Origin of the sequence: Azospirillum sp. OGB3 (genome assembly GCF_014192915.1) — a bacterium.
In the GTDB taxonomy this organism is placed as follows: Bacteria; Pseudomonadota; Alphaproteobacteria; order Azospirillales; family Azospirillaceae; genus Azospirillum.
This window is the reverse complement of sequence record NZ_JACHYN010000012.1, coordinates 1-56,124: the sequence shown is the minus strand read 5'-3', so window position 1 is coordinate 56,124 and position 56,124 is coordinate 1. Positions and strand designations below refer to the sequence as shown.

The 56,124-nt window shown below is 70.2% G+C and carries 54 protein-coding genes (1 of these 54 only partly in view); 26 read left to right on the top strand and 28 right to left on the bottom strand.

The genetic code is table 11. The annotated features are described in order from the left end of the window. The 10 genes from FHW79_RS21720 to FHW79_RS21675 form a co-directional block, all read right to left on the bottom strand. Positions 1–250 carry the start of an Asp/Glu racemase gene (locus FHW79_RS21720; protein WP_149166792.1) on the bottom strand. 506 nt of this gene lie to the left of the window's left edge, so the window shows 250 of its 756 coding nt (coding positions 1–250); it begins with the start codon at positions 248–250; its stop codon lies off the left edge, out of view. A gap of 164 nt (positions 251–414) precedes the next feature. Then, the gene (locus FHW79_RS21715) at positions 415–1,626 is read right to left on the bottom strand and encodes an FAD-dependent monooxygenase (protein WP_183180843.1); all 1,212 of its coding nucleotides are present in this window, start codon (positions 1,624–1,626) and stop codon (positions 415–417) included. A 99-nt stretch (positions 1,627–1,725) separates the two neighbouring features. Next, a complete protein-coding gene (locus tag FHW79_RS21710; protein WP_183180842.1) occupies positions 1,726–2,490 on the bottom strand; it encodes an ABC transporter ATP-binding protein in 765 nt (254 codons plus the stop codon). Further along, positions 2,487–3,287, bottom strand: a complete 801-nt coding sequence (locus FHW79_RS21705; RefSeq protein ID WP_183180841.1) for an ABC transporter ATP-binding protein — start codon at positions 3,285–3,287, stop codon at positions 2,487–2,489. Before FHW79_RS21705 ends, FHW79_RS21710 begins: the two co-directional genes overlap by 4 nt. Next, complete coding sequence (locus tag FHW79_RS21700) at positions 3,284–4,255, bottom strand: branched-chain amino acid ABC transporter permease (RefSeq protein ID WP_183180840.1); 972 nt, start codon at positions 4,253–4,255, stop codon at positions 3,284–3,286. Before FHW79_RS21700 ends, FHW79_RS21705 begins: the two co-directional genes overlap by 4 nt. Position 4,256: 1 nt before the next feature. Next, the gene (locus tag FHW79_RS21695; protein WP_014200179.1) at positions 4,257–5,129 is read right to left on the bottom strand and encodes a branched-chain amino acid ABC transporter permease; all 873 of its coding nucleotides are present in this window, start codon (positions 5,127–5,129) and stop codon (positions 4,257–4,259) included. A 98-nt stretch (positions 5,130–5,227) separates the two neighbouring features. Next, a complete protein-coding gene (locus FHW79_RS21690; protein WP_183180839.1) occupies positions 5,228–6,364 on the bottom strand; it encodes a penicillin-binding protein activator in 1,137 nt (378 codons plus the stop codon). Between the two features lie 276 nt (positions 6,365–6,640). Beyond that, complete coding sequence (locus FHW79_RS21685; protein WP_183180838.1) at positions 6,641–7,030, bottom strand: hypothetical protein; 390 nt, start codon at positions 7,028–7,030, stop codon at positions 6,641–6,643. Between the two features lie 93 nt (positions 7,031–7,123). Next, positions 7,124–7,402: a hypothetical protein gene (locus FHW79_RS21680; RefSeq protein ID WP_183180837.1), complete on the bottom strand. Its 279-nt coding sequence runs from the start codon at positions 7,400–7,402 to the stop codon at positions 7,124–7,126. Between the two features lie 141 nt (positions 7,403–7,543). Then, positions 7,544–8,812, bottom strand: a complete 1,269-nt coding sequence (locus FHW79_RS21675) for an amidohydrolase/deacetylase family metallohydrolase (RefSeq protein WP_183180836.1) — start codon at positions 8,810–8,812, stop codon at positions 7,544–7,546. A gap of 678 nt (positions 8,813–9,490) precedes the next feature. Here FHW79_RS21675 and FHW79_RS21670 point away from each other — a divergent pair. The 15 genes from FHW79_RS21670 to FHW79_RS21600 all read left to right on the top strand — a co-directional run bounded on the left by FHW79_RS21670 (position 9,491) and on the right by FHW79_RS21600 (position 24,727). Next, positions 9,491–10,342: a sulfite exporter TauE/SafE family protein gene (locus FHW79_RS21670; protein ID WP_348984240.1), complete on the top strand. Its 852-nt coding sequence runs from the start codon at positions 9,491–9,493 to the stop codon at positions 10,340–10,342. A 7-nt stretch (positions 10,343–10,349) separates the two neighbouring features. Next, complete coding sequence (locus tag FHW79_RS21665) at positions 10,350–11,939, top strand: gamma-glutamyltransferase (protein ID WP_183180835.1); 1,590 nt, start codon at positions 10,350–10,352, stop codon at positions 11,937–11,939. Between the two features lie 45 nt (positions 11,940–11,984). Further along, positions 11,985–13,139, top strand: a complete 1,155-nt coding sequence (locus tag FHW79_RS21660) for an ABC transporter substrate-binding protein (protein WP_183180834.1) — start codon at positions 11,985–11,987, stop codon at positions 13,137–13,139. Positions 13,140–13,310: 171 nt separating this feature from the next. Then, the gene (locus FHW79_RS21655; protein ID WP_040137900.1) at positions 13,311–14,183 is read left to right on the top strand and encodes a branched-chain amino acid ABC transporter permease; all 873 of its coding nucleotides are present in this window, start codon (positions 13,311–13,313) and stop codon (positions 14,181–14,183) included. Next, entirely contained in the window at positions 14,180–15,217 is a 1,038-nt protein-coding gene (locus FHW79_RS21650; protein WP_183180833.1) for a branched-chain amino acid ABC transporter permease, read from the top strand. The genes FHW79_RS21655 and FHW79_RS21650 overlap by 4 nt, the downstream gene beginning before the upstream one ends. Beyond that, positions 15,214–16,017: an ABC transporter ATP-binding protein gene (locus tag FHW79_RS21645; protein ID WP_183180832.1), complete on the top strand. Its 804-nt coding sequence runs from the start codon at positions 15,214–15,216 to the stop codon at positions 16,015–16,017. The genes FHW79_RS21650 and FHW79_RS21645 overlap by 4 nt, the downstream gene beginning before the upstream one ends. Then, positions 16,004–16,708 carry an ABC transporter ATP-binding protein gene (locus FHW79_RS21640; RefSeq protein ID WP_183180831.1) on the top strand — a complete coding sequence of 235 codons (705 nt, stop codon included), beginning with the start codon at positions 16,004–16,006 and terminating at the stop codon, positions 16,706–16,708. The genes FHW79_RS21645 and FHW79_RS21640 overlap by 14 nt, the downstream gene beginning before the upstream one ends. A 24-nt stretch (positions 16,709–16,732) precedes the next feature. Then, complete coding sequence (locus FHW79_RS21635; protein ID WP_183180830.1) at positions 16,733–19,102, top strand: xanthine dehydrogenase family protein molybdopterin-binding subunit; 2,370 nt, start codon at positions 16,733–16,735, stop codon at positions 19,100–19,102. Beyond that, positions 19,099–19,911 carry an FAD binding domain-containing protein gene (locus FHW79_RS21630; protein ID WP_211108415.1) on the top strand — a complete coding sequence of 271 codons (813 nt, stop codon included), beginning with the start codon at positions 19,099–19,101 and terminating at the stop codon, positions 19,909–19,911. The genes FHW79_RS21635 and FHW79_RS21630 overlap by 4 nt, the downstream gene beginning before the upstream one ends. After that, the gene (locus FHW79_RS21625; protein ID WP_183180829.1) at positions 19,908–20,396 is read left to right on the top strand and encodes a (2Fe-2S)-binding protein; all 489 of its coding nucleotides are present in this window, start codon (positions 19,908–19,910) and stop codon (positions 20,394–20,396) included. Before FHW79_RS21630 ends, FHW79_RS21625 begins: the two co-directional genes overlap by 4 nt. 4 nt (positions 20,397–20,400) lie before the next feature. After that, entirely contained in the window at positions 20,401–21,093 is a 693-nt protein-coding gene (locus tag FHW79_RS21620) for an SRPBCC family protein (protein ID WP_183180828.1), read from the top strand. A gap of 117 nt (positions 21,094–21,210) precedes the next feature. Beyond that, the gene (locus FHW79_RS21615; protein ID WP_183180827.1) at positions 21,211–22,392 is read left to right on the top strand and encodes an amidase; all 1,182 of its coding nucleotides are present in this window, start codon (positions 21,211–21,213) and stop codon (positions 22,390–22,392) included. Further along, on the top strand, positions 22,389–22,769 hold the full coding sequence (gene hpxZ, locus FHW79_RS21610; RefSeq protein ID WP_183180826.1) for an oxalurate catabolism protein HpxZ: 381 nt from the start codon (positions 22,389–22,391) through the stop codon (positions 22,767–22,769). Before FHW79_RS21615 ends, hpxZ begins: the two co-directional genes overlap by 4 nt. Positions 22,770–22,867: 98 nt before the next feature. Next, positions 22,868–23,353, top strand: a complete 486-nt coding sequence (locus tag FHW79_RS21605) for a MarR family transcriptional regulator (protein WP_145626201.1) — start codon at positions 22,868–22,870, stop codon at positions 23,351–23,353. A 174-nt stretch (positions 23,354–23,527) separates the two neighbouring features. Then, positions 23,528–24,727, top strand: coding sequence for a DUF1116 domain-containing protein (locus tag FHW79_RS21600; protein ID WP_183180825.1), 1,200 nt, complete (start codon positions 23,528–23,530; stop codon positions 24,725–24,727). 29 nt (positions 24,728–24,756) lie between these two features. On the opposite strand, the gene FHW79_RS21595 is transcribed toward FHW79_RS21600, so the two are convergent. The 8 genes from FHW79_RS21595 to FHW79_RS21560 form a co-directional block, all read right to left on the bottom strand. After that, positions 24,757–25,686, bottom strand: coding sequence for an FAD-binding protein (locus FHW79_RS21595; RefSeq protein ID WP_183180824.1), 930 nt, complete (start codon positions 25,684–25,686; stop codon positions 24,757–24,759). Positions 25,687–25,722: 36 nt separating this feature from the next. Next, positions 25,723–26,472, bottom strand: a complete 750-nt coding sequence (locus tag FHW79_RS21590; protein WP_183180823.1) for an electron transfer flavoprotein subunit beta/FixA family protein — start codon at positions 26,470–26,472, stop codon at positions 25,723–25,725. A gap of 30 nt (positions 26,473–26,502) precedes the next feature. Then, entirely contained in the window at positions 26,503–27,954 is a 1,452-nt protein-coding gene (locus FHW79_RS21585) for an FAD-binding oxidoreductase (RefSeq protein ID WP_119510442.1), read from the bottom strand. A gap of 29 nt (positions 27,955–27,983) precedes the next feature. Beyond that, positions 27,984–29,438, bottom strand: a complete 1,455-nt coding sequence (locus FHW79_RS21580) for an aldehyde dehydrogenase family protein (protein ID WP_183180822.1) — start codon at positions 29,436–29,438, stop codon at positions 27,984–27,986. Positions 29,439–29,591: 153 nt separating this feature from the next. After that, positions 29,592–30,572: a 2-dehydropantoate 2-reductase gene (locus tag FHW79_RS21575; RefSeq protein WP_183180821.1), complete on the bottom strand. Its 981-nt coding sequence runs from the start codon at positions 30,570–30,572 to the stop codon at positions 29,592–29,594. Positions 30,573–30,597: 25 nt separating this feature from the next. Further along, positions 30,598–32,388, bottom strand: a complete 1,791-nt coding sequence (locus tag FHW79_RS21570; protein ID WP_348984245.1) for a TRAP transporter large permease subunit — start codon at positions 32,386–32,388, stop codon at positions 30,598–30,600. Between the two features lie 169 nt (positions 32,389–32,557). Next, on the bottom strand, positions 32,558–33,205 hold the full coding sequence (locus FHW79_RS21565; protein ID WP_247884529.1) for a TRAP transporter small permease subunit: 648 nt from the start codon (positions 33,203–33,205) through the stop codon (positions 32,558–32,560). Between the two features lie 103 nt (positions 33,206–33,308). Then, positions 33,309–34,394, bottom strand: coding sequence for a TRAP transporter substrate-binding protein (locus FHW79_RS21560; protein ID WP_183180819.1), 1,086 nt, complete (start codon positions 34,392–34,394; stop codon positions 33,309–33,311). A gap of 403 nt (positions 34,395–34,797) precedes the next feature. On the opposite strand from FHW79_RS21560, the gene FHW79_RS21555 reads away from it, so the two are divergent. The 8 genes from FHW79_RS21555 (at position 34,798) to FHW79_RS21520 (ending at position 43,710) form a co-directional block, all read left to right on the top strand. Further along, the gene (locus FHW79_RS21555; RefSeq protein ID WP_183180818.1) at positions 34,798–37,467 is read left to right on the top strand and encodes a 2-oxoglutarate dehydrogenase E1 component; all 2,670 of its coding nucleotides are present in this window, start codon (positions 34,798–34,800) and stop codon (positions 37,465–37,467) included. A gap of 42 nt (positions 37,468–37,509) precedes the next feature. Beyond that, positions 37,510–39,210 (top strand): acyl-CoA dehydrogenase family protein, encoded by a 1,701-nt coding sequence (locus FHW79_RS21550; protein WP_183180817.1) that lies wholly within the window; start codon positions 37,510–37,512, stop codon positions 39,208–39,210. 112 nt (positions 39,211–39,322) lie between these two features. Beyond that, positions 39,323–40,282 (top strand): LysR substrate-binding domain-containing protein, encoded by a 960-nt coding sequence (locus FHW79_RS21545; RefSeq protein WP_183180816.1) that lies wholly within the window; start codon positions 39,323–39,325, stop codon positions 40,280–40,282. A gap of 120 nt (positions 40,283–40,402) precedes the next feature. After that, positions 40,403–41,155, top strand: coding sequence for a glucose 1-dehydrogenase (locus tag FHW79_RS21540; protein ID WP_014199621.1), 753 nt, complete (start codon positions 40,403–40,405; stop codon positions 41,153–41,155). A gap of 106 nt (positions 41,156–41,261) precedes the next feature. Continuing rightward, positions 41,262–42,467 (top strand): CoA transferase, encoded by a 1,206-nt coding sequence (locus FHW79_RS21535; RefSeq protein WP_183180815.1) that lies wholly within the window; start codon positions 41,262–41,264, stop codon positions 42,465–42,467. A gap of 93 nt (positions 42,468–42,560) precedes the next feature. Then, on the top strand, positions 42,561–42,716 hold the full coding sequence (locus FHW79_RS21530) for a hypothetical protein (RefSeq protein WP_183180814.1): 156 nt from the start codon (positions 42,561–42,563) through the stop codon (positions 42,714–42,716). Positions 42,717–42,827: 111 nt separating this feature from the next. Beyond that, positions 42,828–43,430 (top strand): cytochrome c oxidase subunit 3 family protein, encoded by a 603-nt coding sequence (locus FHW79_RS21525; RefSeq protein WP_183180813.1) that lies wholly within the window; start codon positions 42,828–42,830, stop codon positions 43,428–43,430. 4 nt (positions 43,431–43,434) lie between these two features. Then, positions 43,435–43,710 carry a cytochrome C oxidase subunit IV family protein gene (locus FHW79_RS21520; RefSeq protein ID WP_183180812.1) on the top strand — a complete coding sequence of 92 codons (276 nt, stop codon included), beginning with the start codon at positions 43,435–43,437 and terminating at the stop codon, positions 43,708–43,710. 61 nt (positions 43,711–43,771) lie between these two features. Here FHW79_RS21520 and purT read toward each other — a convergent pair whose 3' ends face one another. Both purT and FHW79_RS21510 read right to left on the bottom strand, forming a co-directional pair. Beyond that, positions 43,772–44,941 (bottom strand): formate-dependent phosphoribosylglycinamide formyltransferase, encoded by a 1,170-nt coding sequence (gene purT / locus FHW79_RS21515; protein WP_183180811.1) that lies wholly within the window; start codon positions 44,939–44,941, stop codon positions 43,772–43,774. A gap of 77 nt (positions 44,942–45,018) precedes the next feature. Then, a complete protein-coding gene (locus FHW79_RS21510) occupies positions 45,019–45,513 on the bottom strand; it encodes a hypothetical protein (RefSeq protein WP_183180810.1) in 495 nt (164 codons plus the stop codon). A gap of 317 nt (positions 45,514–45,830) precedes the next feature. Here FHW79_RS21510 and FHW79_RS21505 point away from each other — a divergent pair, with 317 nt between their 5' ends. From FHW79_RS21505 to FHW79_RS21495, 3 genes are read left to right on the top strand one after another with little or no spacing between them, the layout of a single operon-like run. Then, positions 45,831–46,877 (top strand): iron ABC transporter substrate-binding protein, encoded by a 1,047-nt coding sequence (locus tag FHW79_RS21505; RefSeq protein ID WP_183180809.1) that lies wholly within the window; start codon positions 45,831–45,833, stop codon positions 46,875–46,877. Between the two features lie 28 nt (positions 46,878–46,905). Beyond that, the gene (locus tag FHW79_RS21500; RefSeq protein ID WP_183180808.1) at positions 46,906–47,886 is read left to right on the top strand and encodes an iron ABC transporter permease; all 981 of its coding nucleotides are present in this window, start codon (positions 46,906–46,908) and stop codon (positions 47,884–47,886) included. Then, complete coding sequence (locus tag FHW79_RS21495; RefSeq protein ID WP_183180807.1) at positions 47,883–48,695, top strand: ABC transporter ATP-binding protein; 813 nt, start codon at positions 47,883–47,885, stop codon at positions 48,693–48,695. The genes FHW79_RS21500 and FHW79_RS21495 overlap by 4 nt, the downstream gene beginning before the upstream one ends. Here FHW79_RS21495 and FHW79_RS21490 read toward each other — a convergent pair. From FHW79_RS21490 to FHW79_RS21455, 8 genes are all read right to left on the bottom strand, one after another. Further along, positions 48,683–49,324 (bottom strand): protein-methionine-sulfoxide reductase heme-binding subunit MsrQ, encoded by a 642-nt coding sequence (locus tag FHW79_RS21490; protein ID WP_183180806.1) that lies wholly within the window; start codon positions 49,322–49,324, stop codon positions 48,683–48,685. The genes FHW79_RS21495 and FHW79_RS21490 overlap by 13 nt on opposite strands. A 1-nt stretch (position 49,325) precedes the next feature. After that, on the bottom strand, positions 49,326–50,273 hold the full coding sequence (gene msrP / locus FHW79_RS21485) for a protein-methionine-sulfoxide reductase catalytic subunit MsrP (RefSeq protein ID WP_183180805.1): 948 nt from the start codon (positions 50,271–50,273) through the stop codon (positions 49,326–49,328). Between the two features lie 290 nt (positions 50,274–50,563). After that, positions 50,564–51,592: a Gfo/Idh/MocA family oxidoreductase gene (locus tag FHW79_RS21480; protein ID WP_183180804.1), complete on the bottom strand. Its 1,029-nt coding sequence runs from the start codon at positions 51,590–51,592 to the stop codon at positions 50,564–50,566. Positions 51,593–51,597: 5 nt separating this feature from the next. Next, positions 51,598–52,233 (bottom strand): bifunctional 4-hydroxy-2-oxoglutarate aldolase/2-dehydro-3-deoxy-phosphogluconate aldolase, encoded by a 636-nt coding sequence (gene eda, locus FHW79_RS21475; RefSeq protein WP_014199635.1) that lies wholly within the window; start codon positions 52,231–52,233, stop codon positions 51,598–51,600. Beyond that, positions 52,230–52,979 carry a GntR family transcriptional regulator gene (locus FHW79_RS21470; RefSeq protein ID WP_183180803.1) on the bottom strand — a complete coding sequence of 250 codons (750 nt, stop codon included), beginning with the start codon at positions 52,977–52,979 and terminating at the stop codon, positions 52,230–52,232. Before FHW79_RS21470 ends, eda begins: the two co-directional genes overlap by 4 nt. A gap of 22 nt (positions 52,980–53,001) precedes the next feature. After that, positions 53,002–53,934: a sugar kinase gene (locus FHW79_RS21465; RefSeq protein WP_183180802.1), complete on the bottom strand. Its 933-nt coding sequence runs from the start codon at positions 53,932–53,934 to the stop codon at positions 53,002–53,004. A gap of 146 nt (positions 53,935–54,080) precedes the next feature. Beyond that, complete coding sequence (locus tag FHW79_RS21460; protein ID WP_183180801.1) at positions 54,081–55,025, bottom strand: DMT family transporter; 945 nt, start codon at positions 55,023–55,025, stop codon at positions 54,081–54,083. Between the two features lie 166 nt (positions 55,026–55,191). Next, a complete protein-coding gene (locus tag FHW79_RS21455; RefSeq protein ID WP_183180800.1) occupies positions 55,192–55,668 on the bottom strand; it encodes a hypothetical protein in 477 nt (158 codons plus the stop codon). Between the last annotated feature and the right edge of the window lie 456 nt (positions 55,669–56,124).

The following is a 56,124-nucleotide window of genomic DNA, read 5'->3' as shown; positions in this document are numbered from 1 at the left end:
CGACGAGGCAGGCGTAGCCCAGCACATCGACGCGGGCGTCCGAAAGCTCCAGCGCGCAGCGGTCGGATTCCGCGTCCATGGCGGCGAGTTCTTCCTTCTTCACCGTCTTCATGCGCATGCGGCTGGAATGGAAGGTGAAGCGGGTGCCGTGCGCCAGCGCGTGGGCGGTCAGCATCGCCGGGATTTCCGTCTCCATGGTCGTGTTGGAGGAGGGGACGATCTGGCCGATGCGGTAGGTCTTGTTGGTCATGGTCGGTCCTTGGAGATGTCTTGCGGCGGCTGGCGTTCGTTGCTGCCCTTGCCCCCACCCCGGCCCTCCCCCGCTGGGCGGGGGAGGGAGATTTTCGCGAAGCGGCGACAGTCCCCTCCCCCGCCCAGCGGGGGAGGGTTAGGGTGGGGGCAAGCGACGCCCACTCACGCCACGAGGCGCGGCTTGTCGGAGAGGTTCGGCCGGAACGCGCGGGCGTCGTACTGGTAGACCCAGTTGGCCTGGATGCCGGTGGCCTGCGGGTTGAACAGGCCGCGCAGCCAGTACATGAAGTCGCGCTTCGCCTGGGCCAGCGGGGAGGGCAGGTGGTAGGTCCGGCCGCGCTCCCGCGCCTCCAGCTGGACGCGGCTGGTGCGGGGAAGCCGCTCCGCCTCGTAGTCGCGCAGCGCCGAGGCCACGTCGCCGCCATGCCCCTTCAGGGATTCGGCCAGCACATAGGCGTCCTCGATCGCCATCGCCGCCCCCTGCGAGAGGAAGGGCAGCATGGGGTGTGCCGCGTCGCCCATCAGCGTGATGCGGCCCTTCGACCAGCTCGTCATCGGGTCGCGGTCGAACAGGCCCCATTTGTAGACCTGATCCACCTTGCTGAAGAGCGTCTCCACGTTGCGGTGCCAGCCGCGGAAGGCGCCGAGCATCTCCTCCTTGCTGCTGGGGGCGTTCCAGGACTCCTCGACCCACTCCTTGGTCTCGGCGACCGCCACGATGTTCACGGCCTTGCCGCCGCGCACATAGTAGGTCACGACGTGGCTGTGCGGTCCGAACCAGAAGGACGCGTCGGGGCTGACGTAATCCACCACCCCGCCGGTCGGCACCACGGCGCGGTAGCACATGTGGCCGGTGAAGCGCGGCGCCTCCGGCCCGAACAGGGCGGAGCGCACGACGGAGCGCACGCCGTCGGCGCCGACGATCAGGTCGGCCTCGTACTCGCTGCCGTCGCTGAAGCTGGCGACCGCCGTGCTCTTGTCCTGGCGCACGCCGGTGCAGCCCACACCGAAATTGGCGATGCTCTCCGGGACCAGCGAGGCCAGGATGGCGTGCAGGTCGGCGCGGTGGATGTGGATGAAGGGCGCGTCGTAGAGCACCGGGCAGGTCTCGATCAGCGGCGTGCGGAAGCTTTCCCGCCCGCTGCGCCAATTGCGCCCGACCAGCGACTGCGGCAGGAAGCCGGCGGCCAGCATCTTGTCGAGCAGACCCAGCGACTTGATGACCTTCACCGCGTTCGGCGTCATCTGGATGCCGGCGCCGATCTCGCCGAAGCCCGGCGCCCGCTCGAACAGGCGGACTTCGAAGCCGCGCTGGAGCAGGCTGCCGGCCAGCGCGACGCCGCCGATGCCGCCGCCGACGATGCCAATTCGCATGTTGGTTCGCACTCTTGCCTCCTGAAGGACGGCGACCGAGAATTGTTCGGTCGTTCGTTTAATTATTCGTGACACGGCCTTTCGCCGTCGCTGTGGCCTTCAGCCGCCCAGATAGGCGCGCAGCAGGTCGGGATCGCCGCGCAGCTCCGCCGAGGGGCGGCTGGCGGTGATGCGGCCCGTCTTGACCACATAGGCGCGGCTGGCGACGCCCAGCGCGTTGTGGATGTTCTGCTCGACCAGCAGCACGGTGACGCCGTGGGCGTTGACGGAGCGCACCACGTCGAACACCTCGTCGGCCATCTTCGGGCTGAGGCCGAGGCTGGGCTCGTCCAGCATCAGCAGCCGCGGCTCCGACATCAGCGCGCGGGCGATGGCGAGCATCTGCTGTTCGCCGCCGCTGAGCGTTCCGGCCATCTGGCGCGACCGCTCGCGCAGGCGGGGGAAGCGGTGGAAGGCCATGCCGATGCGCCGCTGCACCTCCTCGCGCGAGCGGCAGAGATAGGCGCCGAGCGCGATGTTCTCCTGCACCGTCATGTTCGGCCAGACGTGCCGTTCCTCCGGGCAGTGGGCGATGCCGGCGGCGACGATGCGGTCGGCGGGCAGGTTCGCGATCGGCTTGCCGTTCCAGACGATGGAGCCGGAGCGTGCCTTCAGCAGGCCGGAGATGGCCCGCAGGATGGTGCTCTTGCCCGCACCGTTGGCGCCGATCAGAGCCACCGTCTCGCCGGCCCGCACGTCCAGCGACACGCCGTGCAGCGCGGCGGTGGAGCCATAGGCGACGTGCAAGCCCTCCACGGCGAGGACCGGCGCGTCGACGGCCTGCGCGATGGCGGAGGGCGAGGGGGATTCGGAGAGCAGCGTCATGCGGCGGCCTTTCCGAGATAGGCTTCGGCGACCTGCCGGTTCTCAATGATCTCAGCCGGCCGGCCCTCGGCCAGCTTGCGGCCGAAGTTGAGGACGACGATCCGGTCGGACACCGACATGACCAGATCCATGTTGTGCTCCACGATCAGCAGCGCGTCGATGCTGCGCCCGATCAGCGTCTTCAGCACCGCGCCGAAGGTCCCGGCCTCGTGGCTGTTCAACCCGGCGGCGGGTTCGTCGAGCATCAGCAGGCTGGGCTTGGCGGCCAGCGCCACCGCGACCTCCAGCAGGCGCAGCTCGCCGCAGGACAGCAGATGCGCCGGGGCGTTCATGCGTTGGGCCAGACCCATCGTCTCGACGATGGCGGCGGCACTCTCCCGCGCCTCGCGCTCGGCGCGGCGGACCGCCTCGCCGGGGAAGAAGGTGGCGAGGAGGGATTGGCGGCTCGCCATGTAATGGCCGGTCAGCACATTCTCGAAGACCGTCAGCCGCTTCATGACGTTGGTCTTCTGGAAGCTGCGCACGAGGCCGAGCCGGGCGATGGCGTGGGGCTTGCGGTTGGTGATGTCCTGCCCCTTGAAGCGGACCCGCCCGTTGCTCGGCGCGTAGAAGCCGGTCAGCATGTTGAAGCAGGTCGTCTTGCCGGCGCCGTTGGGGCCGATCAGGCCGACGATCTCGCCGGGCTCGATGTGGAAGCTGAAGTCCTTCACCGCCGTGATGCCGCCGAAGGTCATGGTCAGGTCGTCGGCGCGCAGAAGCGGCTGCCGGTCGATGGTCGGCTCGGTGGTCGCCGTCATACGGTGCGCTCCTTCGCGGCGTTGAGGGTCGGCTTGGCGGCCTGCTGCTCGCGGCGCAGGGCGATGAAGCCCATCAGGCCGTTGGGCAGGAACAGGACGATGGCCATGACGATCAGCCCGAACAGGGTGAGGCGGAGTTCCTGCACCTCGCGCAGATATTCCTCCAGCACGGTCACGATCACGGCGCCGGCCAGCGGGCCGATCAGCGTGCCCTTGCCGCCCAGCAGGACCATGATGATCATCGTCGCCATGAAGGCGAAGCGGAACACCTCCGGCCCGACGAAGGAGATGTAGTGGGCGTAGAAGCCACCGGCCAAGCCGGCCAGGAAGGCGCCCAGCACGAAGGCCTGCATGGCCGTGCCGAAGGGATCGACGCCGATGGACTGCGCCACGTAGCGGTTCTCGCGCACCGCCACCGCCGCCCGGCCGGCGTTCGAATAGACGAAGCGGTAGGACAGGTAGAGCGCCACCGCGGCGATGCCCAGCACGATCAGGAAGAAGCCCGCCTTGTCGGTGACGGCCACGTCTCCGAAGAGATTCTGACCGACGCCGGCGAGACCCATCGGGCCGTTGGTCACCGCGATCCAGTTGTTGGCGACGATGCGCAGCACCTCGGCGAAGGACAGGGTGACGATCACGAAATAGGGGCCTTGCAGCCGCAGCGTGATCGCCCCGATGGCGAAGCCGAAGACGGCGGAGACCAGCCCGGCCAGCGGGATCGTCACCCACATCGGCATGCCCGCCTGGGTGGACAGCAGCGCCGCCGTGTAGGCGCCGGTGCCGAGGAAGGCGGTGTGGCCCAGCGAGAACTCGCCGACATAGCCGACCACCAGATTGAGGCTGCTCGCCAGCACCGCGTAGAACAGCGCCATGATGGCGAGGTGCAGGATGTACTGGTCCGACACCACGAAGGGCAGAAGCGCCGCCCCCGCCAGAAAGGCCAGGAGGATGTTGCGTTCCAGGGTCATGTCAGGCCCTTTCCGTGCGGATCGAGAACAGGCCCTGGGGCCGGAACAGCAGGATCAGGATGACCAGGACGAAGCCGATGACGTCCACCATGCCCATGGAGACGTAGCCGCCCCACATCGCCTCGGCGACGCCCAGCAGCAGGCCCCCGGCGATGGCCCCGGCGAAGCTGCCCATGCCGCCGAGGATGACCACGACGAAGCTCTTCAGGCTGATGAGCCCGCCGACCGACGCCTGGGCGGAGTAGATGGAGGCCAGCAGCATCCCCGACAGCGCGGCCAGCGTGCAGCCCAGCGCGAAGGTGGCGGCGTAGACGTGGCCGGTGCGGATGCCGGCGAGGCTGGCCGCCATCGGGTCCTGGAAGGTGGCGCGCATCGCCGCCCCCAGTCGGGTCCGGCGGATCAGCAGATGGGCGCCGACGATCAGCGCGATGCCCACCGCCACGGCCAGCAGGCGCAGCTTGGTCACCGCGATCGGGCCGAAGAACAGCGGCCCTTCGGCCACCGCGCCGGCCACCTTCATGGGCGCCGGGCCGACCAGCAGGAGCGTGCCGTTGACCAGGAAGATCGACAGGCCGATGGTCAGCAGGATGCCCGGCTCCTCACCCTGGCCGCGCACCCGCTCGATCAGGAAGCGGTCGACCAGCCAGCCGACGGCAGCCATGAAGGCGGCGACCACGATCAGGCCGCTGAAGAAGTCGAGGCCCAGGTAATTGGTGACGAACCAGCCGCTGACCCCGCCCAGCATGTAGAACTCGCCATGGGCGAAGTTGACCACGCGCATCAGGCCGAAGATCAGCGTCAGGCCGAGGGCGGAGAGCGCGTAGAACACGCCCATCACCAGCCCGTTGGCCAGGAACTGCGGAAAGAGATCCATGACGTTCTCGCAAAAGCAGGCCCGCACAAACGGTGCGTTGGATCGGTGCGCGCCGCGGGGACGGTGCCGTCACGGCAGCCCCGCGGCGCGTCCGCCGGTCAGTGCGGCGCGTCCACCGGGGTGGAGGCGATCACCTTCGGTTCGCCCTTCTCGATCCGCACCAGCACCGCGTCGAAGCCGTAGGCCTGGCCCTTGCCGGTGAACTTGTAGACGCCGTTCGGCGCCTCGTAGCTGGTCTTGGCGAGCGCTGCCCGGATGGCCTCGGCGTCGGTGCCGCCGGCCCGCGCGATGGCCTGCCCGGCGATGTTCAGCGCGTTGTAGCCGGCGGCGCCGTACTTGCCGGGCTTGATGCCGTACTTCGCCTGGTATTTCTGGACGAAGGCCTGGTTGCGCGGGGTGTCCATGCTGGAGGCGTAGGGGACGGCGGCGTGGATGCCCTCCGCAGCCTCGCCGGTCAGGTTGATGAAGTCCGCGGTGGCCCAGGAGCCGACGCCGAACACCTTGGTGTCCAGCCCCATCTCGCGGATCTGCTTGACCAGGATGGAACCGTCCTGAGTCTCCGCGGCGACGAACACGCCGTCCGGCTTGGCGGCGCGCAGCTTGGTCAGCAACGTGAAGAAGTCGGTGGCGCCGTGGTCGAAATACTCGGTCAGCACCGTCTTGACGCCCAGCGCCGTCAGGTCGCGGGAGAATTCCTCAACCCCGCCGCGGCCCCAGTCGTCGTTGACGCCGATGTAGGCGACCTTGGTCAGCTTCAGATCGTTGGCGAGGATTTTGGCGAAGGCTTCCGCCATCAGCGCGTCCGTCTCGGCGGCGCGGAAGAAATAGGGGTTGCCCTGTTCCGTCAGGCTGGCCTTCGACGACACCCCGGTGATCAGCGGCAGCTTGTACTTCTGGGCCACCGGCATGATCGCCGCGGTGGCGGAGCTGCAGAAGGCGCCGACCAGCGTGACGACCTTGTCCTTCTGCACCAGCTTCTCGACGGCGTTGACCGAGTTGGCCGGGGTGCACTGGCCGTCCTCGACGATCAGTTCGATCTTCTTGCCGAGGACGCCTCCGGCGGCGTTCATTTCCTCGACGGCGAGCCGGGCGCCTTCCACCACGGACTTGCCGTTGTAGGCGACCGATCCGGTCAGCGGCTGGACCAGCCCGATCCTGACCGTGTCCTGCGCCTGCGCCGGAACCGACGCGGCGATGCCGGTCAACAGCAGGCCGCCCAGTACCACGTTTCTCATCTCTCCCTCCGCGTTCGACGGTGATGTCGCGATGACGGCGAATGACGATTCCCTGTCGGCGCCCCGCCGCTCTCGGCGTGGGCGCGTCGGCCCGTTGCGGGAACGCGTGCCGTCCGATGCGGCAACCGTTCCCGTGTTTTATTATACGGCCAATTAATTATTCAGGGATGCTAACGGTCGCGTCGCGGCGCTGTCAATCGCTTTTCCGACGAAGACGGTTGGGGATTTTTCGTGGGCAGTTTTTGGGGGATGTTTTGCGCGCGTTCGGCGCGCTCCTCAGCGGAGCGCGTCGAGCGTGTCGGCGTTGGGGCAGAGCAGTGCGTGCTCCGGCCGCGTGCAGTTCTCGGCCAGCAGACGGCGGCAGGTGCGGGTGCTGCGGCAGAGCGCGCAGACGCGCTGCAGGTCGTTCATCAGGTCGGGGCGGTCCCGCTCCACCGTCGCGCCATCGACGCCGTGCAGCGCGATCGCGGCGGGCAGCAGCGTGTCGACATGGCCGGCGCGCAGCACGGACGGCGCGGTCAGGTCGGTCAGGCCGGCGTCGGCCAGCACGCGGTCGCGGTCGTGCGGGGCCAGCGCCTGGAGCGCGTTCAGGGAGCGGACGCCGCGCCAGCCGCGCAGGAGCGTCGCGCACAGGCCCTCTTGCGGCGCGTGGGCGGGGGTGGTCATGGGAGTCTCCGAGGCTAGTTATTAATCGTTCGATTAATATTTGCCGTCGGAGCGCCCGGCGCCTTGATGTGGATCAGCCGCGCCCGCATTTCGTCACGGGGTTGGACGCGTCCCGACGCAGCGCACGGCGTAGCGCCGGAAGCCGAAGCCGGATTCCCCCTCGCACCGCTCCACCACGAAGGCCGCGCGCCTCGTGACGACGCGGCTTCCCGTGGCGAGCGGGGTATGGTGCGCCAGCTCCAGCATCATGCGCTGCTGGCGCCGCGGGTGGGATAGCAGCAGGGCGCGGGCCTTGCCCAGCCGCCGCCCCTCGGCGTCGCGGCAGCGGGCCGGGACCTCGAACATCCAGAAGGCGAGCGCTGCTTCGGACATGGGTGGAGTCCTTCGTGGGATGGAGAGGTGTTCGGGTGCCGACGCTGCCCCCACCCCGGCCCTCCCCCGCTTCGCAGGGGAGGGAGAACAGTCCCCTCCCCCGCCCAGCGGGGGAGGGCTAGGGTGGGGGCACAGCTTCCTTTACGCCGCCACTGGAATCGGCTTCGGCAGCAGCGGGCTGTCGACCTCCTGCACCACGCCGTCGCGCAACGAGAAGGCCGGGACGATCATCTCCGGCGCGGTCACCCGCTCGCCGCTGTTGTCGCTGAGCTGCCAGCGGCCGGTCTTGACCTCCAGCACCGCGACGTCGGCGGCCATGCCCGGTGTCAGCGCGCCGATCTCGTCGGCCATGCCCAGCATGGCGGCGGGGTTGCTGGTCACCGTCTTCAGCACGTCGCCCAGCGCCATGCCGAGGGTCAACAGTTCGGTCATCGCATGGGTCAGGCTGAAGGGGGCGACGCCGTAGAAGGGGTTGGCCTCGCGGTCGCCGCCGCCCGCCGTCGGGGCCTTCACGTTGTAGCCGTGCAGGTCGGCTCCCAGCGTGTAGGGCAGGATGCCCGCCGCCAGCGTCCGCCGCGCCATCTCGAAGCTGAAGTGCGAGCCGTGGCCGACGTCCACGGTGAGCCCGCGCTCCAGCGCCTTGTAGATGACCGGGTGCACCTCGCCGGTGCGGGTGGAGATGAAGCCCCCGGGGTGGCGGGTGAAGGGATGGGCCAGGATGTCGCGCGAATCCAGAAGCGGGACCAGCTCCTCCACCAGCATGTCGGGATCGACGGCCTCGCCGCCCTCCACCTCCGGCCAGAGCTGGCCGAGATGGACGTAGAGCGGCACGCCGATGCCGTCGGCGATGCGCTTGGCCTGCTTGATGACGTCGAGGCCCCAGCGCGAGGCGCCGCCAACCTCCGCGTGGGCCTTGATGCCCTTCACGATGTCGCGGTTCTCTCGCCCAACGCGGATGGTGGCGTCCACATCGACGCAATCCGGGCGGTAGAGCTGCGGGTAATAGTGCCCCTCCAGCCCGCCGACCAGATAGGCCGACAGGAAGCACAGCGTGCGCGAGCGCGCCGGCTCGGCGATGAAACGGCGGAAGGCCGGCAGGGTCATCAGGCTCGGCCCGCCCTGGTCGACCAGCGTCGACACGCCGGAGCGCACGCCCACCATGTCCGGGTTCAGCCCGAAGCGCCCGGTTACCTTCTCGAAGACGTGCGCGTGGGTGTCGATCAGGCCCGGCGTCACGAGCTTTCCGGAGACATCGAGGATGGTGTCGGCGGCATCGTCGGGCAGCCGTTCCGCCACCGCCGCGATGCGGCCCTTCGCGACCGCCAGATCGCCGACCAGATCCAGCCCGTTGGCCGGATCGAGAATCCGTCCGCCGCGGAGCACGAGGTCGAACGTGTGCGTCTCTGACATAACCCACCTTCTTGCGCTGATTTTTATCTGGCCGTCCTTTCAGCAAGCGTCATGCCAAGGCAGGGCGGAGTTGCTGGGCCGCACAAAACTTCAGCACACTGACGAATGACCGCCTGTTGGGCATTTGGTGGTCAAAATACGCACAATACGGCATACCACGGCATGCGCCCGCCGCCCGCCGGTGCCCGATTTTCCGCAGTATGCTGATGATTGACGGCGCGGCGGCACGGCGTGGCACCCTGCCACCGATTTGTGCACGAACACAGAAGCCGAGGCGGAAACCAGGGGTATCAAAGGGCTCAGGAAGCGGTCCGTCGCCGCCGCGCCGGGCGGGCGCGGGTCCTTCGCAGGCATCCTCACATCGTCAGTGTACTGATTAATGCTCGCGCGGCAGGCAGAGGTTGCGCAGGAATGAAGCGGAAGGCTGGCCCGCTCGGAATCCGCGATTGTCGGTTTTTTCTCAAAAGGATAACGGCCATTTCCCAGGAGCCGAGTGGCCCTTCCTTCAATCCGTTTGCCCAACATTCGGGCGATTTCCGGCCCCGGCGTCGCGCCGCGCCGGCCCTCCCGTCGAACCGAAATGCGCAGTGGTCTGCCGGTTGGCACGGCGTTCGCAAAGGGATGGGAAACCAACGGAAAAAGTCGGATATCCATAAAAATGAGAGGGTTTCTGCAGATGTGGCGGGGCATCCCGTGACCGGGCTGGGGATCGCGGCGGTGCCGCAGCTTCCCATCCTCGGCGGCGGGCTGCTGCTGGCCGGCGGCTTCGCCGGGCTGGCGGCGGGCATGATGGGGGTGGGCGGCGGCATCGTGATCGTGCCGGTGCTCTATCACCTGTTCACCGCGCTGGGTGTGGACGAGGCCGTGCGCATGCACGTCGCGGTCGGCACCTCGCTCGCCACCATCATCGCAACCTCGCTGACGTCGCTGCGCGCCCACCGGCGGCGCGGCGCCGTCGACGGCGAGCTGCTGCGGGCCTGGGGGCCGGCGATCTTCCTCGGCGTGCTGGCGGGTACGGCGGTGGCCGGCGTGGTGCGCGGCCCGGTGCTGACGGCGGTGTTCGCCGCAATGGCGGTTCTGGTCACGCTGCACATGCTGTTCGGCAAGGCCGAGTGGCGCATCGCCGACGGGCTGCCGAGCGGCGCGCCGCGCCAGGGGCTGGCCGGCGGCATCGGCATGGTGTCGGCGATGATGGGCATCGGCGGCGGCACGCTCAGCGTCCCCATCCTGACCCTGTTCGGCTACCCGATCCATCGTGCGGTCGGCACGGCGGCGGCGCTCGGCTTCATCATCGGCGTGCCGGGAACGGTGGGCTTCGTGTTGACCGGCTGGAACGTGCCGGGCCGCCCGGATTTCAGCCTGGGCTACGTCAACCTGCTGGGGCTGGCGCTGATCCTGCCGGCCTCCATGGCAATGGCGCCGCTCGGCGCGCGGCTCGCCCACAGCCTCGACACCCGCGTCCTGCGCCGCGTCTTCGCCCTGTTCCTGGGGCTGACCGCGGCGCGGATGATCCACGGCCTTCTTCCCTGAGGTTCCCATGCTGAACACGCCGCGCAGCCGCCGGGGAATGGTCACCTCCCCGCATCATCTCGCCAGCCAGGCCGGTCTCCAGATCCTGCGCGACGGCGGCACCGCCGTCGAGGCGGCGGTCGCGGTCGCCGCGGCGCTGGCCGTCGTCTACCCGCACATGACCGGCATCGGCGGCGACGGCTTTTGGCTGATCGCCGAGCCGGGACGCGATCCCATCGCCATCGACGCCTGCGGCGGGGCGGGCAAGGCCGTCTCGCTCGACCTCTACCGCCGCCATGGCCACGCCACCGTGCCCTGGCGCGGGCCGCTGGCCGCGAATACCGTCGCCGGCACCATCGACGGCTGGCGCGAGGCGCTGGCCGTCAGCGCCGGCTGGGCCGAGCCGCTACCCCTCGCCCGCATCCTGGAGGAGGCCATCGCCCACGCCGAGCAGGGCATCCCGGTCACCGCCAGCCAGGAGGGGCTGACCCGCCAGAAGCTGCATGAGCTGAAGGACGTTCCCGGCTTCAAGGACACCTTCCTGCCGGGCGGCGCCGTGCCGCGCGAGGGTTCCACACTGAAGCAGCCGGCGCTGGCCGCCACGCTGCGCCGCTTGGCGGTGGAGGGGCTGGACAGCTTCTACCGCGGGCCGCTCGCGGTCTCCATCGCGGCGGATCTGGAGCGCGCCGGATCGCCGGTCGGCGCCGCCGATCTGGCTGCCCACGCGGCGCACCGCCGCCCGGCCTTGTCGGTGGGCGTGCGCGGGGCGCTGCTGTTCAATCACCCGCCGCCGACGCAGGGTCTGGCCTCGCTGATGATCCTCGCGCTGTTCGACCGGCTGGGGGTGACGGAGGGCGAGGGCTTCGACCACATCCATGGGCTGATCGAGGCGACCAAGCAGGCCTTCCTGGTCCGCGACCGCGAGGTCGGCGACCCGGCCTACATGGGGCGGGAGGCGCAGAGCTTCCTCGACGACGCGGTGCTGGACGGGCTGGCGGCGAACATCGACCGCGCCCGCGCGCTGCCCTGGCCGCATGTGGCGAAGCCCGGTGACACGGTGTGGCTGGGGGTGATCGACGGGCAGGGCCGCGCCGTCAGCATGATCCAGAGCGTCTATTTCGAATTCGGCTCCGGCCTCGTCCTGCCGGACACCGGCATCACTTGGCAGAACCGCGGCGCCTCCTTCCGACTGGCGGAGGACGGCTGGAACGCGCTGGCGCCGGGGCGCAAGCCCTTCCACACGCTGAACCCGGCGATGGCCCGCTTCGACGACGGGCGCAGCATGGTCTACGGCACCATGGGCGGGGAGGGGCAGCCGCAGACGCAGGCCGCCGTCTTCTCCCGCTACGCGATGTTCGGGCAGGGCCTGCAGGCCGCCGTCACGGCGCCGCGCTGGCTGCTCGGCCGCACCTGGGGCGAGGACAGCGTGACGCTGAAGCTGGAGAGCCGCTTCGACCCCGCCCTGGTCGCCGCCCTGCGCGACGCCGGGCACGCGGTCGAACTGCTCGATCCGTTCACGAGCACCATGGGGCATGCGGGCGCCATCGTCCGCCATGCCGACGGAACGCTGGAGGGAGCGACCGATCCCCGCAGCGATGGGGCGGTCGCCGCCTGGTGACCGAATAACCCGAGAGTTCAAATCAAAAAGAGGGGGCTAGACGACATGCGGACGATGAAGACCACGGCGTTGCTGCTGAGCGCCGCGCTGCTGGCGCCGGGCGTGGCCTTTGCGCAGGAGACAATCAAGATCGGCGTGACCCAGCCACTGACCGGCGCGGTCGCCGCGTCGGGCAACTACGTCGCCAACGGCGCGCGGGTGGCGGAGGAGGTCGTGAACGCCAACGGCGGCGTTCTCGGCAAGAAGATCCAGCTGATTATCGAGGACAACAAGAGCAACCCGAAGGAGGCCGTCGCCTCCGCCGAGAAGCTGATCGTGCGCGACAAGGTCCCGGTGCTGATGGGCGCCTGGAGCTCCACCTTCACCCTGGCGGTGATGCCGAAGCTGGTGGAGTACGGCGTGCCGATGGTGGTGGAGACCTCCTCCTCGACCAAGATCACCACCTCGGGCAACCCGTGGGTCTTCCGCATCGCCCCGACCTCCGCCATGGAGGCCAAGTCCTTCGCGGAGAAGCTGGACCACTTCCAGCCGGCCATCCAGAAGGCCGATTTCCTGGCGGTGAACAACGACTTCGGCCGCGGCTCGGCGGAGGAGTTCCGCAAGATGCTCCAGGCCAAGGGCGTCAAGATCGGCGTCACCGAGACGATGGCGCCGGAGGCCACCGACCTGTCGGCCCAGCTCTCCAGCATCAAGCAGTCGGGCGGCGACACGCTGTTCGTCACCACCGGCGTCGAGCAGATCACCCTGATCCTGAAGCAGGCGGCCGAGCTGCGCCTGCCGCACCGGGTCATCACCAACGGCGGCTCCTCCTCCCCCGACCAGCTCATCGCGCAGGCGGGTGCCGCGGCGGACGGCGGTTACTTCACGCTGTTCTTCGCCCCTTGGTTCCCGGAGAAGGCGGTGCACCCGACGGTCGCCAAGACCTTCGTCGATGGCTGGAACAAGAAAGGCTACGACTTCGCCGGCCTGACCGAGGGCTACCGCGGCTTTGACGGCATCATGACCATCGTGGAAGCCATCAAGACGGCCGGCAAGGCCGAGCCGCAGGCCATCCGCGACGCGCTGTGGACCGTCAAGCTGGACGGCGTGAACGGCGACATCGCCTTCAAGAAGGACGGCCCGGAGGGCAAGGAGAGCGGCCAGAACGAGGCCAACGTCTACGTCGTCCAGGTGAAGGACGGCAAGGTGACCATGCCGTAACCGGCTTCACCGCCCTCTCCCCTCCGGGGAGAGGGAAGGGGCCCGCGCCGCAGGCGTGGGAAGGGTGAGGGTGCCGCCGAGAATCAGGCGCTGATCCTCGGGCGACCCTCACCCGTCGCCTTCGGCGCCACCCTCTCCCGGGGCGGGAGAGGGGAAGTAAGGAGACACGCGGTGGAAGCGCATCTGCAGCACCTTTTGAACGCCGTGGTCCTGGGGGGGACCTACGCGCTGCTGGGAATCGGCCTGACGCTGATCTTCGGCATCATGCGCGTGGTCAACTTCACCCATGGCGAGCTTTACACCTTCGGCGCCTACATGGCCTACATGCTGGCCGGGATGATGGGGCTGAACTTCTTCATGTCCCTGGCGATGGCAGCATTGTTGGGCATGGCGCTGGGCGCGCTGATCGAATTCACGCTGCTGCGCCCGCTGAAGGGCGCCGACATTGACACCACCATGCTGGTGATGATCGGCGCTGGCATCGCCATGCAGGCCGGCGAGCAGCTCGTCTGGGGCGGTGTCGCGAAGTCCGTGCCCAGCCCCTTCCCGACCGAGCCGGTGGTGCTGGGGTCGGTGTCGGTGGGCATGAACCGGCTGTTCGTGCTGGGCGTGGCGCTGCTGCTGCTGGGCGGCTTCTACCTGCTCATCAACCGGACGAAGCTGGGCGTGGCCATGCGCGCCACCTTCCAGGACCCGGACACGGCGGCGCTGATGGGCGTCAACCGCGGACTGATGTACACGCTGACCTTCGCGCTCGGTTCCGGCCTCGCCGCCACGGCGGGGGCGCTGCTCGGCCCGATCTTCGTGGTCACGCCGACCATGGGCGATCTGGTGGCGCTGAAGGCCTTCGCCATCGTCATCCTGGGCGGGCTGGGCAACATCCCCGGCGCCACCATCGGCGGCTTCGTCCTGGCGCTCGCCGAGGAGTTCGGCGCCGGCTACCTGTCGTCGGGCTACCGCGACGCCATGGGCTTCCTGCTGATCATCGCCGTGCTGATCGTGCGGCCCCAGGGTCTCTTCGCCATGAAGGAGCGGATCGGATGACGACGCGTCTCCTCCCCTGGCTGTTCGTCCTGGTCATGGCGGTCGGGCCGCTGTGGCTGGGCGACCAGTACATCCTCTATGTCCTGACCTCGACCGGCATCTTCATCATCGGGGCGATGAGCCTGAACCTGCTGCTCGGCTACACCGGGCAGCTCAGCCTCGGCCACATCGCCTTCTTCGGCATCGGTGCCTACACCAGCGCGCTGCTGTCGCTGGGCTTCGACCTCGATCTCGGCGGGGCGGAATCCTTCGTGCTGGGGCCGCAGCCGGTGTGGGTCGCCTTCCTCGGCGGCATCCTGGTGGCGGCGCTGTTCGGCTTCCTGATCGGCAAGCTCGCCTTCCGGGTGCGCGGCGCCTACTTCGTCATCGTCACCATCAGCTTCGCCCAGGTCATGCGCATGGTCGCGCTGAACTGGGTGGACCTGACCGAAGGGCCGATGGCGCTGAACAACATCCCGCCGCTGTCGGTCTGGCTGCCGTGGGACGGGGTGCTCCCGCTCTACAAGAAGGAATACAACTACCTTCTGGTGCTGGCGGTCGCGGTGGTCTGCTTCCTGGTGATCCAGCGTCTGGTGCAGTCGCGGGTCGGCCGGGCGCTGGTCGCGCTGCGCGAGAACGAGTCGCTGGCGCGCTCGGTCGGCATCGACGTGACGCGCTATCTTGTCGTCGCCACGGTGATCGCCGCGGGCATGGCCGGGGCCGCGGGCGGGCTCTACACCCACTACATCCGCATCGTCGATCCGGATGTCTTCATGTTCATCTACACGGTGACCATGGTCATCATGGTTGTGACGGGCGGCAAGGGCACGCTGGCCGGGCCGATCGTCGGCGGCCTCGCCTTCGGCATTCTGCCCGAGGTGCTGCGCGAGGTGGCGCGGCCCGAGGTGCAGTGGATCATCTACGGCGTCGCCATGATCGTGGTCGTCTTCTTCCTGCCGCAGGGCATCGTTCCGGCGGTGAAGAACTGGTTCGCCGGCCGCCGCAAGCGCGTCGCCGGGACGGCGCTGGGCCTGCGCAAGGAGACCTCCGCATGAGCCTCGCCCTCGACGAATCCGCCGCGCCGATTTTGGAGGTGCGCGAGGTCGCGGTTCACTTCAGCGGCCTGATCGCCATCGCCTCGATGAGCTTCGCCGTGCCGGAGGGGGAGATCGTCAGCCTGATCGGCCCCAACGGGGCGGGCAAGACGACCGCCTTCAACGTCATCACCGGCTTCCTGAAGCCGACCGGCGGCAAGGTGCTGTTCCGCGGCACCGACCTGACGCGCCTGTCCTCCAACCGCATCGCCGGGCTGGGAGTCGTGCGCACCTTCCAGCGCACCAGCATCTTCGCCGGCTGCACCGTCTTCGACAACGTGCTGACCGGGATGCACCGACAGGGCCGGGCGGAGACCTGGGGCGCCTTGCTGCGGCTCGCCTCGGTGCGGGCGGAGACCGAGCGGATGCGGGCGGCGGTGGCGGAGAACCTCGCCTTCGTCGGGCTGTCGCACCGCGCCGACGAGCTGGCCGGCAACCTCGCCTACGGCGAGCAGCGGCTGCTCGGCATCGCCATCGCGCTGGCCGCCGACCCGAAGCTGCTGCTGCTGGACGAGCCGGCCGCCGGGCTGAACCCGTCGGAGACGGAGGCCTTCATGGGCGTCGTCCAGCGCATCCGCGACCGCGGCGTGACCATCCTGCTGGTCGAGCACGACATGCGCATGGTCATGACCATCTCCGACCGCGTGGTCGTGCTGAACCACGGGCGCATCATCGCCGAAGGCCCGCCGGAGGTCATCCGCGCCAACCCGGACGTGATCCAGGCCTACCTGGGCCAGGGGGTGAAGCATGCTAAAGGTTGAGGGGATCACCGTCTGCTACGGGCAGATCCCGGCGCTCCGCAACGTTTCGCTGACGGTGGAGGAGGGGGAACTGGTCACCCTGATCGGCGCCAACGGCGCCGGCAAGACCACCACGCTGCGCGCCATCAGCGGCCTGCTGCCGCTGGCGTCCGGCCGCATCACCTTCGAGGGGCGGGAGATCGGCAACGCCGCGCCCCGCACGGTGCTGGCGCTGGGTGTGGCGCACTGTCCGGAGGGGCGGCGCGTCTTCCCCCACCTGACCGTGCGCGAGAACCTGGAGATGGGCGCCTATCTGCGCCGCGACCATCAGGCGGTGGCCCAGGACATGGAGCGGCTGTTCGACCGCTTCCCCCGCCTGAAGGAGCGGCTGCACCAGCCCGCCGGCACCATGTCGGGCGGCGAGCAGCAGATGCTGGCCATCGCGCGGGCGCTGATGTCGCGCCCGAAGATCGTGCTGTTCGACGAGCCGTCGCTGGGCCTCGCCCCCAACCTCGTGGAGCGCACCTTCGAGATCGTGTCGGACATCCGCCGGGAGGGGACCACCGTGCTGATGGTGGAGCAGAACGCCTACGCCGCGCTCGACATGTGCGACCGCGCCTACCTGCTGGAGAGCGGGCAGGTGATGGAGCAGGGCACCGGGCAGGCGATGCTCGCCAACGACCACATCCAGCGCGCCTACCTGGGCGGTTAAGCAAGAAACGAGAGGGTTCAGGGAATGGGAGAGGTTTCCACTGCCGGCTCGGGCGCCGGTTCCGGTGTGGGCGCCAGGGTCCGCCGCAAGGAGGACGACCGGCTGCTGCGCGGGCGGGGCCGCTTCGTCGGCGACATCGCCCTGGTCGGCATGAAGGAGCTGGCCTTCGTGCGCAGCCCGGTCGCCCACGCCACCATCACCGGCATCGAGATCCCGGAGGAGCACCGCGGCGCCGTCTTCACCTGGGCGGATCTGGCGGCGGGCGGCGTCAAGCCGATCCGCGCCGTGTCGGGCCTGCCTGGTTTCAAGGTGTCGGAGCAGCCGGCGCTGGCCGACGGCAAGGTGCGCTTCGTCGGCGAGCCGGTGGCCGTCTGCGTCGCCGCCACGCGCGCCGAGGCCGAGGACATCGCCGCGTCCGTCTTCGTCGATTACGCCGAACTGCCGGTGAATTCCGACATGCTGGAGGCGGTGAAGCCGGGCGCTCCGAAGGTGCACGACCACTGGCCGGACAACGTCTTCCTGGAAACCAACGTCGGCGGGAACATCGCGGAGATTGCCGCCACCGCCCCGGTGAAGGTCTCGCGGACCATCCGCACGGCGCGCCAGTGCATGGTGCCGCTGGAGGGCAAGGGCGTGGTCGCCCATTGGGACCGCCACGTCGAACAGCTCGTCCTGACCACCTCGACCCAGATGCCGCACATCGTGCGCGCCGGCCTGTCGGAATGCTTGGACCTCGACCAGGGGCTGATCCGCGTCGTGGCGCCGGACGTCGGCGGCGGCTTCGGTTGGAAGGGCCTGCTCCAGCCCGAGGAGATCGTAGCCGCCTGGATCGCCATGCGCCTCGACCGCCCCGTCCGCTGGACCGAGGACCGGCGGGAGCATCTGGTCGCCGCCGCCAACGCCCGCGAACACCATTACGAGATCACCGCCTACGCCGACGCGCGCGGGCGGCTGCTGGGGATCGAGGCCGACGCCTGGGTCGATGCCGGGGCCTACTCCGTCTATCCCTTCTCGGCCTGCCTGGAGGCGGCGCAGGTCGGCAGCATCCTGCCCGGCCCCTACGACTTCGCGCATTACCGCTGCCGCACCTTCTCGGTCTGCACCAACAAGCCGCCCATCGTTCCCTACCGCGGCGTGGCGCGCACCGGCGTGTGCTTCGCCATGGAGCAGATGATCGACGCCGTGGCCGACGCCGTCGGGCGGGAGCCGTGGCAGGTCCGGCTGGAAAACCTCGTCCCGCCGGAGAAGATGCCCTTCGACAACGTGACGAAGAAGCATTTCGACAGCGGCGACTATCCCGAATCCGTCCGCCGCGCCGTCGCCGCCATCGAATTGGACGGCTGGCGCGCCCGCCAGAAGAGCGGGGAGGCGGACGGCCGGCTGATCGGCGTCGGCTTCGCCACCTATTGCGAGCAGTCGGCCCACGGCACCGCCGTCTATCACGGCTGGGGCATCCCCATGGTGCCGGGGCACGAGCAGGCGCAGGCCCGCATCACCCCGGACGGCGGGCTGGAACTGCGCGTCGGCGTGCAGTCGCACGGCCAGAGCATGGAGACCACCTTCGCCCAGGTCGCCCACGAGGTGCTCGGCATCCCGCTGGAGAAGATCAAGCTGGTGCACGGCGACACCGGCCTGACGCCCTATTCGACGGGCACCTGGGGGTCGCGCAGCATGGTCATGGCCGGCGGCGCCGTCGCCACCGCCTGCCGCACGCTGGCCGAGCGGCTGCGCCGGATCGGCGCGCATCTGATGCAGGCCGGCCCGGACGGGGTGGTGCTGGACGGCGGGTCGGTGAAGGCCGGGGCCGCCGCGGTGACCATCCGCGAGATCGCCCACACCTGGTACCGCGCGCCGCAGCTCCTTCCCGCCGACGTGGATCGCGGCGGGCTGGAGGTCACCGCCGGCTACAAGCCGGGCAGCGACCACGGCACCTTCTCCTACGCCACCCACGCCGTGGCGTTGGCGGTGGACCCGGAGATCGGGCAGGTCGAAATCCTCGACTACGTGGTGGTCGAGGACGCCGGGACCATGGTCAACCCGATGGTCGTCGACGGCCAGATCTACGGCGGCGTCGCCCAGGGCGTCGGCACCGCGCTCTACGAGCGGATGCCCTACGACGCGGAGGGCCAGCCGCTCGCCTCCACCTTCGCGGATTACCTGATCCCCGGTTTCACCGAGGTCCCGCACGTAAGGATCATCCACATGCTGACGCCCTCGCCCTATACCGAGTTCGGCGTGAAAGGCATCGGCGAGGGCGGCGCCATCGCCCCGCCGGCGGCGATCTGCAACGCCATCAACGACGCGCTGAAGCCGCTGGGAGTCATCGTGACGAACGCACCGATGACCCCGGAAGCCATCCTCGGCGCCATCGCCGAAACGCGGGGTGCGGCATGAAGGCGGTCGATTTCGACTACGCGCAGCCGGCGACGCTCGACGCGGCACTGGAGCTTCTGGCGCGCGAGGACGTGATGGTGCGGCCGGTGGCCGGCTCCCAGTCGCTCGGCCCCATGCTGAACCTGCGGCTGGCCCAGCCGGAGCTGCTGGTGGACATCACCCGCATCGCCGAGCTTCGGACGATCCGCCAGGAGGGCGACCGGCTGGTCATCGGGGCCTGCGTCACCCACGCGCGGCTGGAGGACGGCGATTATCCGGACGTGACGCGCGGCGTGCTTCCCAGCGTGGCGGCGGTGATCGCCTACCGCGCGGTGCGCAACCGGGGCACCATCGGCGGCAGCCTCGCCCACGCCGACCCGGCGGCGGACTGGGTGAACGTGCTGACCGCGCTCGGCGCCGACGTGGTGATCGCCGGCCCGGGCGGGCGGCGCAGCGTGCCGATGACCGACTTCATCCTGGGCGTCTTCGAGACGGCCCTGCAGCCGGGCGAGATCGTCGCGGAAATCCAGGTGCCCGCCCTCTCCGACCGGGCGCGCTGGGGCTACTACAAGGTCTGCCGCAAGACCGGCGAGTTCTCCCACGCCACCGGGGCGGTGCTGGTCGACCCGGCCCGCGGCGTTCAGCGCTGCGTCGCCGGGGCGACCTCCGGCAAGCCGGTGGTGATCGACGGCCCGGCCCTGTTCGCGGACGGCTGCACGGAAGCGGCGCTGGCCGCGCATCTCGACGGCAGTCCGGCCGCAGACGACCCCATCGCCCTTCGGACCCACACCGTCGCGCTGAAGCGCGCCATCGCGCAGGTGATGTCATGAGCGCCCACGCCAAAACCATTTCCCTGACCGTCAACGGCACGCGGGTCGAGGCCAGCGTGCCGCCGCGCCAGCATCTGGGCGACTTCCTGCGCGAGCGGGAACTGCTGACCGGCACCCATCTGGGCTGCGAGCACGGCGTGTGCGGCGCCTGCACCATCCTGATCGACGGCGAGCCGGCGCGCTCCTGCATCACCTACGCGGTGGCCTGCGACGGGCGGTCCGTCACCACGGTGGAGGGGCTGGACGATGATCCGCTGGCGGCGGAACTGCGCGAGGCCTTCTCCGCCGAGCACGGGCTCCAGTGCGGCTTCTGCACGCCGGGGATGCTGGTGGCGGCGCGCGACGTGGTGCTGCGCCGCCCGGACGCCGACAACCCGGCGATCCGCACGGCGATGAGCGGCAACCTGTGCCGCTGCACCGGCTATGTCGGGATCGTCAACGCCATCCGCCGCGTCATCGACGCGCGCAACACGAACGCGGGATAAGCCCATGCCGACCATGACCCAGACCCTTGCCGTCAACTTCCCGCGCGCCCGCGTCTGGCCGCTGCTTGGCGACGTGGAGCAGGTGATTTCCTGCATGCCCGGCGCCTCACTGACCAAACCGCGCGAGGGCGACCGGATCTTCGGGCAGATGCGCGTGAAGCTCGGCCCCATCGCCGCCGCCTTCGCGGGCGAGGGCACGCTGACGATGGACGCGGCGACCCACACCGGCGTCATCCACGGCCAGGGCACGGACCCCAAGAACAACTCCCGCGCCAAGGCCGACGTGACCTTCGCAGTGCTGGAGGACGGGCCGGGGACGCGCATCGACCTGACCGTCGATTTCACCCTGACCGGCGTGCTGGCCCAGTTCAGCCGCGGCGCCATCGTGCAGGAGATCGCCAACCGCCTGACCGCCGAGTTCGCCCGCAACCTGGAAGCCAAGCTCGCCGCGACCGCCCCGGTGGCGGAAGAGGAGGTGGCTGCGTCCTCGGAAGCGGTGGCCGCCCCGGCCCCGGAACCCGCTCCCGAGCCCGCCAAGGAATTGAACGCTGGCAATCTGCTGTGGGTGATGCTGAAAGACTGGCTGCGCAAGCTCTTCTCCAACCCTCTCCCCTCTGGGGAGAGGGTGGCCCAAAGGGCCGGTGAGGGGGATGCGCGTGGCGGTGCGTCCGGCAAAAGCGCAACCCCCTCACCCTGATCCTCTCCCCGCTTCCGGCGGACCAGAGGTCCGCCTGTCGCGTCAGCGCAAACGTCGTTTGCGCGAGAGCGGAGGGGAGAGGGAATTTGGAATTCTGACGAGACCCAAACCCGCATCATGCCCAACGACCCTTTGAACGCCTTCGTCCCCTACGGCCGGACCGAGGTCGCCGGAGCCTCAAGCGGCCCGCTGGCCGGACTGCGCTTCGCGGTGAAGGACCTGTTCCACATCGCCGGCCTGCCCACCGGAGCCGGCAACCCGGACTGGCTGCGCACCCACGAGGTTCCACGGGAGACCGCGCCCGCCGTGCAGCGGCTGCTCGACGCCGGAGCGCGCGTCGCTGGAAAGACGCTGACCGACGAGCTGGCCTGGAGCCTGGCCGGCGAGAACGCCCATTACGGCACGCCGGAGAACCCGAAGGCGCCAGGCCGCATTCCCGGCGGCTCCTCCAGCGGGTCGGCCGCCGCGGTGGCGGGCGGGGCGGTGGATTTCGCCATCGGGACGGACACCGGCGGGTCGATCCGCCTGCCGGCGAGCTATTGCGGCCTCTACGGCATCCGGCCCACCCACGGGGTGGTTCCGCTGGACGGCTCCGTTCCGCTGGCGCCGAGCTTCGACACGGTGGGCTGGTTCGCGTGGGAGGCGGCGCTGCTCCGCCGTGTCGGGGCGGTGCTGCTGCCACCGTCGCCCACCCCGGAGCCCGATCTGGCCTTCCGCCGCCTGCTGGTCGCCGAGGACGCCTTCGCCATCGCCGGGGAGGCGGTGCGATCCGCCCTCGCCTCGGCCGTGGAGCGGCTGCGCGGGCGGTTCGGGTCGGCGGACGCCGTGACGCTGGCACCGGAGGGGCTGGACCAGTGGCGTCCGGTCTTCCAGACGCTCCAGGCCGCCGAAGCCTGGGCAGCGCACGGCGCCTGGATCACAGCGACGAAACCGACCTTCGGGCCAGGGGTACGCGACCGCTTCGCCGCGGCGGCCACGCTCGACCCCGCCCTTGCCCGCGCGGCGGCGGAGTCGCGGGAGGGCATCCGGCGGCGGATGGACGACCTGCTGGGGACGGACGGGCTGATCGTCCTGCCCAGCGCGCCGGGCATCGCGCCGTTGCGCGGCTCCTCAGGGGCGGCGGTGGACGCGGAGCGCGGTCGGGCGCTGGCGATCCTCTGCCCCGCCGGTCTGGCCGGGCTGCCGCAACTCTCCATCCCCGCGGCGCGGCTCCAGGGCTGCCCGCTCGGCCTGTCGCTGATCGGGCCGCGCGGCAGCGACTCCGCGCTTCTGGCCATCGCCGAGGACCTCTTCGCATGACGCCTGAGATCAACATCCCCGAGGTGGTGGCCGAGGTCACCGCCGCCTTCGAGCGCTACGAGCGCGCGCTGACCGGCAACGACGTGGCGGTCCTGGACGAGCTGTTCTGGAACCACCCGGCGACCCTGCGCTACGGCGTGGGCGAGAATCTGTACGGCTACGACGCCATCGCCGCCTTCCGCCAGGGCCGCCCGGCGGCGGGGCTGGACCGGAGCTTGCGCAACACGGTCATCACCACCTACGGCCGCGATATGGCGACCGCCAACACCGAGTTCACGCGCCCCTCCACCGGGCGCGTCGGGCGGCAGAGCCACACTTGGGTCCGCATGCCCGAGGGCTGGCGGATCGTCGCGGCGCATGTGTCGCTGATGGGTTAGAGGTCACGGACGTCCGGCCCGGTTGCCGATTCTCCGCCCCGCGGCCATCCTCTCTCTGCTCACCGCTTTCCCGAACCCGCTCCGACGGACTGCCCGCGATGACCTTAGACGACCCCCTGATCGAAGAGGCGTACCGCGTCCTGGCGGAGCGTCCCGGATTTCTCATCCGCCGCCTGCACCAGATCCACGTTGCCATGTTCATGGAGGAGTGCGCGGAGTTCAACATCACCCCCGTCCAGTACAGCGTGCTGACCGCCCTGGTGGATCGGCCCGACCTGGATCAGGTGACGCTGGGCGCCCAGATCGGCATCGACCGCACGACCACGGCGGGCGTTCTGGCCCGGCTGGCCGAGCGTGGGCTGATCCAGCGCCGGGCCAGTCCGGTGGACAAGCGCATGAAGCTCGCCGCCATCACCGCAGAGGGCCGGAAGCTGCTGCGCCGCATGGACAAGAAGGCCCAGCGCGCCCACGACCGCACCATCGCGCCCCTGCCGAAGGAGGACCGGGCGGTCTTCCTGCGCTACCTGCTGCATCTGGTGGACGCCAGCAACGGCTACGGCCGCGCCCCCCTGCATCTGCCGTGAGGTGAACCATCCCCTCTCCCGCCCCGGGAGAGGGAGGGGCCCACGCGCGAGCGTGGGAGGGTGAGGGTGCCGCCAAGGATCGGTGCCTTGATCCTCGCACGACCCTCACCCGCCCGCTCGCGCGGGCACCCTCTCCCGGGACGGGAGAGGGGTTGTACGCAAAGGACACACGCGATGAACGACGCCACCGCGCGGGCCGTGGAGCGGATGCTGGCCGCCGATCCGGAGTGGACGGAAACCGGAACCGCCGGGGAGCGGATCGGGCTGGACCGCCACACGCTGCTGCACGCCGGGCCGCCCTTCGCCGATCCGGCGGAGATCTGTCCGCCGATCCTCAACGCCGCCGCCGCGGCGCTGCTGTTCGAAGGGATGGCCGACGGGGTGGAGGAAGCCCGGGCCCTGGTGCGAAGCGGTGCCGTGACGCTGCGCCCGGCGCAGGATTTCGGCGTGGTCACCCCGCTCGCCGCGGTGGTGTCGCGGTCAATGTGGCTGCATGTGGTGGAGGATGCGGGCGGCTCCGGCGCCTGCGCCTACAGCCCGCTCAACGAAGGCGGCGGTCCTGCTCTGCGCTTCGGCATCGTCAGCGGGGCGGTGGTGGAGCGTCTGCGCCTGCTGCACGGTGCGGTCGGACCGGCGCTGGCGGGGATCGGGCCGGTGGCGCTGACCGGGATCGCCCGCGAGGCGATGGAGCAGGGGGACGAGCTGCACGGGCGCGTCGGGGTGGCCTCGGCGCTGCTGACCGAGACGCTGGTGGCGCGTCTGGGCGGGACCGGCGCGGTCTGCGCCTTCCTGAAGGAGGCCGGGCAGTTCTTCCTCAACCCCTGGATGGCCGCCTGCAAGGCGGTGCTGCTGGCCGGCGACGGCGTGCCGGGGGCGGCGCTGGTGACGGCGGCGGGCGGCAACGGGGTGCGCTTCGGGCTGCGCCTGTCGGGCATGATGGGCGAAGGCTGGGCGAGCGCGCCGGTGGCCGCCCCGCAGGGGCCGGACATCGGTGTGTCTCGCCCGCGCCTGCCGGCGATCGGGGATAGCGCCGTCATCGACGCGCTGGGCTTCGGCGCGCTGGCGCTCGACGCCGCGCCGCTGCTGCGGGCGGAGCTGGGGGCGGCGGCCGAGACGGCCATCGCGGCGGCGGACCGATTGCTCTGCGCCGATCATCCCGTCCATGGGCGGCGCGTCGGGCTGGACGCCCGCGCCGTGCTGCTGGGCGGCCCGGTGCCCCCGGTGTGTCTGGCCGCCCTGCACGCGGCGGGGGAGGACGGGATCGTCGGGCGCGGCCTCGCCTGGCATCCTCCCTCCTGCCACGCCGAGGCGGTGGCGGCGGTGGATGCGCGGAGCCGCGCCGGTTTCCCGGACGCCCCCGACCGTCGCGCCTGACGTCCGGGGAGCTGGCGACGCCTATGGCGTCACAGCGCCTGCTCCAGCTCCGGCACCGCCTTGAAGAGGTCGGCGACGAGGCCGTAGTCGGCGACCTGGAAGATCGGCGCCTCCTCGTCCTTGTTGATGGCGACGATGATCTTGCTGTCCTTCATGCCGGCGAGGTGCTGGATGGCACCGGAGATGCCGACGGCGATGTACAGCTCGGGCGCCACGATCTTGCCGGTCTGGCCGACCTGGTAGTCGTTCGGCACGAAGCCGGCGTCCACCGCCGCGCGGCTGGCCCCGACCGCGGCCCCCAGCTTGTCGGCCAGCGCCTCCAGCAGCTTGAAGTTCTCGCCCGACTGCATGCCGCGGCCGCCCGACACGACGATCTTGGCCTGGGTCAGCTCCGGACGCTCCGACTTCGTCAGCTCCTGGCCGACGAACTTGGCCGAACCGGCGTCACCCGTCCCGGCGATGCTCTCGACCGTCGCCGAGCCGCCGCTGGCGGCGGCCGCCTCGAAGGCGGTGGTGCGCACCGTGACGACCTTGATCGGGTCGGCGGACTTCACCGTGGCGATGGCGTTGCCGGCGTAGATCGGCCGCTCGAACGTGTTGGCGGAGACCACGCCGGTGATGTCGGAGATCGCCGCGACGTCGAGCAGGGCGGCGACGCGCGGCAGCAGGTTCTTGCCCTCCGACGAGGCGGCGGCCAGCACATGACCGTAGCCCTTGGCGAGGTTGACGACCAGCGGCGCGACGTTCTCCGGCAGCGGGTGGGCGTAGGCCGCGTCGTCGGCCAGAAGCACCTTGGCCACGCCGGCCACCTTGGCGGCGGCCTCGGCGACGGCCTGGGCGCCCTGGCCGGCGACCAGCACGTGGATATCCCCGCCGATCTTGGCGGCGGCGCTGACCGCGTTCAGCGTGGCGGCCTTCAGCGTGGCGTTGTCGTGTTCGGCGATGACGAGAATGGACATGTCAGATCACTTTCTCTTCGGAGCACGCTGGCCCTATCAGATCGCGCGGGCTTCGTTCTTCAGCTTGTCGACCAGCGCGGCGACGTCGGCGACCTTGACGCCGGCCTTGCGCTTGGCCGGCTCGGCGACCTTGAGCGTGGTCAGGCGCGGCGCCACGTCGACACCCAGCGTGTCGGGGGCCAGCGTCTCGATGGGCTTCTTCTTGGCCTTCATGATGTTGGGCAGCGAGGCGTAGCGCGGCTCGTTGAGGCGCAGGTCGGCGGTGACCACCGCCGGCAGCGTCAGCTCCACCGTCTCCAGCCCGCCGTCGATCTCGCGGGTCACGGTGACCGAGCCCTCGCCCGGCGCGACCTTGGAGGCGAAGGTGCCCTGCGGCCAGCCCAGCAGGGCGGCGAGCATCTGGCCGGTCTGGTTGCAGTCGTCGTCGATCGCCTGCTTGCCCAGGATGACCAGAGTCGGGCCTTCCTTGTCGACGAGCGCCTTGAGCACCTTGGCGACGGCCAGCGGCTGCGTCTCGGCGTCGGTCTGGACCAGGATGCCGCGGTCGGCGCCCATGGCGAGGCCGGTGCGCAGCGTCTCTTGGGCCGCCGTCGGGCCGACGGTGACCACGATGACCTCGGTCGCCTTGCCGGCTTCCTTGAGGCGGACGGCCTCCTCGACGGCGATCTCGTCGAAGGGGTTCATGCTCATCTTCACGTTGGCGGTCTCAACGCCGGAACCGTCCGCCTTGACGCGGATCTTGACGTTGTAATCGACCACCCGCTTGACCGGGACGAGGACCTTCATGGGATTAATCCTAGACTGGCGGAACCGCGCTCAGGCGCGCAGGATCTTGCCGGGATTCATGATGTTGTGCGGATCGAAGGCGCGCTTCAGCGTTGCCATCATGTCCAGCTCGACCGGGGACTTGTAGCGCGGCATCTCGTCGATGCGCAGCCGCCCGATGCCGTGCTCGGCGGAGATGGAACCGCCCAGCTCGACGACGATGTCGTGGACGATGGCGTTGACCGTCGCCAGCTTCGCCTTCCATTCGGCCGGGTCGCCGCCCTCCGCCTGGATCGGGTTGAAATGGATGTTGCCGTCGCCGAGATGGCCGAAGGCGAAGGGGCGGATGCCCGGGCATTCCCGCTCCAGCGCCGCGTTGGCGCGGTCGAGGAAGCGCGCCACGCGGGAGATCGGCACCGACACGTCGTGCTTGAAGGACACGCCCTCGCGCTTCTGGCCCTCCGGTATGCCCTCGCGGATGCGCCACAGCGAATCGGCCTGCGCCTTGGAGGCGGCGACGACGCCGTCCAGCACCTCGCCGGCCTCCATGCCCGCTTCCAGGATGCCTTCCAGCATCTCCATCAGGCGGTTGCCGCCGTCCTGGTCGGCCAGCTCGACCAGCACGTACCAGGGGTAGCGGTCGCGCAGCGGATCGGGCACGTCCGGGACATGGCGGCGGGCCACGTCGATGCAGTCGCGCTGGATCAGCTCGAAGGTGATGATGCGGTCGCCGGCCACACCCTTGGCGCGGGTCAGCAGATCGACGGCGTCGCTGGGCGCCGACACCGCGACCAGCGCCGTGGCGGTGGCGCGCGGCAGCGGCGACAGCTTCAGCACCGCGGCGGTGACAATGCCGAGCGTGCCCTCCGACCCGATGAAGATCTGCTTCATGTCGTAACCGGCGTTGTCCTTGCGCAGCCCGCGCAGCCCGTCCCAGATCCGCCCGTCGGGCAGCACGACCTCCAGCCCGGCGACGAGGTTGCGCATGTTGCCGTAGCGCACGACCTGCACGCCGCCGGCGTTGGTGGCGATGTTGCCGCCGATCTGGCAGGAGCCCTCGGCGGCGAGGCTCATCGGGAACAGCCGGCCGATGTCGCGCGCCGCGTTCTGGATGTTGGCGAGGATGCAGCCGGCCTCCACCGTCATCGTGTCGTTGTCGATGTCGATCTCGCGGATGCGGTTCAGCCGGTTGGTCGAGAGGACGATTTCCGTCCCGTCGGCGTGCGGCTGGCTGGCCCCGGTCAGGCCGGTGTTGCCGCCCTGGGGCACGATGGGGGTGCGCGTCTCCGCGCAGATGCGCACCACCGCGGCCAGCGCCTCGGTGCTGTCGGGCAGGACCACGGCGGGGGAGCGGCCGACCCAGCCGTCGCGCCAGGATTCCATGAAGGGCTGCATGGTGCCGGGATCGGTGATCAGCCCGCGGTCGCCGACGATGGCGTGGATGGGGGCGAGCACGGCCGTCGCGAAGTCCGGCCGCCCGGCGGTCAGGGTGTGGTTGGACAAGGGAGCTCTCCCAGGGCTTCGGTTCGGCGTCACAGCGCGCGGTAGGCCGTCTTGATGATGGTGTAGAACTCGATGGCGGAGCGTCCCTGCTCGCGCGGGCCGTAGCTCGACATCTTCCGGCCGCCGAATGGGACGTGGTAGTCGACGCCGGCCGTCGGCAGGTTCAGCATGGTCATGCCGGCCTGGATGTTGGCCTGGAAGTGGCGGGCGTGCTTCATCGAGTTGGTGATGATGCCCGACGACAGGCCGTAGTCGGTGTCGTTGGCGACCGCCAGGGCCTCCTCGTAATCCTTGACGCGGATGACGCTGGCGACCGGGCCGAAGACCTCTTCCCGGTTGATGGTCATGGCGTTGCTGGTCTCGGTGAACAGGGTCGGGGCGAGGAACCAGCCGCGCGTCGGCCGGTCCAGCCGCCCGCCGCCGGACGCCAACTGCGCGCCTTCCTTCAGGCCGGTGTCGATGTATTGCAGATTCTTGGTGAGCTGGAACTCATCGATGACCGGGCCGATCTGCGTCTCCGGCTGCAGGGCGTGGCCGACGCGCAGCGCCGCCATCCGCTCCGTCATCGCGGTGACGAAGGCGTCGTGGATCGAATCCTCGACGATGAAGCGGCCGGTGGCGGTGCAGCGCTGGCCGGCGTGGAAATAGGCGCTGTTGACGCCGATCTCGGCGGCGCGCTCCGGGTCGGCGTCGCCCAGCACGACCAGCGGGTTCTGGCCGCCCAGCTCCAGCTGGACGCGGATCATCCGCTCGGCGCAGCGCACGGCGATGCGCCGCCCGGTGTTGACGGAGCCGGTGAAGGACACGGCGTCCACCGCGTCGACCACAGCGGCGCCGACGTTGGGGCCGGCGCCGATCACCAGATTGAACAGGCTGCTGGGCATGCCGTGGGCCTCCAGCGCCTCCGCGATGAGGCGGGTGACGGCGATGGAGATGCCGGGGGTCTTCTCCGACGGCTTCCAGATCACCGCGTTGCCGAAGGCCAGTGCCGGGGCGATCTTCCACATCGGCGTGGCGACCGGGAAGTTCCACGGCGTGACGAGGCCGATGACGCCGACCGGCTCGCGCGTCACGTCGACCTCGACTCCGGGCCGGACCGAGCCCAGCGTCTCGCCGGGCGCGCGCAGCGCCTCGGCGGCGAAGAAGCGGGCGAGGTGGGCGGCGCGGGTGATCTCGCCCAGCGCGTCGGGGATGGTCTTGCCGCCCTCGGTCGCGGCGATGCGGGCCAGCTCGTCCTTGCGGTCGAACAGCGCGCGGGAGATGGCGTCGAGCACCAGCGAGCGCTGCTCCACCGTGGCGGCGCGCCATTGCGGCTGTGCGCCGCGCGCCGCGGCCACGGCTTCCGTCACATCGTCGGCGCCGGCCAGCGAGTAGGAACCGGCCAGTTCGTCGAGGTTCGACGGGTTGAAGATGTCGAGCCGGTTACGGCCCGGACGCCAGGAGCCGGCGATGAAATTGGTGATGCGATCGGAAGCGGGGGACATGTCGTTTTTTCTCCGGGGACGTTCTTTGGTGGCGCTGGTCCTTGCCCCCACCCCGACCCTCCCCCGCTGCGCAGGGGAGGGGGATCTTCGCGAAGCGGCGGCAGTCCCCTCCCCTGCGACAGCGGGGGAGGGCTAGGGTGGGGGCGAGTGCGCTCAGGCGCGCGCCACCCGCTCCTTCAGGGCGGTCAGCGCCCACAATGTTTCAATGGTCGGCACCGGCACGCCGCGGCGGCGGGCCAGGTCGAGGACGGCGGTCACGATGGGGTCGATCTCCATGCTGCGCCCCGCCTCGAAATCCTGGAGCATCGACGGCTTGTGGCCGGGCACGCCGCTGCCCCGGCTCAGCCGCTCGTCGATGTCGTCGGGCAGGGCGACGCCCCAGGCGCGGGCCACATTCAGGCATTCGCGCATCAGTCGGCCCTGGACGGCGGCCATCCCGGGGGCCTGCTCCATGGCGCCCATGGTGGCGCCGGTCAGCACGCTGGTCGGGCCGACCGCCATATTGAGCATCAGCTTGCTCCACAGCGGCACGCGGATGTCGGCGGGCAGGCGGGCGGTGGCGCCGGCCGCGTTGAAGGAGTCGGCCAGGGCCGCCAGCTTTTCCGAGTAGTCGCCGGGCCGGGGGGCGCCGAAGGCCAGCACCGGCAGGGCGGTGTGGGCGACGGTGCCGGGCTCGACGATGCGGGCGGGCAGCACCTCCATCACACAGGCGGCGACCCGCTCCGGCCCGATGGCCGACCAGATGGCGCCGCCGGGATCGACCACCTCCAGCGGCTCCGGCGTCACGCCGTTGCCGGCGCCGTACAGATACCACCAGGGAATGCCGTTCTGCGCCGCCACCACCAGCGTGTCCGGCCCGCACAGCGCCGGGAAGGACGCGGCCAGGGCCGGCAGCCCGTGCCCCTTCACCGTGACGATCACCACGTCCTGTGGCCCGAGGTCGGCGGCGGAATCGCTGGCCCGCGGCCGGCTGGTCAGCGTCCCCTTCGGCGTCTGCACGGTCAGCCCGCCCTCGCGGATCGCCGCCAGATGGGCGCCGCGGGCCAGCAGCGACAGCTCGTGCCGGCCCGTGGCGGCGAGATACCCGGCCAGCGCGCCGCCAACGGCCCCGGCCCCTACGACGGCGATGCGCATGCCGCTCTCCCTTCCTTCGTCTCGATCACTTGAATTCCAGCGGCGGCAGGTCGTCGTCGAGGTCGCCGCCGAGGCCCTTGAACTGCTCCTCGATCTGCTTGTCGTCGAGCTTGGTGGCGGTCGACTTGTAGTGCATGACCATCTGCGGGAAGGCGATCACCAGGGCCACCATGACGAGCTGGATGACCACGAAGGGCACGGCACCCCAGTAGATCTGGCTGGTCAGGACGGGGGCCGTCTCCTTCTTCGTGATGCGGTCGATGTAGGGCACCTTCGGCGCCACCGAGCGCAGGAAGAACAGCGAGAAGCCGAAGGGCGGGTGCATGAAGCTGGTCTGCATGTTCACCGCCAGGATGACGCCGAACCACACCAGATCGATGCCCAGACGATCCGCCGCCGGGGCCAGCAGCGGGATGACGATGAAGGCCAGCTCGAAGAAGTCGAGGAAGAAGGCCAGCAGGAAGACCATCACGCTGACGGCGATCAGGAAGCCCATCTGCCCGCCGGGCAGGGAGACCATCAGCTCCTCGACCCAGATGTGGCCGTTGACGCCGTAGAAGGTCAGCGAGAACACCCGCGCGCCGATCAGGATGAACAGCACGAAGGCCGCCAGCTTGGCCGTCGAATAGGTGGCCTGCTGCACCATGTCGAAGGTCAGGCGCTTCTTCATGGCCGCCAGCGCCAACGCGCCGACGGCACCCATGGCGCCGCCCTCGGTCGGGGTGGCGAGGCCGATGAAGATGGTGCCCAGCACCAGGAAGATCAGCGCCAGCGGCGGTACCATGACGAAGGTCGCCTGCTCCGCCATGCGGGAGATCAGGCGCTTGCCGGTCGCCCGCTCGACCACCGCCACCGCCAGGGCGTAGAGCGCGCCCGCCGCGATGGAGTCGCCGATCAGGGCCAGGGTGGTCCAGTCGTTGACCGTCAGCCACACCGCCGCCGCGGTCAGCGCCGCCGTGGCGACGGTCTGCAGGACGAGGCGCTGCGCGCCGAAGCCGCGGTTGAAGGCGGCCGCCAGGAAGGCGACCAGCACCGCCACCGACAGCATCAGCACGACGTAGTCGGCGCCGGACTTCACATCCGTGCGGCCCATCACCCAGGTGGCGACCGCGCCCGAGAACAGGGCCAGCAGGCCGAGCTGCCAGACGCCGCGCGCGCCGTTCGGCTCGCGGTGGGCGATGGCCTCCGGCGGCAGGCCAGGGGCGGCCTTGGGCCAGATCATCGAGACGACGAAGACGTAGAGGGCGTAGAGACCGGCGAGCAGCAGGCCGGGGATGAAGGCGGCCTCGTACATGTCGCCGACCGAGCGGCCGAGCTGGTCGGCCATGACGATCAGCACCAGCGACGGCGGGATGATCTGGGCCAGCGTGCCCGACGCCGCGATGACGCCCGACGCCAGACGGCGGTCGTAGCCGTAGCGCAGCATGATCGGCAGCGAGATCAGGCCCATCGAGATCACCGACGCGGCGACCACGCCCGTCGTCGCGGCGAGCAGCGCGCCGACGAAGATCACCGCGTAGGCCAGACCGCCGCGGATCGAGCCGAACAGCTGCCCGATGGTGTCGAGCAGGTCCTCGGCCATGCCGGACCGCTCCAGCACCAGACCCATGAAGGTGAAGAAGGGCACGGCCAGCAGCACGTCGTTGTTCATCGTGCCGTAGACGCGCTCGGGGAGCGCCTGGAACAGGTCGGGGCGGAACAGCCCGATCTCGATGCCGATCAGGCCGAAGAGCAGCCCGTTGGCAGCCAGCGCGAAGGCCACCGGATAGCCGAGCAGCAGCATGCCGACCAGCGTGGCGAACATGATCGGCGCCATGTTGTGGCCGAACCAGCCGCGCCAGCCGTCCTGTTCGGCCAGAGCGGCGGCACCCGGCACCGGCAGCACGTAGAGGGCCACGGCGACCACCGCCAGCAGCACCAGGGAGATGACGGACAGCCGGACGGCGCGCGGCGAAGGAGTGGGGGAGGTTGTGCTCATCGCGCGGTCACCGGCTGGGAAGGGTGTCGGGGTGGGTGGTGCGCTCGCGTTCGGCCGCCAGCAGCCGTTCCGCCTCGGCCTCGGCCGCCGCCTGATGGCCGCCGGCCCGCTGCTGGTCGTCCTCCAGATGGCCGGACATGATCGCGGCGCGCTTGGCCAGCTCGGACAGGCCCTGGATGAACAGCACGGTGAATCCCAGAGGAATCAGCATCTTCGCCGGCCATTGCGGGAGGCCGCCGGCGTTCATCGACTGCTCCTCGATGGCGTAGGAGGCGATGGCGAAGGGCCAGGAGGTGACCAGCATCACGAAGCTGAAGGGCAGCAGGAAGGTCAGATGGCCGAACAGGTCGATGGTGTCGCGGGCGCGCTTGCCGAGCTGCGCGTTCACGATGTCGATGCGGATGTGCTCGTCCTCCTTCAGCGTCCAGGGGGAGCAGAGCAGGAACACCGCGGCGAACAGCACCCATTGCAGTTCGAGCCAGGAATTCGAGCTGATGTCGAACATCTTGCGGACGACCGCGTTGACGGCCGACACCAGGATCGCCAGCACGATCAGCCAGGATATCGCCTTGCCCAGCCGCGCGGTGACCGCGTCGACCAGCCGGCAGGCCCCGACCAGGGCCGTCATGAAGGGGGAAGCGTTGGGGCTCGGCATGGTGGGCAGGCCCTCCCGAAAAAGCCGGTCGCGCGGGGCGCGACGATGCCACGGCCGGGGGGCGGCGGCCCCGCTCCCCGGTCATGGTTGAGGACGTGCCGACTCAGCGCCGGGCGAGGCGGAGGACGGCGCTGTCGTAGGCGTATTCCGACGCCTGGTTCCACAGGTTCGAGTCCGTCTGGAAGCGGCGGTAGCTCTCGTAGAACTTCTTGAAGGTCGGGTTCTTGTCCGACAGCTCGTCGTAAAGCTCCATGGCCGCCTTGTGGCTGGCCTGCAGCACGTCCTGCGGGAAGGCGCGCAGCTTGGCACCCTTCTCCACCACACGCTTCAGCGCCGCCGGGTTCAGCACGTCGTAGCGCGCCACGCTGTCGACGTTGGCGAGCGCCGCCGCCGAGGTCAGCGCCGCCTGGTAATGCTTGGGCAGGCTGTTCCAGCGGTTCGTGTTGATGAAGAAATGCTGGAGCGAGGTTCCGTCCCACCAGCCGGGGTAATAGTAGTTCGGCGCGATCTTGTAGAGGCCGAGCTTCTCGTCGTCGTAGGGGCCGTTGAACTCGGCGGCGTCGATGGTGCCGCGCTCCAGCGCCGGGTAGATGTCGCCGCCGCTGACCTGCTGCGGCACGACGCCAAGCTTGGACAGGATCTGGCCGCCCAGGCCGGAAATGCGGAACTTCAGACCCTTGAGGTCGTCCATGCCCTTGATTTCCTTGCGGAACCAGCCGCCCATCTGGGCGCCGGTGTTGCCGCCGGCAAGCGCCTTCAGGTTGTGCCCGGCGTAGAACTCCTCCAGCAGCTTGCCGCCCTCGCCATGGTAGAACCAGGCGTTCTGCTGGCGGGTGTTCAGGCCGAAGGGCAGGCAGCAGCCGAAGGCGAAGCTCGGGTCCTTGCCGACATAGTAGTAGGAGGCGGTGTGGGCCATCTCCACCGTGTCGTTGCTGGCGGCGTCGAGCGCCTGCAGCGCCGGCACCAACTCGCCGGCGGCGAAGACCTGGATCTGGAACTTGCCGTCCGTGGCCTCGGCGATGTTCTTCGCCATCACCTCGGCGCTGCCGTAGAGCACCTCGATGTTCTTCGGGAAGCTGGACACGCAGCGCCAGCGGATCGTCGGCTCCGACTGGGCGATGGCCGGGGCGGCGAGGGTGGAGGCGCCGGCGACGACGGCAGCACCCTTGAAGAATTGACGGCGCTTCATGTGGATCTTCCTCCCGAGAGTTTTATGGCCGAGATTTTTATGGCCGAGATTTTTGTTGCCCGGACAAGGCGATCCCGGTCCGAGGCGCTTGGTCCCCGGTGGGTGGCCGGGGAAGCTGTGGTGACCCTGACAGTGGATCAGGCGGCCGCACAGCGGAATGCGTATTGCCGGCATATCAGCCATAAGCGCGGCAAGCCATCAGCGGTACGAACTGTTTCACCCGAAACCCGCGGCGGCCCGCCCCGACCGGTGCGGGAGCGGACGGTTTGCTATGCCCGCAATGAATATCTGTTACAGGCACGCCATGCGCTCCGCACCGCGCGTCGGGTCGATAAGCTGGGGGCAATTGGTCTTCGACCGCCATCAAACCGACGGATGTTCAATCGCATGAACGGTGTGCGCCATGTCTAGGCCGTCCTCCCCGCTCAACGCCGCCGGAGCCGCCTATCTCGAAGCGTTGCAGGAGCGTTTCCGCGAGGACCCCGCGTCGGTGGACGTGAGCTGGCGCGCCGTCTTCCAGATCCTCGACGAGCTGGGTGCGGTTCCCGCCGGGATGCCGGCGGATGGTCCGGCCGGCGATCCGACGGTTCCGCTGCGGCAGGAGGAAATCCGCCAGCGCGGCCACGCCGCCGCCGCCCTCGACCCGCTGGGCCGCGCCGCGCCTCCCGCATCCTCCGTGTCCGAAGACGCTGAAACCGCGCGCCTGCGCCGGCTCTACCAAGGCACGCTGACGCTGGAAACCGCGCACATCGACGATCCGGCGCTGCGCTCCTGGCTGCGCGACGCCTATGAGGGGGCGGAGACCACGCCGCCCGCCGAGGCGCGCCGCCGCGCCCTGGCGCTGCTGACCGCGGCGGAGGAGTTCGAACGGCTGCTCGGCGTCCGCTACCCGACCAAAAAGCGCTTCGGGGCGGAGGGCATGGAAACGCTGATCCCGCTGCTCGACCGCATCCTCGCGGCGGCGGCGGCGGCGGGCGTCACCGAGGTGCAGGTCGGAACCATGCACCGCGGCCGGCTCAGCCTGATGGCCAACGCGCTGGGCAAGCCGCTGGTCGAGCTGTTCGCCGGGATCAAGGGCATGCACCCCTTCCTGGCCGACCCGCCGGTTCCCGCCGACGTGCCCTATCATATGGGGGTGGAGAGCACCCTGTCCTTCGGCGAGCGGTCGCTGGCGCTGACCCTGTCGCCCAACCCGTCGCATCTGGAGGCCATCAACCCGGTCACGCTGGGCCGCGCGCGGGCGCGCCAGGACCTGGAGAAGGAGCGTGGGGGTGAGGCCAAGCGGGTGCTCTGCGTGCTGCTGCACACCGACGCCAGCGTGATCGGCCAGGGCAGCGTGACGGAGGCGCTGCAACTGTCCGGCGTTCCCGGCTTCACCGTCGCCGGCACCATCCACGTCATCGTCAACAACCAGATCGGCTTCACCACCGAGCGGGAGGAGGCGCGGACCTCGCTCCACTGCACCGGCCTGTGGAAGGCGGTGGACAGCCCGATCCTGCACGTCAACGCCGACGATCCCGACGCCGCCCTGCGCGCCGCCGACCTCGCCGTGGCCTTCCGGCAGGCGCACGGGCGCGACGCGGTGATCGACCTCGTCGGCTACCGCCGCAACGGCCACAACGAGATCGACGAGCCGCGCTTCACCCAGCCGCTCGACTACAAGGCGATCGACGCCCACCCGGCGGCCCGCGCGCTCTACGCGCAGCGGCTGGCCGCCGACGGGCTGGTCGGTCCCGAGGAGGCCGAGGCGCTGGCCGCCGGGCACAAGACCCGCTTCCAGGAGGCGCTGGCCGCGGCCTCCGACCACCGGCCGAACCACGACGGCTTCCCCGGAGGACGCTGGGCGCCCTTCGCCCCGGCCGGCGCGGTTCCCGCCGAACCGGACAGCGGGGTTACCGACGACCGGCTGCGCGGGCTGCTGGCGGCGCTGGCCGCCATTCCCGACGGGCTTGCCGTGGACCGCAAGGTGGAGCGCGTCATCCGCCGCCGCGCCGAGGAGCCGCTGGACTGGGCGACCGGCGAGGCGCTGGCCTTCGCCACGCTGCTGGCCGAGGGCACGCCGGTGCGGCTGACCGGCCAGGACGTGGTGCGCGGCGCCTTCTCGCACCGCCATTTCGCGCTGACCGACACCGTCACCGGGCGCCGCCACGTCAGCCTGAACCATCTGGGTGTCGAGCAGGCGCGGTTCGACGTGGTCAACAGCCCGCTGTCGGAATACGCCGTCCTCGGCTTTGAATACGGCTACAGCCTGGAGCGGCCCGACGCGCTGGTGATCTGGGAGGCGCAGTTCGGCGACTTCGCCAACGGCGCGCAGATCATGATCGACCAGTTCATCGTCAGCGCCGAGGACAAGTGGCGCCAGCCCTCCGGCCTCGTCATCCTGTTGCCGCACGGGCTGGAGGGGCAGGGGCCGGAGCATTCCTCCGCCCGGCCGGAACGCTTCCTCCAGATGGCGGCGCGCGACAACATCCGCGTCGCCCACCCCTCGACCCCAGCCAACTACTTCCACCTGCTGCGCCGGCAGATGCTGCGCCGCGACCGCAAGCCGCTGGTGGTGCTGAGCCCGAAGACGCTGCTGCGCCTGCCCGCCGCCGTGTCGACCCTGGCCGACTGCGCGCCGGGCACCGCTTTCCAACCGGTGATTGTCACCGCCGGGGCGCGGGTCGAGCGCATCCTGCTGTGCAGCGGCAAACTGGCCTACGAGCTGGAGCGCGAGCGGGCCGAGTGTGGGGCGGAGGATGTGGCGGTGGTCCGGCTGGAAATGCTGTACCCTCTGCCCGCCGCTGCGCTGTCGGCGCTGTTCCGTCGCTGGCCGGGCGCGTCCTGCGTCTGGGTGCAGGAGGAGCCGTGCAACCTCGGCGCCTGGACCTATCTGGACCGCCGCTTGGAGGCGTTGCGCGCGGCCGCCGGCTGCGCCGAACCGCGCGTCGGCTGCGTGGCCCGTGACGAGGCGGCGTCGCCCGCCGGCAGCTTCCACGGCGACCACGAGGCCGACCAGCGCCGGCTGGTGGAGCGGGCCTTCGCCGGGATCGCCGCGTCCCTCCCGCCCCGCGAGACGATCGCGGCGGACTGAGCAAGAACAACACCAAAACAACACGCACCGAGGAAACGCGCCATGTCGTCCACCCCAACCTCCAACGGCCCGCTTCCGCTGTCTGATCCGCTGGCCGACCTGTTGTCCACCACGGCGGCGGCGCTCGACGCGGTGGCGCGGCTGGCCGAGGCTGCCGAGCGCGGCGTCGCCGCGCTGGTGGCGCCGGACGGGCGCGTCGATGCGGCGGCGCTCGACCGCCATCAGGTGGCGGCGCACGGCTTCGCCTGGGTGGCGACCTACGCCGAGGCGCTGCGCCAGATGCAGGGCTGGGCGGAGCGGCTGGACCGGGCCGGCCGGCTGGGCGAGCTGGAGGCCTGCATGCTCCAGGCCGCCTTCGGCGAGTATCTGGCCCAGCTCGACGGCGGTCTGGCGATGAGCCAGGGCGAGATGGTCCGCCCCGCCGATTTCGGGCTGGACGACGCGGAGCGCGCCGCCTTCCGCACCGACGCGGTGCGCCGGCTGATCGCCGCCGGCAACGCCTCCACCCTGCGGCTGCGCATCGCCGAGCTGCTGGCCGACGCGCTGCATGGGGGCGGCTTCGGCGAGGCGGCGCTGGAGGACGAGGCGCTCGACATGGTGCGCGAGCAGTTCCGCCGCTTCGTCGCCGACGTGGTGGAGCCGCACGCCCACGAGTGGCACCTGAAGGACGAGCTGATCCCGATGCCGGTCGTCGAGCAGATGGCCGAGATGGGCGTCTTCGGCCTGACCGTGCCGGAGGAGGACGGCGGGCTCGGCATGGGCAAGCTCGCCATGTGCGTGGTGACGGAGGAGCTGTCGCGCGGCTACATCGGCGTCGGCTCGCTGGGCACCCGGGCGGAGATCGCCGCCGAGCTGATCCGCCTGGGCGGCACCGCCGAGCAGCGGGCGCGCTGGCTGCCGCGCCTCGCGTCCGGCGAGATCCTGCCGACCGCCGTCTTCACCGAGCCCAACACCGGCTCCGACCTGGGCAGCCTGCGCACCCGCGCGGTGCTGGACGGCGACACCTACCGCGTCACCGGGGCGAAGACCTGGATCACCCACGGCAGCCGGTCGGACCTGATGACGCTGCTGGTGCGCACCGACCCGGACGCCCCCGGCTACCGCGGCCTGTCGATGTTGCTGGCCGAGAAGCCGCGCGGCACCGAGGCGGACCCCTTCCCGGCCGAGGGCATGAGCGGCGGCGAGATCCCGGTGCTGGGATATCGCGGCATGAAGGAGTACGAGATCGGCTTCGACGGCTTCGCCGTGCCGCGTGATAACCTGCTGGGCGGCGTCGAGGGCCAGGGTTTCAAGCAGCTGATGGCGACCTTCGAATCCGCACGCGTCCAGACCGCCGCCCGCGCCGTCGGGGTGGCGCAGAACGCGATGGAGCTTGGCCTGCGCTACGCCCAGGAGCGCGTCCAGTTCGGCCGCCCGCTCGCCGCTTTCCCGCGCGTCGCCGGCAAGATCGCCTGGATGGCGGTGGAGACGATGATCGCCCGCCAGCTCACCTATTTCGCCGCGCGCGAGAAGGACAGCGACCGCCGCTGCGACATCGAGGCCGGCATGGCCAAGCTGCTGGCCGCGCGCGTCGCCTGGTCGAACGCCGACAACGCGGTGCAGATCCATGGCGGCAACGGCTACGCGGTCGAGTATCCGATCAGCCGTGTGCTGTGCGACGCCCGTATTCTGAATATTTTCGAAGGAGCGGCGGAAATCCAGGCCCAGGTTGTGGCCCGCGGCCTGCTCACCCGGCGCAATTGATCGCGAGACACGGCGGAGGACCGGGCAGGACTGACCTGTCAGGACTCCGCTTGTGTCATACCGGCGTATTCGCTATCCGACGCGGAGACCGAACGACGAGACCTGTCCCGCGATGGAACTTCTGGAACTGCGCTACTTTGTTCAGGTGGCCGACCTTGGCAGCTTTTCCAAGGCGTCGGTCAAGCTTGGCATCACCCAGCCGGCGCTCAGCCGGCAGGTGCAGAAGCTGGAGCACGAGCTGCGCACCAGCCTGTTCTACCGCCATGGCCGCGGCGTCTCGCTGACCCAACAGGGGCGCAAGCTCTACGACGTGGTGCGCCATCTGCTGGGCGCGCTGTCGGAGATCAAGGAGGAGATTCAGGACCAGTCGGAACGGCTGACCGGCTCCGTCACTCTGGGACTCCCGCCGTCGATCTGCGCCACGCTGGGGGCGCCGCTGGCCCGCCGCTTCCACGAGAACTACCCCGACGCCACGCTGCGCATCCACGAGGTGTTCAGCGGCACGCTGCTGGAATGGGTCGAGGGCGGGCGGCTCGACCTCGCCGTGCTCTACGACGCCCGGCGCGGGCGCAGCATGCTGTCCTCGCCGCTGCTCGTCGAAAATCTGCTGCTCGTCCAGCCCGCCAAGGACGCGGTGGCCGGCGACGACGGGCCGGTCGAGGTGGAGACTTTGGGCGGTCTGCGCTTCGTGCTGCCGGGGCTGGAGAATGGGCTGCGCCGGGTGGTCGACGCGGCGGTGCGGCGGGCCGACATCGACCTCCAGGTCGACATGGAGATCGATTCCGTCACCGCCATCAAGCAGCTGGTGGAGGAGGGCATGGGCTCGACCATCCTGCCCTTCGGCGCCGTCCACCGCGAGGTGCGGCAGGGCCGGCTGATCGCCCGCGAGATCAGTTCGAAGGACATGCACGCCATGCTCGTCACGGCGACGCCGCTGCACCAGCCGGTGTCAAAGGCGACGCGCGCCCTGCTGCGGCTGATCCACGCCGAGGTGGCGAAATGCGTCGCCAACGGCGTGCTGAAGGGGAAGGTCGTCGCCCCCGGCAGCGCCGGGGAGAACACCGCCCCATGATGCGATGGTCATGACCGGCTGTGCGGGCTGATAGCAGCTATGACGGATGGTCCATAGCACGACCGGTGCGGCGCGGATAGCCTCCCCATCACCACATAATCCCTTGGGGAGGAAACAAGAATGACGAAGCGTCTGGACGGCAAGGTCGCCCTGATCACCGGTGCGGCGCAGGGGCTGGGCCTCGCGATGGCCGAGACCTTCGTGCGCGAGGGTGGCCGCGTCGCGGTCGTGGACATCAACGGCGATGCCGCCAAGGCGGTCGCGGAACGGCTGGGCGAGTCCGCCATCGGCATTGCCGCCAACGTCACCAGGATGGCCGATGTCGAGATGACCATCGCCGCCACCGTCGAAAAGTTCGGGCGGCTGGACATCTTGGTCAACAACGCCGGCTCCACCCACGCCAACGGCCCGTTCGAGAATGTGACGGAGGAGGAGTTCGACCGCGTCTTCGCGCTGAACGTCAAGTCGATCTACCTCTATTCCAAGGCGGTCGTCGCGACCATGCGGGCGCAGAAGTCCGGCGTGATCCTGAACCTCGGCTCCACCGCCGGCCTGCGGCCGCGTCCGGGCCTCGTCTGGTACAACGCGACCAAGGGTGCGGTGCACAACATCACCAAGTCGCTGGCGCTGGAGCTGGCGCCCGACAACATCCGCGTCTGCGCGCTCGCCCCGGTCGCCACCGAGACGCCGCTGCTCGCCACCTTCATGGGCGGCGACACCCCGGAGAAGCGCGCGCGCATGATGGGCATCGTGCCGCTTGGCCGCCTGGGCCAGCCGACCGACGTCGCCAACGCCGCCCTCTACCTCGCGTCGGACGAGGCGGCCTTCCTGACCGGCGTGGTGCTGGAGATCGACGGCGGGCGCTGCGTGTAAAGCGCATCGGCCTTTACCCCCATCCTAACCCTCCCCCGCCCAGCGGGGGAGGGCCGGGGTGGGGGCACCCGTCCACCACGTCGTTTCCATCTGGATCGAGACTCCCATGTCCTCGCTTCTCTCCGATCTGCGCGTCGTCGAGGTGTCGGCCTTCATCGCGGCACCGCTAGGCGGCATGACGCTGGCCCAATTGGGCGCGGAGGTAATCCGCATCGACCCCATCGGCGGCAACATCGACTACCGGCGCTGGCCGGTGGCGCCGAACGGCACCAGCCTCTACTGGACCGCGCTGAACAAGGCGAAACGGTCGGTGACGCTGGCGCTCGACCGGCCGGAGGGGCGGGAGATCGCCCAGGCGATCATCACCGCCTCGGGCGAGAACGCGGGCTTCCTGCTGTCCAACCTGCCGGCCAGCGGCTGGATGGGCTACGAGGCGCTGTCGGCCAGGCGCGACGACCTGATCATGCTGCGCCTGACCGGCAATCCGGACGGGTCGGCGGCGGTGGACTACACCGTCAACTGCGCCAGCGGCTTCCCGATGGCGACCGGCCGCGGCGGCGAACCGGTGAACCACGTGCTGCCGGCCTGGGACGTCGCCGCCGGCCTCTATCTGGCGACCGGCCTGCTGGCGGCGGAGCGGCACCGCCGCCGCACCGGGCGCGGGCAGGAGGTGACGGTGGCGCTAGCCGATGTGATGCTGGCGACGGTCGGCAACCTCGGCTACCTCGCCGACGTCCGGGTCAACGGCGCCGTGCGCCCGCCGATGGGCAACGACCTGTACGGCGCCTACGGCCGCGACTTCGCCACCGCCGACGGACGGCGGGCGATGGTCGTCGCCATCTCCAACCGCCAGTGGAAGGCGCTGGGCAAGGCGACCGGGTTGACCGAGCGGCTGGCGATGATCGGCCCGCTGATGGACGTGGACATGAACGACGAGGGCGGGCGTTTCGTGGCGCGCGACGCCATCTCCGCCGTGCTCGCCCCCTGGTTCGCCGCCCGCACGTTGGCCGAGGTGGAGAGCGCCTTCGCCGGGACAGGCGTGCTGTGGGGGCCGTACCGCGATTTCGGCCAACTGGTGGCCGAGGACGCGCGCTGCTCCACCGCCAACCCGCTGTTCCGCGAGGTCGAGCAGCCGGAGGTCGGGCCTCTGCTGGTTCCCGGCTCGCCCCTCGGCTTCCCCGGCCTGGGCGAGCGCACCGACCACCGCCCGGCACCCGTCCTGGGGCAGGACACCGACGCGGTGCTGGCCGATCTGCTCGGCCTGCCGTCGGCCGAGATCGGCCGCCTGCACGACGCCGGGATCGTCGCCTGACCATGTGAACGGGGCGAGACGACCGGCGCGCGGGCGTGTTGGTGAGGCTTACGGCGGACCGCACCGGCCCGCCTCATGCCGGAGGATGACGCAATGGGCGACAACCGCAACACCGACTCCCAACCGCAGGCCGAGAACGACCGCGCGGCCGGCAAGCCCGACGACAAGTCGGCGGCGACCAAGGACGAGATGACCAAGGCCCAGGAGGATGCGGCGCGGGAGCGCGCGGACAAGGGCGGCTATCAGTAACCGGTTCCAACTGATCGAAAACGGGCCGCGAGTTTGCCCTTGGGCAAAGACGGCCCTCCTCTCCCGCGTCATGGTCCCTTCCGGTCATCACCTCCGGTAAGGACAGCGGATATGACGGAAACTGCCGCGCCGACGACGGTCGTCGCTGCGGACGGGGCTGCGGACGGGGAGGCCGCCGACTGGGGGCCTCTCTCCAGCCTGCCCGGCAACCCCATGATGTGGATTCTCATCCTGGGGGAGCTGGCGGCCTTCGGGGCGATGTTCATCGGCTTCGCGGTGACGCGCGCCCTCGACCCGGCGACCTTCGACGCCTCGCAGGCGCAATTGGACCGTCTGCTCGGCGGCGTGAACACCATGGTTCTGGTGACGAGCGGCTGGCTGGTCGCCGTCGCCGTGCGGCGCCGGGTCTCGGGCCGCTCCCACCGGGTAGCGATGCTCGGCGCGATGGCCCTCGGCGGCCTGTTCCTCGCCATCAAGGCGGTCGAGTACGGCGACAAGATCGGTCGGGGCCTGACGCTGGAGACCAACAGCTTCTTCCAGCTCTATTACTTGTTGACCGGCTTCCACGCGATGCACGTCGCCGCGGGGATCGTGATCCTGGGCATCGTCACGTGGTGGGACAGCCTGGAGAACCTGGAGACCGGGGCCGCCTTCTGGCACATGGTGGACCTGATCTGGGTGCTGCTCTACCCCATCGTCTATCTGCTGAGGTGAGGCGATGGCGATCCTGACACGCACCTGGATGGTCCTGATGCTGCTCACCGCCGTCTCGATGTGGGCGGGGCATGGCAGCGGCGGTCTCGGCCCGCTCGGGGTCGGACTTGTTCTCGCTGCGGCCAACCTTAAGGCCGACCGGATTCTCACCCACTACCTGGACCTTCACCGCGCGGAGGGCGGTTGGCGGGCGGGGTTCCGGAGTCTGCTCACCCTGCTGGGGGTGGCACTCTTCGGGATCTACGTTCTCTATCCGATGATCGGCGCGGCTCTGCGCTGAGAGGCGGTTCGCAGCCGGGCCGCGCCGTCGGAGGTCGACGGTCACGCCCGGCTCCGCAACGTCACTCGTAGCGGATGCTGATCGCCGAGGCCGCTTTCAGCGCGCGCTCGCGCGCGTCGTCGGTGTCGGTGCCGGCGGCGAGCGCCACGCCCATGCGGCGGTTCTTGCGGGTCGTCGGCTTGCCGAACAGACGGACGTCCACGTCATGCTCCGCGCTGCCCACGCGCATGGCGTCGGCCAAGCCTTCGATGGCGAAGCGCTCCGCCTCGCGGTCGGCCAGGACGACGGCGGAGGCGGCCGGGCCGCGGACATGGATCGCCGGGATCGGCAGGCCCAGGATGGCGCGGGCGTGCAGGTCGAACTCCGACAGGTTCTGCGACAGCAGGGTCACCATGCCGGTGTCGTGCGGGCGCGGCGACAGCTCGGAGAAGACGACCTCGTCCTTCGTGACGAAAAACTCGACGCCGAAAATGCCGTAGCCGCCGAGATTGTCCACGACCTTCGCCGCCATGTCCTTGGCGTCGTCCAGCAGCGCCGTGGGCATCGGCACCGGCTGCCAGGATTCCTGATAGTCGCCGCGCTCCTGCCGGTGGCCGATCGGCTCGCAGAACAGAATGCCCTCGCGGGTGCGGACGGTCAGCAGGGTGATCTCGTACTCGAAGGGCACGAACTCCTCGACGATGACCTTCCGGCGGTCGCCGCGCATGTTGGCGACGGCGTAGGTCCAGGCAGCCTCAAGCTCCGCCGCGGTGCGGACGGTGCTCTGCCCCTTGCCGGAGGAGGACATGACCGGCTTGATGACGCAGGGCAGGCCGGTGTGCTCCGCCCCCGCGATCACCTCCTCCAGGCTTTCGGCGTAGCGGTACTTGGAGGTGCGCAGCCCCAGCTCCACCGCGGCGACCTCACGGATGCGGTCGCGGTTCATCGTCATCGTGGCGGCGCGGGCGGAAGGCACGACGGTCAGGCCGGCGTCCTCGAACTCGTGCAGCACCTCGGTGCGGATGGCCTCGACCTCCGGCACGATGAAGTCGGGCGCGTGCTTGGCGATGGCCGCGCGCAGGGCGTCCGCGTCGAGCATGGAGAAGACCTCCGCCGCGTCAGCGACCTGCATCGCCGGGGCGTTGGCGTAGCTGTCGCAGGCGATGACCTCGCAGCCGAGGCGCTTGGCGGCGATGACGAACTCCTTCCCGAGTTCGCCCGAGCCGAGAAGAAGGATTTTGGCCGTGAACATGCGCGGACTCCCGTGACGCAGACGCCCGCGGAGCTTTACCCCAACGCGGGCCGTGCGTACATGGCCGACTGCATGCGTTATTGCAAGCTGCCCCAGCGCCGGGTGGAGGGCTCGGCCAGCGCCCAGCGCCACTGGCCGTCCTTTGCCCGGCAGACCGTGGTGACGTTGAGGTCCGGCGCGTCGTCCAGCGTGAAGACCACGTCCTTGCAGGGGATCGCCTCGCCGAAGCCGCGGGCCACCTGCACGGTGCCGGTCTTGCCGCTGAGCGGCAGCTTCTCCTCCACCGTCCAGGTCGCCGCCTGCCCGACGGCGAGCGGACCGGCGGCGCGGGCGACGGCGTTGTGGACGTTGTCGGTGATCCGCCGCTCCGCGTATTTCACGCCCTGGTCGATGCCGTAGCTGGCCCCGGCGCCGGCGATGATGCCCAGCACCGGGTTGCCGGTGGCCGAACCGACCGTCGCCGCCACGCCCGCCGTGGTCACCCCCGTGACCGCCGAGCCGAACCCGGCGCAGCCGGACAGCGCGAGCAGGGCGGCGGGAAGGAGGACGCGGCGGAGCGGGGATGCGGTCATGGAGCGGAACGGGGTTTGGTGGGCGGACCGCCGCACCCTATCCTTTCGGATGGAGAGGCCGCCCGTGGCCAAAGCGTGACCTTCGCGGGCGGCGTCCCTCTCCCGCCTCGGGAGAGGGTGGCCCGAAGGGCCGGGTGAGGGTAAAGCCGAGGATCAAGCGCCAGCCCATCCCCGGGACCCTCACCCTTCCCGCGCCTTGCGCGGGCCCCTCCCCTCTCCCGGGGCGGGAGAGGGGATTCAATGGCGATTGTCGTATGGACGGTGGCGGGCGCAGACCCCATGCTTTGGAAGAGCGCTACGGGAGAAGCAGGATCGGCATGGCGGGCAGACGACGTTGGATCGCGGGAGCCGGGCTGCTGCTCGCGCTGATGGCCGGGCCGGCGGCGGCGGAGCGGATGGTCACGGACTCCTCCGGACGCCGCGTCGCCGTGCCGGACCGGGTGGAGCGCGTGTTCCCCGCCGGGCCGCCGGCCTCGGTCGTCGTCTACATGCTGGCGCCCGACAAGCTGCTGGGCTGGACACGGGCGATCAGCCCGCCGGAGCGGCCCTTCCTGCCCGACCGCTACGCCGACCTGCCGGAGCTGGGGCGGCTGACCGGGCGCGGCAACACCGTCAACCTGGAAACCGTGGTCGCCGCGAAGCCGGACGTCGTCGTAGACGTCGGCAGCACCGCCCCGACCTTCGTGTCGCTGGCTGACCGGGTGCAGGAGCAGACGCGGGTGCCGACCCTGCTGATCGACGGGCATCTCGCCGACTCCCCGCGCACCTTCCGCACGCTCGGCACGCTGATGGGCGTGGCGGAGCGGGGGGAGGAATTGGCCCGCTACGCCGAAACGACGCTGGCCGAGGTGCGCCGACGCTTCGAGAGCGTGCCGGAGGACCAGCGGCTGAAGGTCTACATGGCGCGCGGGCCGCGCGGGCTCCAGACCGGCATACGCGGCTCCATCAACGTCGAGGCGCTGGATGTCGCCGGGGTGCGCAACGTCGCGGCGGAGAATCTCGGCGACGGCGGGCTGGTCAACGTGTCGATGGAGCAGGTTCTGGCCTGGCAGCCGGACGCCATCGTCACCATCGACCGCGGCTTCTACGAGAGCGTGTGGACCGACCCGCTGTGGCAGGGGGTGAAGGCGGTGCGCGACCGGCGGGTCTATCTCTCGCCGGGGCTGCCCTTCACCTGGATCGATTCCCCGCCCGCCGCCAACCGCCTGCTCGGCCTGCGCTGGCTGGGCGCCGTCCTCTATCCGGAGCTGTTTCCGGAGGATCTGCGCGAGGAGACGCGACGCTTCCATGCCCTCTTCTACCACCGCGAACCCACCGCAGAGCAGATCGACGCCCTCCTCGCGGGAAGCCGCCCGCCGGGGTGAGCTCCTATTCGTTCTGACTCTGGGCGGGGTGGCCGCGTTGCTGGTCGCCGCGGTCTGCGTCGCCTTCAGCATTGGCGCCTATCCCGTCACGCCGGGGGACCTGGCCGGGCTGCTCGCGGCGAAGCTGGGGCTCGGGAGCGCCGCCGTCGCCCCGGCGGTGGAGACGGTGATCTGGGACATCCGCGGCCCGCGCGTGCTGACCGCCATGCTGGTCGGAGCGGGGCTGGCCGCTTCGGGCGCCGCGTACCAGGGGCTGTTCCGCAACCCGCTGGTCTCGCCGGACATTCTCGGCGTGTCGTCGGGGGCGGCGCTGGGGGCGGTGTTGGGAATCTTCGCCTCGCTGCCGGTCCTCGCCATCCAGGGCATGGCCTTCGCGGGCGGGCTGCTGGCGGTGGGGGTGGTGCTGGCCGTCGCCTCGGCCATCCGCGGGCGGGACCCGGTGCTGGTCCTGGTGCTGGGCGGCGTGGTGATCGGGGCGCTGCTGGGCTCCGGCGTGGCACTGCTGAAGTACCTGGCCGACCCCTACAACCAGTTGCCGGCCATCACCTTCTGGCTGCTCGGCAGCCTGTCGGCGGTCAACCGCGGCGACCTCGCGGCGCTGGTGCCGCCGGTGGCGGTGGCGCTGATTCCGCTGGTCCTGCTGCGCTGGCGGCTGGACGTGATGACGCTGGGCGACGAGGAGGCGACGGCGCTCGGCGTGCCGGTGCGGGTGGTGCGGATCGTGGTGATCGCGGCGGCGACGCTGATGACGGCCGCCGCCGTATCGGTCAGCGGCATCGTCGGCTGGGTCGGGCTTCTGGTGCCGCACCTCGCCCGGCTGATGGTCGGCCCGGCCTTCGTCCGGCTGCTGCCCACGGCGGTGCTTCTGGGCGCGGCCTATCTGCTGGCGGTGGACACGCTGGCGCGCAGCCTGGGGCCGGTGGAGCTGCCGCTCGGCGTCCTGACGGCGGTGATCGGCACGCCGGTCTTCCTCTGGCTGCTCGCCTTCGGAAAGCGCGGCTGGTCATGAGCGCGCGGCTGTTGGTGGAGGATCTTGCCTTCGGCTATGGTGAGCGGGTGGTCGGCGCCGGGGTCGGCTTCGCCGTGGCGGCGGGGGAGGTGCTGTGCCTGCTCGGCCCCAACGGCGGCGGCAAGACGACGCTGTTCAAGACGCTGCTCGGCCTGCTGCCGCCGTGCGGCGGGCGGGTGCGGGTCGATGGCGAGGACACCGCCGGCTGGTCGCCGCGCCGCCGGGCGCTGGCCTTCGGCTATGTCCCGCAGGCGGGGGCGGGGCAGTTTCCCTTCACCGTGCGCGAGATGGTGCTGATGGGCCGCACCGCCCACCGCGGCGCCTTCAGCGCCCCCGCCGCGTCCGACCACGCCGCCGCCGAGGCCGCGCTGGAACGGCTGGGCATCGGGCATCTGGCCGAGCGCGACTGGCTGCGCATCAGCGGCGGTGAGCGGCAGATGGCCCTGATCGCCCGTGCGTTGGCCCAGGCGCCGCGCGTGCTGGTGCTCGACGAGCCGACCGCCAGCCTGGACTTCGGCAATCAGGTGCGCGTGCTGGAGCAGGTGCGGCGGCTGGCGGACGGCGAGGGGGGCGATGGGTTGACGGTGGTCTTCTCCACCCACCACCCGGAGCAGGCCTTCGCCATCGCCGACCGGGTGGCGCTGCTGCACGACGGGCGGCTGACCCGCTTCGGCACGCCGGAGGCGGTCATCACCGCCGCGATGATGCGCGAGGTCTACGGGACGGAGGTCGAGGTGGTGGCCGTGGGGGCGGACGGGATGCGGGTGTGCCTGCCGGTCGGGCTTCGGCGGCCGGCTCAGGTCCGGTAGGACGGGGAGAGCCGCCCCGTCGCCGGCGACTTCGCGTAGCGCAGGGCAATCAGTCCCAGGAAGATCGCCGCGTAGACGAAGGGCGGGTACTGCCAGCCCTTGACCAGCATGACGTAGTGGACGCAGCCCGCCGCCCCGGCGACGAACACCGCCTTGTGCAGCGCCTTCCAGCGCCGCCCGCCGAGCCGCCGCACCATGCCGTTGGTCGAGGTCGCGGCCAGCGCCGTCAGGATCACGAAGGCGCCCATGCCGACCGTGATGTAGGGCCGCTTCACGATGTCCTTCCACACCGCCGCCCAGTCGAAGAACTGGTCCACCCCCACATAGACGGAGACGTGCAGCAGGGCGTAGAAGAAGGCGAACAGCCCGATCATCCGGCGGAAGCGCGCCAACCCCGCCTGACCCGTCAGGATGCGCAGCGGCGTGACGGCGAGTGCGACCAGGAGCAGGCGCAGCGCCCACAGCCCGCTCTGCCGCACCGCCTCGGCCACCGGCTCCGCCCCCAGCCCACCGCTCAGGCCAAGCCAGACCATCCAGCCGAGCGGGACCAGACCCAGGACGAACACCGCCGGCTTCGCCCAGCGCGAGGACAACGCCTGGGCAACCGGTCCTTTCGACGTTGCGGCCATCTCAGTAGTTCTTCCGCAGATCCATGCCGGCGTAGAGCGACGCCACCTCCTCGCCATAACCGTTGAAGGGCAGCGTCTTGCGGCGGGAGAACTCGCCGACGCGGCGCTCCGTCGCCTGGCTCCAGCGCGGGTGGTCGACCTCCGGGTTCACGTTCGAATAGAAGCCGTACTCGCGCGGCTGCGAGCGGTTCCAGGAGGTCGGCGGCTGGTCCTGCGTCAGGGTGATGCGGACGATCGACTTGATCGACTTGAAGCCGTACTTCCACGGCACGACCAGCCGCACCGGCGCGCCGTTCTGGTTGGGCAGCGTCTCGCCGTACATGCCGACTGCGAGGATGGTCAGCGGGTGCATGGCCTCGTCCATGCGCAGCCCCTCCACATAGGGCCATTGCAACACGGGATACTTCAGGCCGGGCATCTGCGAGCGGTCGGCCAGCGTCTGGAAGGCGACGTACTTGGCGTTGCCGGTCGGGTCGACGCGCTTCAGCAACTCGGCCAGCGGGAAGCCGACCCAGGGGATCACCATCGACCAGCCCTCGACGCAGCGCAGGCGGTAGACACGCTCCTCCAGCGGGAAGGACAGCAGATCCTCGATGCCAAAGGTGGTAGGCTTGCCGACATCGCCGTCCACCGCGATCTCCCACGGGCGGGTGCGCAGCGTGCCGGCGTTCTCGGACGGGTCGGTCTTGTCCGTCCCGAACTCGTAGAAATTGTTGTAGCTGGTCGCCGACTTCATGGGAGTCTGGGCGTCCATCTTGGGGTCCTTCGGGCTGACCGTCAGCGGAGCCTGGAAAGGCGCCGCCAGCGCCGGACCCGAGAGGGCACCCGTGCCGCCGAGCGCCAGGGCTGCGGCGCCGCCAGCCATGATCGAGCGCCGGGACAGGAACAGGCCGCGGGGCGTCACCTCGTTCTCGCTGGCCTGCGACGCGCTCCGGACTTTGATGAGCATGAACCCTCTCCACAAGAAAGCCGCCGGGAGGCGACAGCGCCCCCCGTCCCTCATCTAGCCTTGGTCGCCGGTCCCGGCAAATCAAGCGCGGGACACGAGTTCGTGAGCGTGACGTGAAGGGCTCTCGAATACCCTCTCCCGTCCCGGGAGAGGGAAGGGGCCCGCGCGAAGCGTGGGAAGGGTGAGGGTAACGCCGAGGATCGGGGCTTGATCCTTGATTCTACCCTCACCCGCCCGCTTGCGCGGGCACCCTCTCCCGAGGCGGGAGAGGGGCATGGTGGCCACTTGGTTCAGCTCTCCGGAACCGCCGTGACGGCGCCGCTTTCGGACGCCTGGAGGATCGCCTCGATCAGCCGGTGGACCTTCAGCGCCTCCCGCCCCGATACCCGCGGCTGGGTGCCGTGGTCGAGCGAGTCGAGGAAGTCGGCCAGGACGGCGCGGTGGTGGGCGTTGGAGAAGGCCATGGGGTCGGCCCCGCCGCCCAGCGTGCCCGCCGTCTCCCCGGCCTGGACCGTCCCGCCGGAGCGCAGTTGCACCTCCAGCCGGTCGCCGATCAACAGGGCGGAGCCGGCGGACCCGGCAATCTCGATGCGCTCCGGATAGCCGGGATAGGCCGCGGTGGTGGCGTCCACCGTGGCGAGCAGTCCGCCGTCGTAGCGCAGGGCGGCGCACACCACGTCCTCGGTGTCGATGGGGCGCAGGCCGCTGGTGGTGGCGAAGGCGTCGACCTCGCGCGGCAGGCCGAGCAGGCTGACGTAGAGGTCGAGCGTGTGGATGGCCTGGGTCAGCAGCACGCCGCCGCCGTCGCGCGCCTTCATGCCGCGTCCCGGCTGGGCGTAATAGGCGTCGTCGCGCCACCAGCGCACCACGACGGAGGCCGACAGCGGACGGCCCAGCGTGCCGGTGCGTAGCAGCTCCGCCAGCCGTTCGGCGGCGGCGCGGAAGCGGTGCTGGAGCATGACGCCGAGCGTCAGCCCGGCGCGCTCCATGCTCTCCACCACGGCGCGGCAGCCGGCGGGGGTGGCGTCGAGCGGCTTTTCCAGCAGGACGTGCTTGCCGGCGGCGGCGCAGCGGGCGACGAGATCGGCGTGGGTGTCCGGCGGGGTCAGCAGCAGGACGGCGGAGACGGTGGGATCGTCGAGGATCGCCTCCACCCGGTCCACCGCCGGCAGGCCGAAGCGCGCCGCGAAGGCGGTGCGGCGGTCGGGCGACGGGCTGAAGCAGCCCGCCACCTCCACCCGGTCCGCCAGATCCAGCAGGCTCTGGGCGTGCGGCGTCGCCGCCATGCCAAGCCCGATCACGCCGACGCGCCGCCGCATCCGGCTCAGCCCTGGGCCAGGGCGGAGGCCTCGCGGGCCAGCCGCTCGATCTCGGACCAGCGGCGCTCCTTCACGGCGTCGGCCGGGGTCAGCCAGGTGCCGCCGAGCGCGAAGACGTTGGGGAGCGACAGGATCTCCTTCACATGCTCCGCCTTGAGGCCGCCGGTCGGGCAGAAGCGGATCTCCGGCATCAGCGGGGCCATGCCGCGCAGCGCCGGGGCGCCGCCGTTCAACATCGCCGGGAAGAATTTCAGCTCGCGGAAGCCGTGCTCCATGGCGATCAGCGCCTCGGCCACCGTGGCAATGCCCGGCAGATAGGGCAGGCCGGCGGTCTTGGCGGCCTCCGCCAGACGGTCGGTCAGGCCGGGGCTGACGACGAAGCGGGCACCGGCATCGCGGGCCTGGGCGAACTGCTCCGGCCGGATCAGCGTGCCGAGGCCGACGAGGGCGCCCGGAACGCGGGCGGCGATGGCCTCCGCGCAGGCCAGCGCCGCGGGGGTGCGCAGTGTCACCTCCAGCGTGGTCAGGCCGCCGGCGACCAGCGCCTCGGCCAGGGCGACCGCGGTGTCCGGCTCGTCAAGGACGAGGACCGGGACGATGCGCGGGCCGGATAGGGAGGGTTCAAGACGCGGGTGGGTCATGTCAGGGCCTCGGCAGGAGAGAAATACAATGGTGTGGCGAGCCGCATGTCGTCGATGGTCAGCAGCAGGCCGTCGATGTGGTCGCCGAGCGCCTTCACCGCGCGGTCGGGGTCATGGTCCGCGATGGCGGTGACGATGGCCTCGTGCTCGGCGATGACGGTCGCCATGCGGCCGGGAAAGGGAAGGGTCAAGTGGCGGCAGCGGTCGATCTGCACCTTCACCTGCTGGGTGATCGGCCAAAATCCCGGATAGCCGGCAATGTCGGCGATCAGCGCGTGGAACGTCTCGTCCGCCTGATGGAAGCCGTCGGCACAGCCCGAGGCGTCGACCTCGCGCTGGCGCTCCAGGTTGGCCTGGAGAGCGGCGACTTGGCTGCGGGTGGCACGTTCCGCCGCGAAGCGGACGGTCGCCTGCTCCAGCGTCTTGCGGATCAGGTTGGCTTCGGGCAGGTCGGCGATGGGAATGCGCGCCACGAAGGTGCCCGATTGCGGAAAGACCTCCACCAGCCCTTCGTCGGCCAGCCGCAGGACGGCCTCGCGCACCGGGGTGCGGCTGACGCCGAAGGCTTCGGCCACCAGCTTCTCCACGATCGGGTCGCCCGGCTTGCGGGCCAGCGACACGATGTCGGCCCGCAGGTCGCGGTAGATCGCCGCCGCCGCCGTGGTCCCGCGCTGCGAGGCGCGGGGCGGCTTGACGATGGCTGGAACGGTCGTGGCTAGGCCCGTAGAAGTTTGCCCTGGGGGCATGGAGGGTCCCTCCGTCAGGGGATCAGCCGTCCAGCACGGACGCCATGGCGTCGCGCGGGATGACGGCGCCGCGGTGCTGGATGACCACGGCGGCGATGCGGTGGGCGGAGCGCGCCGCCTCCACGGGGCCGAGGCCCTTCAGGCGGGCGCTGAGATAACCGGCGCTGAAGCTGTCGCCCGCGGCGGTGGTGTCCACGACCTTGGCGACCTTCTCCGACGGCACGGTCTCCTCGACGCCGGGGGCGGAAACGATGCAGCCCGGCTTTTCCAGCTTCAGCACGATTTCCGTCACCCCGGCGCCGCGCACGCGGGCCATGGCGGTGTCGGCATCGGCGTCGCCGTAGAGGCCGCGCAGGTCCTCGACGCCCGGCAGGGCGATGTCGGTGCGTTCGAGCATCGCGTCGTAGGCGCGTTGCGCCGTCTCGCGGTCGGGCCACAGGCGGGGGCGCCAGTTGGTGTCGAAGGCGACGCGGCCGCCGCGCTCGCGCAGGCGGTCGAGCATGGGGAACAGCACCTCGCGCCCGCGCTCGCCCCAGATGGCCAGGCTGATGCCGGACATGTAGAGGAGGTCGTAGCTTTCCAGATCGGCGACCAGCGCCGGGCTGTCGGGCAGCACGAACAGGTCGCGGGCCGGCGCGGAATCGCGCCAGTAGAGGAAGCGCCGCTCGCCGCTGTCGTCCGTCTCGATCATGTAGAGGCCGGGGACGCGGTTGGCGACGCGCAGCACATGGCCGGTGCCGACCCCTTCGGCCTCCCAGGTGGCGACCATGGCGTCGCTGTTGCCGTCGTCGCCCAGCGCCGTCACGTAATCGGTTGCCACGCCCAGCCGCGCCATGTAGACGGCGGTGTTCAGGGTGTCGCCGCCGAAGCCCATGGTGAAGGTCCCGTCGGGACGGCGCACCAGTTCGATCATGCATTCGCCAAGGGCCGCAACCCGGCGCGCGGACTCACCCATCGCCATCCCCCGTCCGGCGGTCCGATCCGCCGGTCTGTGCTAAAGAGTTCGAACGACACGGGTTTTTAGTCCCGTGCCTCCTGGGTCAAGTATACTAATATATCAATGCGGGTGGCAAGGCTTTTCGGGCGCTGGCCATAGGGTGGTCATGCGGCGTTCCGCTGCTGCTTCTTGCGCAGCCGCTCGCGGTGGGCGGTGTAAAGGCCGCTGGCGATGATGATTCCTGTGCCCAGGAAGGTCCAGTGGTCGGGCAGCGCGCCGAAGATCAGGAAGCCCAGCAGCGTGGACCAGACGATCTGCACGTAGGAGCAGGGCGCCAGCACCGACGCCTCGCCGAAGCGGTAGGCCTGCACCATCAGCCATTGCCCCATGGTCGAGACCAGACCGATCAGGGCGCCCAGCGCCACCTCCGTTGCGGTCGGCATGGTGACGTTGAAGGGCAGCAGCACGGTCAGCACGGCGAGGCCGGTCAGGGCGGACCAGATCAGGGTGGTGGTGGGGTGCTCCTGCCCGGTCATCTTGCGGGTGATGACCACGCCTGTCGCCCAGCTCATCGCCGACAGGATGGGGAAGATGGCCGCCGGCTGGAAGGCCGCCCCGCCGGGCCGGATGACGATCAGCACGCCGAGCAGCCCGACCAGCACGGCCGCCCAGCGGCGCGGCCCGATCTTCTCGCCCAGCACCAGGATCGACAGCACGGTGACGAAGACCGGCGAGACGTAGCTGGTCGCCGCCGCCTCGGCCAGGGGCAGGTAGTGCATGCCCATGATGAAGAACAGCGCCGAGCCCAGCATCCCCAGCCCGCGCAGGACCTGGAGGCCGGGGCTGGCGGTCTTCATCACCGGCGGACCGCCGCGGATCATCAGCGGCAGCAGCAGCGTCGTGAAGCCGACGTAGCGCATCCAGCCGATCTCGATGGACGGCAGCGTCTGGGCCAGATACTTCGCCGTCGCGTCGGAGCAGGAGAAGAAGAAGACCGCGGCGACGACCATCAGGATCCCGCGCACGGGATCGTCGCGGCGCTCGCGGCCATGGGACGGCATGGTCTGGGCGGCGGACACCCCTTCCAGGGGTCGGGAGCAGTCGGGCATGGCCGGGGGGCGTTTCCAGGCAGGAGGGCGGCAGGCAAACGGATGGCCCGGGTCTCGGCCCGGTTAACCATCAGGTTACTGATATATCATGCCTGGGAACAATGGTGCGGAGCGTCATGGCAGCCATACGGCCAACCCCACGGATGTCATGACGCGGGACTGCGGATCAGCCGTCGCCGCGGTCCGTTCCGGCCGGGCCGCGCAGGGCCGAGGTGACGGCGGGAGCCGGGCGCAGCAGGGGCGTCGGCGGGTTGATCGGCAGATCCATCAGGCCACGGCGGGCGGCGTTGCGCTCCAGCTCGTAATCGGGGTCGGGAAAGCGCTGCAGGAGCGTCTCGTAGGTGTCGCGCGCCGCGGCGGGGCAGCCCAGGATGCGGAACGCCTCGCCTTGCCGCAGCAGGGCGCCGGCCTCCGTCCCGCGGTGGTAGGAGGCGAGGCTGGCCGCCACGGCGAACCAGCGGTCGTAGGCGGTCCACAGCGCCTCCACCGTCGGGCCTTCGCACCGCCCGGCCTCCACCGCCGCCTCCAGCGCCTGGCGGTAGGCGGTGTCGGGCGCCGGGCTGGTCATCGCGCAGCCGCCCGCCAGCAGGACGACGCTCGCAAGGGCGGCTCCGGCAATCGCCTGTCGGTTGCGGGTCGGCATTGGTTCCTCTCCCCCGTTGGCATGCTCTCGCCATCAGTCAAATACAACCGGGTTAAAGCCCGGTTCAAGCCGACGGGACGGCGTGTGCGGAGGTTCGTCGTTGCGGGCAAGTCGGGAGAAAAATGCTTCGAATTTCGAGGCAAAGAACAGCCAAGAATCTACGCCTTAACGGATATTAAAAGTCATATAAAAGCGGGCCGTAACATTATCCCTTGAGGTAAGCCGGATGGTTGACTCGCGGTACAGGAAGGCTATTACCTGAGGGTGTGAGAAAATAAAGCACTCGGAATTAAGGAAAATTTTAAGTGCCTTGTCCTCCCGCCCTCTAGTTGAAACCCCCGTTGCGGAGAATCCCATGCGCGCTGTCCTGGTTGAACCGAACCCCCTGATCGCCGACGCGCTCGGCCGTCAGCTCGGCATGGGGAAGATCCGCTACGACCGCCAGGACTGGGCCGG

Coding starts and splice junctions, on each gene's coding strand:
- FHW79_RS21710 (WP_183180842.1), bottom strand. CDS start 2,490: ATGACGCTGCTCTCCGAATCCCCCTCGCCCTCCGCCATCGCGCAGGCC.
- FHW79_RS21605 (WP_145626201.1), top strand. CDS start 22,868: ATGACCTTAGACGACCCCCTGATCGAAGAGGCGTACCGCGTCCTGGCG.
- FHW79_RS21715 (WP_183180843.1), bottom strand. CDS start 1,626: ATGCGAATTGGCATCGTCGGCGGCGGCATCGGCGGCGTCGCGCTGGCC.
- FHW79_RS21590 (WP_183180823.1), bottom strand. CDS start 26,472: ATGAAGGTCCTCGTCCCGGTCAAGCGGGTGGTCGATTACAACGTCAAG.
- FHW79_RS21690 (WP_183180839.1), bottom strand. CDS start 6,364: ATGAGAAACGTGGTACTGGGCGGCCTGCTGTTGACCGGCATCGCCGCG.
- FHW79_RS21530 (WP_183180814.1), top strand. CDS start 42,561: ATGGGCGACAACCGCAACACCGACTCCCAACCGCAGGCCGAGAACGAC.
- FHW79_RS21525 (WP_183180813.1), top strand. CDS start 42,828: ATGACGGAAACTGCCGCGCCGACGACGGTCGTCGCTGCGGACGGGGCT.
- FHW79_RS21700 (WP_183180840.1), bottom strand. CDS start 4,255: ATGACCCTGGAACGCAACATCCTCCTGGCCTTTCTGGCGGGGGCGGCG.
- FHW79_RS21620 (WP_183180828.1), top strand. CDS start 20,401: ATGCCGACCATGACCCAGACCCTTGCCGTCAACTTCCCGCGCGCCCGC.
- FHW79_RS21540 (WP_014199621.1), top strand. CDS start 40,403: ATGACGAAGCGTCTGGACGGCAAGGTCGCCCTGATCACCGGTGCGGCG.
- FHW79_RS21680 (WP_183180837.1), bottom strand. CDS start 7,402: ATGTCCGAAGCAGCGCTCGCCTTCTGGATGTTCGAGGTCCCGGCCCGC.
- FHW79_RS21630 (WP_211108415.1), top strand. CDS start 19,099: ATGAAGGCGGTCGATTTCGACTACGCGCAGCCGGCGACGCTCGACGCG.
- FHW79_RS21625 (WP_183180829.1), top strand. CDS start 19,908: ATGAGCGCCCACGCCAAAACCATTTCCCTGACCGTCAACGGCACGCGG.
- purT (WP_183180811.1), bottom strand. CDS start 44,941: ATGTTCACGGCCAAAATCCTTCTTCTCGGCTCGGGCGAACTCGGGAAG.
- FHW79_RS21600 (WP_183180825.1), top strand. CDS start 23,528: ATGAACGACGCCACCGCGCGGGCCGTGGAGCGGATGCTGGCCGCCGAT.
- FHW79_RS21660 (WP_183180834.1), top strand. CDS start 11,985: ATGCGGACGATGAAGACCACGGCGTTGCTGCTGAGCGCCGCGCTGCTG.
- FHW79_RS21575 (WP_183180821.1), bottom strand. CDS start 30,572: ATGCGCATCGCCGTCGTAGGGGCCGGGGCCGTTGGCGGCGCGCTGGCC.
- FHW79_RS21460 (WP_183180801.1), bottom strand. CDS start 55,025: ATGCCCGACTGCTCCCGACCCCTGGAAGGGGTGTCCGCCGCCCAGACC.
- FHW79_RS21480 (WP_183180804.1), bottom strand. CDS start 51,592: ATGCGGCGGCGCGTCGGCGTGATCGGGCTTGGCATGGCGGCGACGCCG.
- FHW79_RS21615 (WP_183180827.1), top strand. CDS start 21,211: ATGCCCAACGACCCTTTGAACGCCTTCGTCCCCTACGGCCGGACCGAG.
- FHW79_RS21550 (WP_183180817.1), top strand. CDS start 37,510: ATGTCGTCCACCCCAACCTCCAACGGCCCGCTTCCGCTGTCTGATCCG.
- FHW79_RS21705 (WP_183180841.1), bottom strand. CDS start 3,287: ATGACGGCGACCACCGAGCCGACCATCGACCGGCAGCCGCTTCTGCGC.
- FHW79_RS21505 (WP_183180809.1), top strand. CDS start 45,831: ATGGCGGGCAGACGACGTTGGATCGCGGGAGCCGGGCTGCTGCTCGCG.
- FHW79_RS21640 (WP_183180831.1), top strand. CDS start 16,004: ATGCTAAAGGTTGAGGGGATCACCGTCTGCTACGGGCAGATCCCGGCG.
- hpxZ (WP_183180826.1), top strand. CDS start 22,389: ATGACGCCTGAGATCAACATCCCCGAGGTGGTGGCCGAGGTCACCGCC.
- FHW79_RS21570 (WP_348984245.1), bottom strand. CDS start 32,388: ATGGCGCCGATCATGTTCGCCACGCTGGTCGGCATGCTGCTGCTCGGC.
- FHW79_RS21510 (WP_183180810.1), bottom strand. CDS start 45,513: ATGACCGCATCCCCGCTCCGCCGCGTCCTCCTTCCCGCCGCCCTGCTC.
- FHW79_RS21470 (WP_183180803.1), bottom strand. CDS start 52,979: ATGCCCCCAGGGCAAACTTCTACGGGCCTAGCCACGACCGTTCCAGCC.
- FHW79_RS21695 (WP_014200179.1), bottom strand. CDS start 5,129: ATGGATCTCTTTCCGCAGTTCCTGGCCAACGGGCTGGTGATGGGCGTG.
- msrP (WP_183180805.1), bottom strand. CDS start 50,273: ATGCTCATCAAAGTCCGGAGCGCGTCGCAGGCCAGCGAGAACGAGGTG.
- FHW79_RS21535 (WP_183180815.1), top strand. CDS start 41,262: ATGTCCTCGCTTCTCTCCGATCTGCGCGTCGTCGAGGTGTCGGCCTTC.
- FHW79_RS21560 (WP_183180819.1), bottom strand. CDS start 34,394: ATGAAGCGCCGTCAATTCTTCAAGGGTGCTGCCGTCGTCGCCGGCGCC.
- FHW79_RS21685 (WP_183180838.1), bottom strand. CDS start 7,030: ATGACCACCCCCGCCCACGCGCCGCAAGAGGGCCTGTGCGCGACGCTC.
- FHW79_RS21580 (WP_183180822.1), bottom strand. CDS start 29,438: ATGTCCCCCGCTTCCGATCGCATCACCAATTTCATCGCCGGCTCCTGG.
- eda (WP_014199635.1), bottom strand. CDS start 52,233: ATGACCCACCCGCGTCTTGAACCCTCCCTATCCGGCCCGCGCATCGTC.
- FHW79_RS21595 (WP_183180824.1), bottom strand. CDS start 25,686: ATGTCCATTCTCGTCATCGCCGAACACGACAACGCCACGCTGAAGGCC.
- FHW79_RS21635 (WP_183180830.1), top strand. CDS start 16,733: ATGGGAGAGGTTTCCACTGCCGGCTCGGGCGCCGGTTCCGGTGTGGGC.
- FHW79_RS21665 (WP_183180835.1), top strand. CDS start 10,350: ATGCTGAACACGCCGCGCAGCCGCCGGGGAATGGTCACCTCCCCGCAT.
- FHW79_RS21495 (WP_183180807.1), top strand. CDS start 47,883: ATGAGCGCGCGGCTGTTGGTGGAGGATCTTGCCTTCGGCTATGGTGAG.
- FHW79_RS21650 (WP_183180833.1), top strand. CDS start 14,180: ATGACGACGCGTCTCCTCCCCTGGCTGTTCGTCCTGGTCATGGCGGTC.
- FHW79_RS21555 (WP_183180818.1), top strand. CDS start 34,798: ATGTCTAGGCCGTCCTCCCCGCTCAACGCCGCCGGAGCCGCCTATCTC.
- FHW79_RS21545 (WP_183180816.1), top strand. CDS start 39,323: ATGGAACTTCTGGAACTGCGCTACTTTGTTCAGGTGGCCGACCTTGGC.
- FHW79_RS21645 (WP_183180832.1), top strand. CDS start 15,214: ATGAGCCTCGCCCTCGACGAATCCGCCGCGCCGATTTTGGAGGTGCGC.
- FHW79_RS21455 (WP_183180800.1), bottom strand. CDS start 55,668: ATGCCGACCCGCAACCGACAGGCGATTGCCGGAGCCGCCCTTGCGAGC.
- FHW79_RS21520 (WP_183180812.1), top strand. CDS start 43,435: ATGGCGATCCTGACACGCACCTGGATGGTCCTGATGCTGCTCACCGCC.
- FHW79_RS21490 (WP_183180806.1), bottom strand. CDS start 49,324: ATGGCCGCAACGTCGAAAGGACCGGTTGCCCAGGCGTTGTCCTCGCGC.
- FHW79_RS21565 (WP_247884529.1), bottom strand. CDS start 33,205: ATGCCGAGCCCCAACGCTTCCCCCTTCATGACGGCCCTGGTCGGGGCC.
- FHW79_RS21465 (WP_183180802.1), bottom strand. CDS start 53,934: ATGGGTGAGTCCGCGCGCCGGGTTGCGGCCCTTGGCGAATGCATGATC.
- FHW79_RS21675 (WP_183180836.1), bottom strand. CDS start 8,812: ATGTCAGAGACGCACACGTTCGACCTCGTGCTCCGCGGCGGACGGATT.